Here is a 56519-nt window from a genome sequence, read left to right on the forward strand (position 1 = left end):
GGAGGGCACCTTCCACACGGACTGGTCCGGCGCCCGCACGGAGCGGCCGGCGTAGCCCTCCCCGCCCCCCCCCCCCCCCCCCCCCCCCCCCCCCCCCCCGCCAGTCACCGTCACCGTCACCGGATTGGCGAGCCGCCCTCAGCGGCCGTGCGGCGACCGGCCCGGTTCCCGCCGCCCGCAGGGCGCGACCGGCCCGGTTCCCGCCGCCCGTGCGGCGCGGCAGGCGTGCGGCGCGGCAGGCGTGCGGCGCGGCAGGCGTGGCCTTCGCCGTCCGGGCGGCGCGGCTCTCAGCGGCCGCTGCCGATCACCGGGTTGGCGAGCGCCGTCACCAGGCAGAAGCCGATGGGCCCGGCGGTGTCGTGCATGGTCACCTGACCTGTGGCGACGCCGTCGGCGCTGGCGTGCCCGGTCGACTCGACCCCGACCAGGTCGCCCTCGGGCAGCCTGGCGAGCGTCAGCGTGTAGTCGGCGTTGATGAAGCGCAGCCCGTCCCGCTGGGCGTTGGCCAGCGGGCTGGCGAAGTCAGCGGCCAGCGCCGTCCGTACGAACGGGGTCAGCGGCTCGTCGTCCACCAGCGGGTGCTTCTCGCGCAGCCAGGCCCGCCCCGGCTCGCCGAAGGGCCTCACCCACCACAGGTCGAACGGCGGCCGCCACCCGTCGCCCTGGGTCGGCGGCGCGGCGGGCGGCGGCTCGTCCCAGGCGGGGGTGACCAGCGCCCGCTCGCCGCCGGGCTGCTCGCTCTCACGCAGCAGCACACCGGACGCCCGCGCGATCACGCCCTGCTCGGTGGAGATGACGACGTCGGCCACCCGGATCCTGCGGCCGTCCCTGACCAGGGTGGTCTCCACGGTGACGGGCAGCATCGGGCTGTTGCGGAACAGGTCTACGGTCAGCCGGGCGAAGCGCAGGCCCGGCTCGGCGTATCGCTCCTCCAGGGCACGGGCGGCCAGCCCGCCCAGCAGGCGGCCGTGGAGCATGTCGGGGGACCAGGGGCCGCGGGCGTGGGGGGCGGGGACTAGTTCGTCCCTTTTGCGCGTGAAGAACGCTGATGTCACAGAACGATATTCTAGACAGAGATCAGGCGGGCTGCCGAGCGTGCGCAGCGGCCCTTACACCCGACCGGCCCCAGCGCCGCACGGAGTGAACGGCGCCGCACGGGGGCGAGCAGCGCCGGGCCACGGCGAGCAAGCGCCGCCGAGCTGGGCAGGCGCCGCGCCGAACTGGGCAAGCGCCGCGCCGAGCCGGGCAAGCGTCACTCGCGGCACGCCAGACGCCTCGCAAGGGCGGCAGGGACCGGGCCTGGCAGGCAGGTACCGCCCGGAAGCGGGCAGGCGTCGCATGCCGGGCATTGCGGCCTGCAACCGGCCGCATCGGCGCTTAGCCTGCCGGGCATGGACCCCTTCGTCATCGACATCCCCCAGGACCGCCTCGACGACCTCCGCGAGCGCCTGGACAGAACACTATGGCCGGACGCGATCGAGAACACCGGCTGGTCGTACGGCGTCCCACCCGAGGCGGTGCGCGAGCTGGCCGCGTACTGGCAGGACGGTTACCCCTGGCGCGCCCACGAGGCCCGCCCTGAACGCGCTGCCGCAGTACACCACCGAGATCGACGGCCGGCGGGTGCACTTCGCGCACCTGCGCTCACCCCGCCCCGGCGCGCTGCCGCTCCTGCTGACACACGGCTGGCCCAGCTCGTTCGCGGACTTCTCGCACGTGGCGGGGCCGCTCAGCCAGGACTTCCACCTGGTCATCCCGTCCATCCCGGGTTTCGCGTTCTCCGGCCCCACCCGCACGACCGGCTGGGGCGTGCGGCGGGTGGCCGCCGCGTGGGTGACGCTGATGGACCGGCTCGGGTACGGCAGGTTCGGCGTGCAGGGCGGCGACTTCGGCTCGCTGATCTCGGCGGCGGTGAGCCGGGCCGCACCTGGACGGGTGGCGGGGGTGCATCTGAACGCCTCGGTGATCGCGTTCCCCAACGACGATCTGGCGGGGCTGACGGAGGAGGAGCGGGCGCGGGCCGCCGGCCTGGAACCTGGACGCGTTCGCCTCCTGAAGCAAGGACGCCGGCGGGCTGCGGGCCGACGACCTCCTGGCCAACGTGGCCCTCTACTGGTTCACCGGCACCGCGGGCACGTCCGGACGCCTGTACAAGGAGAGCGCCCCCGACTGGGCGCCGCCCGCCGAGCGCGACCCGACGCCCACCGGCATCGCGGTCTTCCCCGGCGACTCGACCGTGCGGCGCTACGCCGAGCAGGTGCACAACGTGGTGCACTGGTCGGAGCTCCCGCGAGGCGGGCACTACGCCGCGCTGCAGGCGCCCGATCTGTTCGTGGCGGACGTCCGCGAGTTCTTCTCCGGGCTGGCCTGACCCGCGCGCGGGTCCGTAAGCTCCGGTAGATGCGCGATCTAGGTGAGGACCCCCGGCCGTCCCGGGGCGCGGTACGCGAGATCCACTCACTCCGGGAGGCCGTCACCCTGGCCTACTCCCCCGACCTCGACGGCCTGGCCGACCCGGGGGAGATCATCTGGGCGTGGGTGCCGTACGAGGAGGACCCGTCGCGGGGCAAGGACCGGCCGCTGCTGGTCGTGGGCCGCACGGGCCGCCGGCTGCTGGGCATGATGCTGTCCAGCAGGGGCGACGACGGGCCCGACTGGCTGGAGCTGGGGCCGTGGGGGCGTGACGGCAAGGTGTCGTACGTGCGGCTGGACCGGGTGTTCGTGCTCGACGAGGACGACATCAGGCGCGAGGGCGCGGTGCTCGACGGCGAGCGGTTCGCCCGGGTCGCGGCCCGGCTGATGAAGACGCACGGGTGGGGGGCGGGCCGGTGAGGTTCACGCCGGCCGCCCGGTCGTTCGTGGCGGGGCTGCTGGTGAGCAACAGCGCCCCGCACCTGGCCACGGCCGTCACCGGCCGCCGGCATCTCACCCCGCTGGCGGGCCGCCGGTCCGGGCCGGGCGTCAACCTGCTGTGGGGTGCGGCCAACCTGGCGGGCGGGCTGGCGCTGCTGCGCTCGTCGGCGCGGGCCGAGCAGCCCGGCGACGCGTGGGACGCGCGGCTCGTCGCCTTCGAGGGCGGCTGCCTGATGTTCGCGGCGTGGATGGCGGTCACCGAGCGGCTCTTCCCGATGAACCACGAGGGGTCCTGACCCGGTGTCCCCGCTGATCAGGAAGATCGACTCCGTTGCCGTCCCGGTGCCCGGCCTCGACGCCGGGCTGCGGTTCTACCGGGACAGGCTCGGGCACGACCTGCTGTGGCGCAACGACGAGCTCGGCCAGGCCGGGCTCGCGCTGCCCGAGAGCGACGCGGAGATCGTCCTGACCACCGGGCCCGATCTGGCGCCGGCGTGGCTGGTCACCTCGGCGGACGAGGCCGCCGCCGAAGTGGTCGCGGCGGGCGGGCGGATGGTGGCCGAGGCCGCCGACATCCCGGTGGGCAGGGTGGCCGTGGTGGCCGATCCGTTTGGGAACGTGCTGGTGCTGCTCGACCTGTCCAAGGGGCGGTACACGACCGACGCGAGCGGCTCGGTGACGGGCGTCGCCGAACCCGGCGAGACGTGATCGCGGTGATCACGCATCCCCGAGAGGTGGGATCGCCGTGATCACGCGTCCCCCGCGAGGTGGGGTCGCGGTGATCACGCATCCGCACGAGGTGGGTTCGCCGGTGATCACGCGTCCCCGCGAGAAGTGATCGCGGTGACCGCGCACACGGGCGAGGTGTGATCATGGTGACCGTGAACACCGACCACGCGAGCCCCGCCGACCTCGCCGCCCTGCGAGCCGCCTTCCCCGGCGGCGGCCCTCCCCTGGGCTGGGACGCCGTCCGCGCCTTCGAGGCCGAGCACGGGGTCGTCCTGCCCGAGCCGTACCGCACGTTCGTGGCGGAGATCTGCGACGGCTCCTACACCGGCCCGCCCGACTTCGGCCTGGAGGCGCTGGCCGAGCTGCCCGACGACTGGGGCGGCGACCGGCCCGAGCGGGTGCTGGCCGAGCCGTTCCCGCTGACCGAGCAGTGGGTGTGGGAGGACGACCCGCGCCCGGACGAGGAGATCGAGGCGCTGCTCGGGCCGGTCTACGACGCGGGCTCGATCGTGCTGGGCACGGACGGCTGCGGCATGTACTGGCACCTGATCGTCACCGGCCCCCACCGCGGCCACGTCTGGAACATCACCGGCGAGGGCGCCGCCCCCTTCGGCGCCGAGTTCGGCCACACGACGGGCGAGTCCGGCTTCGCGGGCTGGGTGCGGCACTGGGCCGACGGCCGGCCCTGGTTCGACACGTGATCCCGCAGACGTTCGCGCGCGCCACGGCCGAGCGGGAGGGCGAGGCCGGGGCGGCCTGGCTGGCGGAGCTTCCCGGGATCGTGGCGGAGCTGCTGGAGCGGTGGAGGTGCGTGCCCGACGGCGAGGTGTCGCACGGCGGCGTCGGCGTCATCGTCCCCGTGCGGCGGACGGACGGCGACGCCGCCGTGCGGCAGGCGGACGCCGCGAACGCCATGCGGCGGGCCGACGGCGGGGACGCCGTGCTGAAGGTGTCGTTTCCGCATCCCGGCAACGTGCACGAGCCGGACGCCTTCGCCGCGTGGGGCGGGCGCGGCGCCGTCCACCTCTACGAGCGCGCCGACGACCGCTACGCCATGCTGCTGGAACGGGTCCGGCCGGAAACCCTGGCGGAGAGCGGCGACGTGGAGGAGATCGCGACGGTCGCCGGGCGGCTCAGCCGCCGGCTGGCGATCCCCGCCCCGCCTGGTCTGCCCCGCCTGCGGGAGCAGGCCGGCGAGTGGGAGCGGGAGCTGCGCGAGGACGCCGCCGGGCTGCCGCACACGATGCCCGCCCGCGTGGTGGACGAAGCCGTGGCGACCGCCCGCGAGCTCGGCCCCGCCCAGCCAGACCTGCTCGTCCACGGCGACCTGCACCCGAGGAACATCCTGCGCGCCGGCCGCGAGCCGTGGCTGGCCGTCGATCCCAAGGGGTACGTGGGAGATCCCGCCTACGACGGCGGCACGCTGCTCAAGTCGCTCGCGTTCAAGCTGGCCGAGACGGACGACCTGGGCGCGGCCGTGCACCGTGTCCTCGACGTCTTCGCCGGGGCGGCCGGGCTGGACCGCGAGCGGGTGCGGCGGTGGGCCAGTTCCACGCCGTGCGGGCCGGGTTCTGGGGCCGCCGCCACGGGTTCCGCGTCGCGCGGGGCGGCGCGCCGCTGGACCGGCTCACCGCGCTCGCTGACCACCTCGCGGAGCTGCTGACCGAGCCTCGGACCGGCCCTCGGACGGAGCCTCAGACGGGGCCTCGGACAAGGGCTGAGGCGAGGGCCGTTTGAAGAGCGCGGCGGCGCGCAGGCCGAGCCACAGCAGCAGGGCGAGCACACCGACCAGCAGGTACTCGATCACGGGAATCCTGACGGACTCGGTCACCGCGCCGACGAGGTTGCCGCGCAGCCCGTACACGAGCAGAGCGGCGCCGGCGTAACAGGCGGCCAGCAGCCACCGGACGGCGGCGGACAACCCCAGACCGTGCATCTGCGTGATGACGAACACCCCGAGGAAGCCGAACAGGAACATCGGCCACGCCCCGTCCGGCCCGGAGGTCATGACGGCCACCAGCGTGCCGTGCACGGCCACCATGGCCTCCAGGGTGAACGTCCACCAGCGGTTGGTGTGCGCCCTGGTGAGGAAGAGCGAGCCCTGCAGAAGCAGCAGGAACATGTAGAAGAAGCCGATCAGGTGGCCGGAGGTGGCCTCCGCCGGGTGGTACCAGAAGGTGTAGACGGCGGCCCAGCTGAACAGGTAGCCGTGGTAGCGGCGGGCGAAGTCGACCACGGCCCGGCCGAGGGGGACGGGCTTGCCGGCGAACAGCCCGCGCCGCCGGTTCTCCATCAGCAGCACGACCACCAGCAGCAGCACCACCGAGCCCTGCGAGCTGAAGATGGACACGTCCTGGGCGAGCCCGTCGTAGAACAGGTGGGTCTGCAGCGTGTGCAGGGCGATGAACCCGGTGTTCACGGCCAGTGCGACGACGTTGACCGGGTGCAGGCCCGCTGTGTAGCGGCGGACCCTGGTCTGGGCGTAGTAGATCAGCCCCCAGAACGCGATCTGGTGGGCCGCGTAGCCGAGCCACGCCGACAGCCTGGTCCAGAGCGTGGGGTGCGGGAGCTTCCAGTAGTACCAGGACGGGCCCTGGTCGGGCAGCAACTCGATGCCCTGCAACCGTCCGCCGAGCAGCCAGATCAGCCCGGTCATCGCCGCGCTGGCCGCCACGCCGAGCAGGAGGGCGCGGCCCGCGCTGACGTTGCGCAGCGCTGTCATGGGAAGACTCCGTTCAAGTATTTCCATCATGGAATGTTTCCATCATGGAATGCTAGTGGGCATGACCGCGAACGAGGACGCGCCCGGCGCGTTCGAGCTGATGGTGATGATGCGAGCACTGAACGTGGAGAGCGACCGGTTCGCCGAACGCTTCGCCGCCCTGCACCGGCTGCACCGGACCGACCTCAACGCTCTCGTCGTCATCCTCGACGCCGCCCGCTCGGGCAGCCCGCTCACGCCGGGCGGCCTCGGCACGGCGCTCAACCTCAGCCCGCCCGCCACCACCGCGCTGATCGACCGGCTGGAGCACGCCGGGCACGTCGAGCGGCGGCGCAGCGCCACCGACCGGCGCAAGGTCGAGGTCACGCTGAACGAGCAGGCCGCCGTGCTGGCCCGCCGCTTCTTCGCGCCGCTCGGACGGCACCTGACGGAGGCGATCGAGGCGTTCACGGCCGAGGAACGGCGGCTCATCGAACGGTTCCTGGAGAGCGGCATCAAGGCCACGGCGGCGGCCAGGGCGGAGGCGGTGGCCGGATGAGCACGACCCAGGTGAGCACGTCCCGGACGAGCACGATCGTCATCACGGGCGGCACGCGCGGCCTCGGGCTCGGCCTGGCACGGGCCCTGGTGGAGCGGGGGCACCAGGTCGTGGTGTGCGGCACCGACCCCGGACGGGTGCGGGCGTCCGGCCTGCCCGGCATCGTCGCCGACGTGGCCGACCGCGACCAGCTCCAGGCGCTGTGGGAGCACGCCGCCGGCGCCTACGGGCGGGTGGACGTGTGGATCAACAACGCTGGGGTCTCGCACCCGCGCGAACCCGCCTGGCGGCTGCCCGCCGACCAGGTCAGGCACGTCGTGGACGTCAACCTCGTCGGCGTGCTGAACGGCTGCGCCGTCGCCATGGCCGGCATGGCGGCGCAGGGCAGCGGTCACGTGTGGAACATGGAGGGGCTCGGCACCGACGGCCGGCTCGTGCCGGGGCTCGGCGTGTACGGCGCCACCAAGCGGGCCGTCGGCTACCTCACGGACGCGCTGGCCAAGGAGGTGCCGCCGGGGGTGGGGGTGGGGTTGCTCAGCCCGGGGATGGTGGTCACCGATCTGCTGACCCATGGGTACTCGGAGGAGGAGCGTCGGCGGGCGTCGCGGGTGTTGTCGATCCTGGCCGATCGGGTGGAGACCGTGGCGCCTTGGCTGGCGGATCGGGTGGTCGATGGGGCGCGTAACGGGGCTCGGGTGCGGTGGCTGACGCCGGGCAAGATCGCCTGGCGGTTCGCCACGGCGCGCTTCACCCGCCGCGACCCGTTCACCGCCCCTTGATCCATCCCACGCGACGGGAAACCCGCGCAAGGGGTGGTGTGCCGGAATGTCAGGACGGGAAGACCGCCGCCAGTTCCGGGATGCGGGCACGATACCCGTCCAGCAGCCGCTCGGCCGTACTCACCGAGTCCACCAGCGGATGCAACGCGAACGCCGCCACCGCCAGCCGCGACGACCCGGTCAGCGCCGCCTCGATGACCGTCTGCTCCACCGCCTTGACCTGCTGCACCAGCCCCAGGAACCGCCCGGGCAACCCCCCGGTGGCCAGCGGCCGGACCCCGGCGCCGTCCACCGCGCAGGGGATCTCGACGACGGCGTCCGGCGGCAGCCCCGGCACCGCCGTGCCGTTGGCCACGTTGAGGATCATGGTGCTGGGCTCGCCGCGCGCGATGGCGGCCATGAGGGCCAGCGCGATCCCCTCGTACCCGCCCGCCTCCAGGTCGGCGGCGGAGCGCTCACCGGCGCCCGTGGCGTCGCGGGCCTCCGCCATGTACGAGGTGTCCCGCTCCCTGCGCGCCCGCGTCCACTCGGCCAGCGCCTCCCCCGGCCGGGCGCGGACGGCGGCGTAGAAGCGGTCCTGCTGTTCCAGCAGCGACTCTCCCCTGGTACGACCCGAGCTGCCCGCCACCGCCTCCCGCGTGAAGTAGTAGTAGTACAGGTACTCGTTCGGCAGCGCCTCCAGCGTCCGCACCCAGCCGGGCCCGAACAGCCGCGCCTCCTCGACCTGCCCCAGCAGCGCGTCGTCGGCGAGGAGCCGGGGCAGCACGTCCTGCCCGTCGTAGGTGAGGCCGCGCAGCCAGCCGAGGTGGTTGAGCCCCGCGTAGTCGGGTGAGACGCGGGCGGGGTCGAGCCCGAGTGCGGCGGCGGCGCGGCGGACGAGCCCGATCGGCGAGTCGCAGATGCCGATCACGCGGTCGCCGAGCACCCGCCGCATCGCCTCGGTGATCATGCCTGCCGGGTTGGTGAAGTTGATGACCCACGCGCCGGGCGCGAGCGCGGCCACCCGCTCCGCCACGCGCACCGCGACCGGCACCGTGCGCAGCCCGAACGCGACGCCGCCCGGCCCGGTCGTCTCCTGCCCGACCAGGCCCAGCTCCAGCGCGACGCGCTCGTCGGCGGTGCGGCCCGCCAGGCCGCCCACCCGGATGGCGGAGAAGACGAAGGTCGCGTCCCGCAGGGCGGTGTCGAGGTCGGTCGTGGTGCGGACGAGCGGCGGGTCGTCGTGTCCCGCGGCCATGCCGCGCAGCACGTGGGACACGGTCTCCAGCCGTCCGGGCGAGACGTCGTACAGCACCACCTCCTCCACCCGCGGCTTGGTGGCGGTGTCGCGCAGCAGCGCGCCGTACACGAGCGGGACCCTGAACCCGCCGCCGCCCAGAACGGCCAGCCTCATCCGCACCCCTTCACGTCAGCAGAACCTCGTCCACGCAGGCAAGACCTCGCCACCTCAGCAGCACCTCATTCACGCGAGCAGGACCTCGCCACCTCAGCAGCACCTCGTTCACGCGAGCAGGACCTCGGCGCCCGCCGCCGCGCAGGCGCGCAGCGTGGCCTCGTCGGCGCCGTCGTTGGTGACGATCACGTCGACGTCCTCGGGCCCGCACACCCGCAGCGCGCCGGTGCCGGGGAACTTGTGCCGGTCCACCAGCAGCACGACCTGCCCGGCCGCCGCCATCATGGCGCGCTTGAGCGGCACCTCGGCCAGCGTGGTGTCCACGAGCTGCCCGTCCGGACGCACCCCGCTGGCCCCCAGGAACACCCGGTCGGCCACCACCTGACCGAGCGCCGCCTCGGTCAGCACCCCCACCAGCGAGTGGTACGGCCTGCGCACCATGCCGCCGAGCAGCAGCAGCTCCACCTCCGGGTCGGCGCGCAGCACGTCGAGGACGGCCAGGCTGGAGGTCACCACGGTGACGCGGCGCCCGCGCAGCCGCCGGGCCAGCCGCATCGTGGTGGTGCCGATGTCGAGCAGCACCACGTCCCCGTCGGCGACGAGCCGGGCGGCGCGGGTGGCGACCGCCTCCTTGTCCTGCTCGTCCGTGCCCGCCACCTCGGCGAACGGCCGGTCGGCGTCTGCGTCGGCGCAGGGCAGCGCGCCGCCGCGGACGCGGCGCAGAGTGCCGTCGCGGTCGAGCACCTCAAGGTCCCTGCGGATGGTGGACGGGCTCACGCCGAGCTGACTGGCGAGATCGCGCACGCTCGTGGCACCGGAGACGCGGACGCGGCGCATGATCTCGGCATGCCGGAGGCGCTGGAGCACAGCGGGATCCTATCAGTCAAATTCGCGCAGAAGTGAGCATCGTGCACTTGAAGTGTTCGAGCAAACGTGCAAGATTGCGCACAACCGGTGTGTCGAGGAGGACCTATTCCCGTGTCTGCCCAGGCGTACGACCCTCTCGCCGGCGAGCGCACCCCGGAGGGTCCGCAGTTCGACGTCTTCCTGGCCGGCACTGTCTTCCTGGACATCATCTTCACCGGCCTGCCGGCGATGCCCGCGGCCGGCACGGAGATCTGGGCCGAAGGCATGGGCTCCTGCCCCGGCGGCATCGCCAACCTGGCCATCGCGACCAGCCGCCTCGGCCTGCGCACGTCGCTGGCGGCGGCGTTCGGCGACGACGACTACGGCGACTTCTGCTGGCGCACGCTGGAGCGGCAGGAAGCGGTGGACCTGTCCAGGTCCAGGCGGTTCGAGCACTGGCACTCGCCGGTGACGGTCTCCATGGCGGTCGACCGCGACCGCAGCATGGTCACGCACGGCCACCCCGCGCCCATGACGGCCTCCGCGATGATCGGCTCGCCGCCGCGCTCCCGCGCGGTGATCGTGAGCCTGTCCGCGGAGGAGCCGCTGGGCGAGCCGGGCAGCGCGTGCAACTGGGCGGAGCTGGCGCGCCGCGAGGGCTCGCTGATCTTCGCCGACGTGGGCTGGGACCCGTCGGGCGTCTGGTCGCGCTCGGTGCTCGACCAGTTGGACGTCTGCCACGCGTTCATGCCGAACGCGACCGAGGCCATGGCCTACACCGGCATGGACACGCCCAGGGACGCGCTGTACGCGATCGCCGACAAGGTGCCGCTGGCCGTGGTGACCGACGGGGCCAACGGCGCCATGGCGATCGACTCGGCGACGGGCGAGGAGGCGTTCGTGCCCGCGCCCCGCGTGACGGCGCTCGACCCGACCGGCGCGGGCGACGTGTTCGGCGCCGGCATCGTGCTCGGCACGCTGTCCCACTGGCCGCTGGCCGACCGGCTGGCGTTCGCGGGGGTGTGCGCGGCGCTGGCGGTTCAGCAGTTCGGCGGCTCGCTGGCGGCGCCCGGATGGGGCGACATCGCCGACTGGTGGCACGAGGTGCGGGCCTCCGCCGACCACAGCGGCGCCTACGGCAGCGCGCTGGCCCGCCGCTACGCCTTCCTCGACCGGCTGGTGCCGTCGGTGCCGGTGGGCGCCGTGCGCCGCGCCGCCGCCACCATCGCCCGGTACGCCGACGTCGGCATGGCACCGCCCGTCCCGGGGAAGCGTGCGGATCCCAACGTGACACACCCCGCCGGCGAGAACCCCTCCGGCGGCGGGGAACCGGATGCGCCTCGCGCGCCCGCGCAGAAGGAGTAAGCCGTTGACCGCCGAGAAGCGAAAGCCGCGTGAAGCCGGCACCCCGGCCGCCCACCAGCCATGGCCACCCGGAGCTTCGGCCCCGACCACCCACCGGCGACGGCCGCTCCACGCTCCGGCCCCGGCCGCCCACCGGTCAGGGCCGCCCCGAGCTTCGGCCCCGGCCGTCCACCGGCGACGGCCGCATCGGGCCAGGGCGGTGCTGGCCCTGCTCGCTGCCGTGGCCGTGTGCTCGGCCGCGTGCGCGCCCGGCTCCTCCGCCCCTCCCCCGGCCGCCTCGAAGCCGACCTCCACGGCCGTCCGCACCGACGCCTCAGCGCTGGGCGACGTCACCCTGACGGTCTGGGACCAGGAGGTCCGCGGCGGCCAGGCCGCCCAGATGGAGAAGCTGAACGCCGCGTTCCAGGCCAAGTACCCCAACATCAAGCTGAACCGCGTCTCCCGCTCCTTCGACGACCTGAACACCACGCTGCGCCTGGCGCTGAGCGGCAACGAGCCGCCCGACGTGGTGGAGGCCAACAACGGCCGCTCCGCCATGGGCGCGTTCGTCAAGGCGGGCCAGCTCCGTCCGCTGGACGACTACGCCGAGGCGTACGGCTGGAAGCAGCGCTACCCGGAGTCGGTGCTGCGGTACTCGCGCTACAGCGCCGACGGCAAGCTCTTCGGCGAGGGCAACCTGTACGGCCTGCCCCAGGTCGGCGAGGTCGTCGGCCTCTTCTTCAACGCCGCCAAGCTGAAGCAGCTCGGCCTGGAGCCGCCGAGGACGTGGGCCGAGTTCGAGACCGCCCTGGACAAGGCCAAGGCGGCCGGCGAGGTGCCCCTGCAGTTCGGCAACCTCGACAAGTGGCCGGCCGTGCACGTGTTCGGCACCGTGCAGGGCCGTACCGTGCCGCCCGATCAGATCGGCACGCTCGCGTTCGGCCGCAAGGGCGCCTCCTGGAACACCCCCGAGAACGTCAAGGCCGCCGAGCAGCTCGTGAGCTGGGTGGACAAGGGGTACTTCGCCAAGGGCTTCAACGGCCAGGGGTACGACGCGGCGTGGCAGGCGTTCGGCAAGGGCCAGGGCGTCTTCCTGATCGCGGGCACCTGGCTGCTGGCCGACCTGCAGAAGGCGCTCGGCGCGGACCTCGGGTTCATGCTGCCGCCGGGCGCCACCCCGGACGCGGCGCCGGTCGCGACCGGGGGGACGGGCCTGCCGTTCGCCGTCACGGCCAAGAGCCCGCACCCGGACGCGGCGGCGGCGTACATCGACTTCATCACCGACGCCGACGCGATGAAGGTGCTCACCGAGACCGGCAACCTGCCGGTCGCCGACACCGCCGCGCAGACGGTGGCGGAGGGTCCGCAGAAGGACGTGTTCACCGCGTTCGGCACGGTGACCGGCAAGGACGGGCTGGTGCCGTACCTCGACTACGCCACCCCCACCTTCGCCGACACCCTCGGCGCGGCCCTTCAGGACCTGCTCGCCAAGAAGGCGGCGCCGCAGGAGTTCCTCGCCACCCTCGAGAAGGACTACAAGACCTTCGCCGAGAGCAACGGCTGAGCATGGCGGCACCCCCCGGCGAGCCCCGTCGCGTCGCCTACCTGTACCTGCTGCCCGCCTTCGCCGTCTACGCGCTGTTCCTGCTGTACCCGATCGGCCGGGCCGTGCAGATCTCCCTCTACGACTGGGACGGCCTGTCCCTCGGCACCTGGGCCGGGCTCGACAACTACGTGGCCATCGTCGCGGACGAGGGGCTGCGGGCGGCCTTCGCGCACGCCCTGGTCCTCATCGTCTTCTACGCCGGCGCGCCGCTCGTCATCGGGCTGACGCTGGCCGCGATACTCAACCACGCCAAGGTGCGCGGGCTGGGCTTCTTCCGCACCGTCGTGTTCCTGCCGCAGGTCATCGCCATGGTGGTGGTCGCGGTGGCGTGGCGGCGCGTCTACGCCCCGGACGGCTCCCTCAACGCGCTGCTCGGCGCGCTCGGGCTCGACTCCCTGACCCGCGGCTGGCTGGGCGACTACACCTTCGCGCTGCCGGCGGTGGGGGTGGTCGGCACCTGGTTCGAGACGGGGCTGGTGACGGTGCTGCTGCTGGCCGGCATGAGCCGCATCCCCCTGTCCCTGTACGAGGCGGCGCGGCTGGACGGGGCGGGGGCCGTGCGCGAGTTCTTCTCGGTCACGCTGCCGTCGGTGCGGGCGGAGATCGCGGTGGCTCTGACGTTGACGGTGATCGCCGCGCTGCGCACGTTCGACCTGGTGTACGTGACGACTCGCGGCGGGCCGGGGGATTCCACGTCCGTGCCGTCCTACGAGGTTTATCACCGTGCCTTCGGGCTGGGGCAGGTGGGGTCGGCGGCGGCCATCGGGGTCACGCTCACCGTGGTGATCTTCGTGATCTCGTTCGGGATCAACCGGTTCGCGGACAGGAACGTCTCATGAACCGGCGCCGCGCGTACGAGCATCCCGCCACCCCCCACCGCCCGCACGGGGATCCCCTCACCCCGCACCGCCCGCAGGGGGACCTCGTCCCCTCTCGCGGGGACCTCGCCACCCCCCACCGCCCGCACGGGAGAGCCTCATGATTTCTCGCGGGGAGCGGGTGGCGAACTACGTCATCCTGTCCGTGTTCGCCGCCTTCGCCCTCTACCCGATCGTCGTCATCCTGTCGGCCGCCCTCGGCCCGGCCGACAGCGGCGGCACGTCCGGCCTGTCGAACTTCGCTGCCGCCTGGGAGATCGGCCGCTTCGGCTCCTACCTGCGCACCAGCCTGGCAGTGTCGGTGTTCGTCGTGGTCGTCAGCGTCGTGCTGTCCATCATGAGCGGGTACGCGTTCGGCACGATGCGCTTCCGCGGCCGGTCACTGCTGTTCTACCTGTTCATGCTCGGGATCATGATGCCGAGCGAGGCCGTGGCGGTGCCGCTCTACTTCGACCTGCGCTCCCTCGGGCTGATCGACACGTTCTGGTCGATCACGCTGCCGCAGATGGCGCTGTCGGTGGCGTTCGGCACGTTCTGGATGCGGGCGTACTTCCTGGCCTCGAACCGCGCGATCATCGAGGCGGCCCGCATCGACGGCGCGTCGAGCTGGCGCATCCTGTGGCAGGTCCTGCTGCCCGCCGCGCGGCCCGCCGTCGTCACGCTGACCGTGCTCGTGTTCATGTGGACGTGGAACGAGTTCCTCATCCCGCTGATCATGGTGACCAGCGAGTCGCTGCGTACCGCGCCGCTGGGACTGGCCTTCTTCCAGGGGCAGTACACCTCCGGGTTCACCCTGCTGGCGGCCGGTTCGGTCATCGTGGCCACGCCTGTCGTGGTCTTCTACCTGTTCCTTCAGCGTCACTTCGTCCGCGGGCTGCTCCAGGGGGCGGTCCGCGAGTAAACCTCCGGAGGTTCGATGCGTACCAGACCCGCCGAAACGGCGGCCGGAACCACGGCCACCACCCGCACACCCGCGACCGTCCCCCGGCCTGCACCCATCTCCCACCCGACGCGGCACCGCGGCCGCCTGGCGGTGCTGGCCGCCGCCGCGGTCACGCTCGCGCTGCTCCCCGGCACCCCCGTCTCCGCCTCCGCCTCCGCCTCTGCCTCTGCCTCCGCCTCCGCCGAGACCACGGCATCCACCGGCGACGTCACCGCGCTCACCGGCGGAGCAGCGACCCCCGTCGACCTCGACGCCCTGTTCATCGGCGCTCACCCCGACGACGAGGCGTTCACCCTCTCCACCCTCGGCCAATGGAACGAGTACCACGACGTACGCACCGGTGTGGTCACCGTCACCCGAGGCGAGGGCGGCGGGAACGCGGTCGGCCCCGAGGAGGGCCCGGCACTCGGTCTCCTGCGCGAGGCCGAGGAACGCACGGCGGTCGGCAAGGCGGCCGTGACGGAGGTGTTCAACCTCGACGACGTCGACTTCTACTACACGGTCAGCGCCCCGCTGACCGACCAAGTGTGGGGCGGCGACACCCTGGAGAAGGTGGTCCGCCTCGTCCGCATGACCAGGCCGGAGATCCTGCTCACCATGGACCCGGCCCCCACGCCGGGCAACCACGGCAACCACCAGGAGGCCGCCCGGCTGGCCATCGAGGCGTTCTACGCGGCGGCCGATCCGAAGGCGTTCCCCGAGCAGATCAGCCGTGAGGGCCTGCGCCCGTTCGCACCGGCGCGGCTGCTCACCGGCGGCGCACGCGGCACCTCGCAGACCGGCCCCGCCTGCGCCTCGACGTTCCGTCCCGCCAACGCGGCGCAGAACGTGTTCGGCGTGTGGAGCGGCCGCCCCTCAGCCGGCCACGGCAAGACGTGGGCGGCCGTGGAGCGGGAGGCGCAGCGCGTGTACGCCTCCCAGGGCTGGGCCGGCTTCCCGGACGTGCCGACCGATCCCGCCCAGCTCGGCTGCGACTTCTTCACCCAGGTGGACGCCCGGGTGCCGTTCCCCGCACCGGGCAGCCCGGCCGCCGCCGCTCCGACGTCCGTCCTCGACGGTGCTCTGACGAGAGCTGACGGCACGGTGCCGCTCGGGACTCAGCTCGGGCTGCGCACCAGTACGTTCGACATCCGTCCTGGCACGCCGTTCACGGTCGAGGTGTCCGTGAAGGCGCCGCCCCGCGCCCCGCTCGGCCGCTCATCGGTCGCCCTGAGCGTCCCGGACGGGTGGCAAGTCAGCACCACGAACGCGAGCGCGAACACCAACACCAACACCAACACCAACACGACCGCCACCGCACCAGCCACGTCCACCGAATCCAGCACACCGACCCCCTCCGGCACACCGACTCCCTCCAGCACACCGCCCCCCTCCGGCACACCAACTCCCTCCGGCACACCGACCCCCTCCGGCACCTCCGCCGCCCTCGGAAGACCTGCCGCAGGGCGCGGCGCCTCGGCCACGTTCAAGGTGACCCCACCAGCGCAGGCCACCCTGGGCCGAGCCCGCATCGCCGCCACACTCACCACCGAACACGGCAGCGGCTACACCGACCGCCAGGTCGAGGTCGTCCGTTCCGTCCGCACCGCCCAGCAACCCCTCCCCCAGGTCGCCCAGTACGAGAAGTGGACCGGCGAGACCGCCGTACCCCAGCTCCGCGGCCTGGTCACCCCCGTCCTCACCCTCCCATCGGCCGGCACCAGGCAGGTCGGCGTCATCGTCACGAACGTCAGCGACGCCCCCGCCTCCGGCACCGTCCGCGTCGACCTGCCACCGGGCTTCACGTCCGACCGCGCGCAGGCCTCGTACGCCGACCTGGCGGCGGGCACGTCGACAACACTGCCGTTCACCGTCACCAACTCCGACCCCACCCTGAAGACCTCGAACGAGGGCGGCGACTACGCCTACACCATCACCACCACCGGCGAGGACGGCACCACCACTACCCGCCCGGCCCTGGAACTGGTTCCCGCCGCCGCAGTCCCGCAGGCGTCCGCCGCCCCGGCCGTGGACGGCGCCGAGGGCGACGGCGAGTACGGCGGCGCCGCGCTGAACATCTCCCGCCTCTGGGAGGGCACCGCGTGCTCCTCGCCGGCCGACTGCTCCGGCACGGCCAAGCTCACCTGGCACGACGACACGCTGTACGTGCTGGTGCACGTGCAGGATGACGTCCTCGGCACGCGGCTGGCCGCCTCCGACTGCAAGCGGCACTGGCGTACCGACTCGGTGGAGGTCACCCTCGACCCGCGCGGCACTTCCGAGAACACCTCCACCACGTTCAAGACCGCGGTCCTGCCCGTGACGGCCGAGGGCCCGCCCTGCCACCTGCGCGACGCCGACAACCGGCAGGGTCCGGGCGGGGAGACCGCGCCGGGCATGCGGGTGGCCTCGAAGGTGTCCGCCGGGGAGTACACGGTGGAGATGTCCATCCCGCTGGAGGTCCTGCCCGGCGCCGTCGACCCGGCGCACCTGGGCCTGAACGTCCTCGTCTACGACTCCGACACCCAGGACAGAACCGGCCAGACTCGCATCGGCTGGTCGACGTGGGGCGGCGTGCAGGGCGACCCGTACCGCTGGGGCGTGGCCACCCTGCCCGGCTACCAGCCCCCGCCCGACCGCCCCACCACCCCTCCGGACCCGGTCATCCCGGACACCGCTCTGTCCAGCCTGGACTCGCCCCAGTCCCTGGAGCAGTCCGTACGCGTCAACGTCCCTCCCTCCGGCCCCGCCGCCCCGGCCTCCCAGACCGGCCGCGTCGTCTCAGCCTCGGCCTCGGCCTCGGGTGGGGGTGACGCGGTGAAGGTGACTCTGCGGAGCGCCTCACGCGGTGAGATGCACTTGTTCGTACGAGATGGGCAGGGCACCGCGGGCACCCGTGTCGTGACCGTCTCCACCAGGGGCACCACGACCGTCACCGTCCCCTTGACCCGTGCCCTGGGCGCGCGCCCGGCGGTGGTGGCCGGGTGGCAGGCCCCTGACGGCGGGACGGCGGCCTCACAGACGACCGTCCGATGACCCCGACATAGGCCCGCCCCTTCCCGAGCAGCCTCACCCAGCACCCCCCAACGGCCACACCCGACACTTCCTCAGGCAGCACCGCCCGGTACTTCCCGGAGCAGCCCCGCCCGGTACTTCCCGGAGCAGCCCCGCCCGGTACTTCCCGGACGGGGCTGCTCGGCACTTCCCGGACGGGGCTGCTCGGCACATGCCCGGCCGAGGCCGCCCGGCGCATGCCCGGACGCGGCCCCTACGAATGCGACCAGTGCCACCGCACCTCCGAACGCGCACGACGGACCGGCCCTACCTCTGGCAGCGTCCGAAATCGACCACGAACGTCCCCCCGCCACTCGCCCCCGCTCCCGCCGGGTCAGCAGCCCCCGCCGCCGCACCCACACCGACGTCGGCCATGGTCGGGCTGAGCACGATCTGCCGGTGCCCGTACGTGCTGACATACACCCACCAACGCACGGCGGCCCTCGGCGTGCCGGACCCGCCCCACCCGGTGTACGTGGTCTCCGCGTAGGCCCACGACAGCGGATTCGGGCAGTAGCCGGCGGCGGTGATGCGGCTGCCCGGGGTGGAGCCGGTCTGCGGGTTGGTGTGCGAGTTCGCGCCCGGCCGCCACCACTTCAGCCGCGCCGCGGCGTCGGCGTGCGATTGCGCGGCCGTGTCGAGCGCGCTGTTGCGGACGAGCGGACGGAGCCCAGCCTTGGCCCGCTCGGCGTCGATGAGGCAGAGCACGGCCTGGCGGACCAAGGCGATGTTGCCGCTCTGCGGGGCCGAGTCGTAGTACGCCGCCGCGACATCACACCCGATCCTCGCCTGAACCGAGGCACCCGCCACGCCGACCGCCGCAGCATGCGCCGAACCGAGTGCCGAGACGTCCGCCGTGTCGAGCCCGGTGGCATGCGCTTCGGCATGCCCGGTGGCATGAGCTGTGGCGTGGGCCGAGGTGGTGAGGGCGGGAAGGCCGCACGTGACGGCACCCGCCGCAACCGCGATCGCGAGGAGCCGGGCGGTGCGCTTGACCCAGGTGGTGCTTCTGCACCAGGTGGTGCCTCTAGTCCAGGAGGTGCCTCTGGAGCAGATCATACTTCGAGAGCAGATCCTGCTTCTGGACCCGGCGATGCTTCTGGACCGGGTGATGCCTCTGGACCCGTTGATGCCTTTGGACCAGGTGGCGAGCTTGAACCAGGTGGCGCGCTTGGCCCGGCTGCTGACGGATGGCGAAAGGTCGCTCATCAGGACCCCTTCTGGTTGGGTCCTCCAGTGATACGGCGGGTCCCGGGCCACGGGCATGAGTAGCCCTTACTCAGATCCGGACCCGCGCCCAGCCTCACTCCCTGCTGTTGAGCCGGTACGAGTAGATCAAGGCGACCAGGATGACGGCGCACATGGCGATGGTGAACGCCTCCGTCGAGATCGCGGCCGCGACCAGGCACACCGCCCCCGCGGCGATGGACAGCATGACGATGACGCCGTTCCTGCTGATGCGGGGCCTTTGCGGCTCGGGGCGCGGGACCGCGGTCGCTCCCGGCGGGAGGGGTTCCCATAAGGCACCGCATTCCGGGCATCGCCATGGGCTCTGACTCATGGAGGCAGGGCGCATGCACTGGTGGTTCACTCGGGGCTTCCTTCGCGTCTCGTCGGTGGCCGGTCCGCGCCGCGGGTCAGCGGCACTCACGGCCGTACGGTAGAGCATCGGAAGCCGTAAGAGAGCGGGACAGCAGGTGGCGATCGGGGCGTCGGGACGTGAAGCGGTGAGCGGGACGCCGGGCGGTGAGCGGGACGTCAGCTGGGGAGGGGGACGAGATCAAGCTCGCGCATGACGAACGCCAGCCAGTACGTCTGCTGCTCCACGATCGTGCTCCAGCTCGCCCCGCCATGCCCCGCCCCCTCCCACACCCTTAACAGCACGGGATGCGGGGAGGTCGTCGCGGATTGGGTGCGGGCGGCGAACTTGCGGGAGTGCCAGGCGGGGCAGCGAGGGTCGTTGGCGCCCGCGTCCAGGAGGATCGCCGGGTACGGGGTGCCGGGACGAACGTGGTGGTACGGCGAGTAGCCCATGAGCACCGGGGCGTCGGCGGGGTCGTTGGGGTTGCCGTATTCGGGCAGGGTCGCGGCGGTGCCGATGGGGTCGCGGGTGACGCGCATCAGGTCGAGTTTCGGGGCGCCGCACACCGCCGCTCGCCACAGGTCGGGGCGCTGGGTGACCGCTACGCCGGCGAGGAGGCCGCCGTTGGAGGCGCCCTGGACGGCCAGGCGGTCCGGGGCGGTGATGCCGTCGGCGATGAGTTGCTCGGCGATGGCGTACAGGTCGTTGAAGCTGTTCTGCTTGACGTGCAGACGGCCGGCCTCCCACCACTGCAGGCCGAACTCGCCGCCACCGCGGACGTGGGCGTGCGCGTAGACGCCGCCCGCCTCGACGAAGGCGGCCAGGGGCCCCAGGTAGGAGGAGAGCTCGGCGACGTTGAAGCCGCCGTAGGCGTGGATGAGCGTGGGCTGCGGACGGGAGCGGTCGAGGTCGGCGCGGTGGACGAGGGTGCAGGGGACCCGGGTGCCGTCGGCCGAGGTGGCCCAGATGCGGGTCGTGACCAACCCTGGGAGGGTGTGGCCCGCGCCCTGGAGTTTGGTCAGCGCGCCGGTGGCGAGGGCGTAGTGGTAGACCGTCGGGGACTGGGTGTAGGAGGTGTAGCCGAAGGTGATGGCGTCCTCGCAGCCGATGACCTGGTCCATCACGCCAAGGGCGACGACGCCCTGGGCGATGGAGCTGACCGAGCCCGGGCCGGGGAGCGGCACCTCGCCGGCCTCCTTGCCGTCGAGGTCGAGGACGCGGATGCGGGAGACGGTGTCGACCAGCTCGCCGAGCACCAGCCGGTCGCCTGCCAGCGTGACGCCGGTGAGGACGGCGTCGCCGCCCGGGATGAGCTCCGTCCAGGTGTCCGGGTCGCCGGGGCTGTCCAGGGGGATGCGGACGAGGCGGCCTCGGGGGGCGCCCGCCGTGGTGACGGCCACGTAGGAGTCGCCGGCGAGCACGCCCTTGTAGAGGTGCTCGGTGTCGGTGATGAACTCGCGCCACTGCCAGGACGGTTCGTCCGGGGTCGGGGGCTCGTCGAGGCGGGCGAGGAAGTGGGGGCGGGGGCGCAGGTGGTCGACCTGGAGGACGGCCCATCGGCCGTCTCGGGAGATCTTGGGGATGGCGTACATGTGGGGGATGTTCAGGGGCTCGGGGTCGGTGGGCGGGGGTTGGCCGATGCGGTGGAAGAACAGCCGCCAGCGCAGGGGCATCCGAGCCGCCGCACCAGGCCCGGCCGGCTGTCTCGCGCCGGTGTCCTGGCCAGAGCCCGCCCCGGCGTTCTCGCCAGAGCCCGCCCCGGCGTTCTCGCCAGAGCCCGCCCCGGCGTTCTCGCCAGAGCCCGCCTCGGCTTCTTGGACGGAGCCCGCACCGGCTTCTTGGACGGCGCCCGTACCGGGCGCACGCCTCACGCCGGATTCTCCGACGGAGCTTGCACCGGCTGATTGGGCAGGGTCCGCCCCTGCCGCGTGCCTCATGCCGCCCTCCTGGCCCGAGCCCGTCCCCGCCACACGTCCCGCGACGGCCCTGGGCTCCCGGTCGGCGGGTGCGGGGGCCGGTCCGGCGTTGGCCATGTAGAAGAATCCCGTGGCGTCGGGCAGCCAGGCCACCAGGCCGGGCCGTTGTTGCGGGACGCCGTCCAGCAGCACCTTTCCCGTGTCGATCTCGATCACCTTGAGCTCGGGCAGCTCCCGGCCGGAAGCGTCCAGCGAGTACGCCAGCAGCCTCCCGTCAGGTGACGGCTGCGGGCTGATGCGCAGCGGCGTGCCGCCCTCGGACAGCTCGTTGAGGTCGATCACCGTACGCCAGGGCCCGGTGACCGCGTCGGCGACCTCCAGCACCATGAGGTCGCGCCCGGCGGGGATGCGCCCGCGGAACCACCGCGGCCCGTGGCGGACCGGCACCACGAGGTTGCGGGCGTCCATCTGCTCGACCAGTTCGCCGACGCGGGCGGCCAGGCGGTCATGGTGCGGCCAGGCGTGTACGTAGGAGCGGGCCAGCTCGTCCTGGGCGCGCTGCCAGGCGGCCACGCCGTCGCCGGTGTCGTCCTCCAGCCACTGGTAGGGGTCGTCGAACGCCAGCCCGCCGACCTCGTTCCGCTCCGGCCGCGCGGGTGCGGCGGGATACGTCATGCTCATGGCTTGCTCCTTGGCGATCGTCGGGCGGTCAGGGGGCCTCGGGCGCCTGTCTGGCGCGCCGGAAGTACTCCATGAGGGCGGGCAGGTCGTCGGCCTCCAGCCAGTCGATCTGGCGGCTCATCTCCGCGCTGAGCTGGGGGCCGGCCCTGCGCCACAGCTCCATGCCGGCGTCCATGAGCTGCTCGTCGACTTCCTGGTCGCCCACCTGGAGGCTGGTCGTCATGGCCTCCCAGCGCGTGGCCACCTCCTGGACCTGCGGGTCGTCGACCGGGGTGCCGGCCAGCATGAGGCGGCGGGCCTCGCGCAGCAGGGTGAGCATCTCGGTGCGGTAGTCGTCCATGCGGACCTGGCCGAGCTCCGCCCGGCGGCGCGCCAGGTGGTCGCGCAGCTCCTGGTCGAAGTACGACTCGTAGACGGAGTGCAGCTCGAGTGCGGCCATGACGCGTTCGGGGTTGGGCATGACGGCCTGGTCGAGCATCGTCATCAAGCCGCCGATCCGTTCTCTGAGCTGCTCGATGCGGGCGGCCTGCAGATCGAGCTCGGCGAGCTGGGCGCCGAGCAGCGCGCGCAGCGCGCCGAGGTCGTCGGACGAGCGGTCGAGGACGCGGCCGATCTCCTCCAGGGTCAGGCCGAGCCCGCGCAGCGCCCGCACGCGGTAGAGGCGGCGCAGGTCGGCCTCGGTGTATCGGCGATGGCCCGACGTGGTGCGCTCGCTGGCCGGGACCAGGCCGATCTCCTCGTAGTGGTAGAGCGTGCGGATGGTCACGCCGGTGGCTTTGGCCAGCTCACCGATGCTCCACCGGCGCTCGCCCTCGTCGTTGGGGGTCACGGGTATGACGGTAGGACCTACCGTGGCGGGAGGTTCAACTCATCACTCTGTGTGATTGAACGACTACGTGCCGGGGTAAGGGTGCAGAAAGCCAAACATGCCCAGCGGGGTGGTGCGGCGTCCCCCGACCCCTCCGGCGTACGCCCCCCGCGGCCATTCGAAAGGGAGCCCCCGTGCCCGACAGCGCCCGCTGCGCCACCATGCCCGTCCACCACCAGCTCATCGCCACGTCCCCGCGCTACGCGGTGGCGCTGGCCGCCATCGAGAACGAGACGTTCGCCAGGAAGAACGCCAGAGCCGCGGCCAGGGAGGAGGTGGTGACGATCCCCATCGTGGTCCACGTCGTGCACCACACCCCCGAGCAGGACATCAGCCAGGAGCAGATCGACAGCCAGATCAAGGTGCTCAACGAGGACTTCCGGCGGGCCAACCCCGACCTGGACAAGGTGCCGGAGGTGTGGCGGGACCTCGTGGCGGACGCGCGGCTGGAGTTCAAGCTGGCCGACACCGACCCCGACGGCAACCCCACCAACGGCGTCGTACGGAAGGAGACCAGCGTGGAGTCGTTCGACGCCGACCACGGGGTCAAGCTCGGCGACCGGGGCGGGTCCGACGCCTGGCCCGCCGACCGCTACCTGAACGTGTGGGTGTGCGAGCTGAGGAACGCCCTCGGATATGCCACGTTCCCCGGCGGGCCCGCCGAGATCGACGGGGTCGTGATCCTGCACCGCGCGTTCGGTACGACCGGGACGGCCGAGGCGCCGTACGACGGCGGGCGTACCGCGACCCACGAGATCGGGCACTGGTTCAACCTGCGGCACATCTGGGGGGATGATGGTGACGGGTGCTCGGGGAGCGACTTCGTCGATGACACTCCCAATCAGGGTGGGCACAATCGGGGCACGCCTACCTTTCCCAAGGTGAGCTGCGACAACGCGCCAAATGGGGACATGTTCATGAATTACATGGACTATGTGGAGGACGCGTCCATGTACATGTTCACGACGGGGCAGGCGGAGCGGATGGACGCGGCGCTGGCGGGGCCGCGGGCGTCGTTCCTGTCGCCGCAGGTGAGGGAGAGCATGAGGCTCGGTACGCCTGGCTGACGCGGCTGCGGGCAGCGGGGCCGCGCCCGGTGCACGGGCAAGACGCCACCCTCGGCGCAAGGGCGAGACGCCAGGTGCGAGGGTGAGACGCCAGGCGTGGTGCGGGCAGGATGCCACGTCTGGCGCGAGGCAGGACGCCATGCTCGGGGCGCGGGCAGGGCGTCGCGCGTGGTGCGCGGAAAGGGCGTCGCGCGTGGTGCGCGGGCAGGGCGTCGCGAATCCCCGTTCGCCCGCCGGGAACCGCGTTAGGCTCGGCGGGTGCTGCCAGGAACCGCCCGACGAGCCGCCCTCCGCCCGGGCCCCAAGCCCAGGCTCAGCCGGGAGAAGATCGTCAAGGCGGCCGTCGAGCTCGGCATCGAGCAGGTGTCCATCGGCGCGGTCGCCGCCGCGCTCGGTGCCGCGCCCGCGAGCCTCTACCGCTACATCGACAGCCTCGACGACCTGGTGGCCGCCGCCGTCGAGACGGTGCTCGCGGCGACGCCGCTGCCCTCGCCGGAGCGGGGCTGGCGGGCGTATCTGGAGGAGGAGGCCGCCATCCGGCTGCAACTGCTCACCCGCTACGCCGGGCTGGTGCCGGAGGGGTCGGCCGGTCTGGCGGGTGTGGCGGGCAGGCGGTTCGAGCAGCTCGTTCAAGGGCTGGTGGGGCTGGGGTTTCCGGTGGAGGAGGCTGTGCTGGCGGTGGACGCCGTGGTGGATCTGATGCACGACGGCGCCTCGCAGGTGGCCCGGTTGCGCCCGCCCGGTGACCCATCGCGGCCCCCACCTGCGATGGAGCACTACTCTCCCGCCGTGCGGGCCGCCGTCGAACGGATCGTCGGCGCGCCGCGCGAGCACCTGGCGCGCAAGCTCGGCCTGGTGCTCGACGGCATCGCGGCGCGCCGCACGACCACCTCCCCGTAGCCAGGCGCGCCGCACGACCACCTCCCCGTAGCCAGGCGCGCCGCACGACCACCCCCCGTAACCCAGTCGCGCCGCACGACCACCCCCCGTAACCCAGTCGCGCCGCACGACCACCCCCCGTAACCCAGTCGCGCCGCACGACCGCCTCCCCGTAACCCCGTACTCCCCAGGGCCGGTCCCGGCAACGCCTCCACTACGGCGCGGGGCGTAGCGGAGCGAGCGCCGAGCGGCGGATGCCGCGCCGCGACCGCGCCGCGACAGTGGGACGCATGGATGAGGGAGGTCTGAGCATCGCGTTACTGGGACCGCTGGAGGTGCGGCGGGACGGGGCGCAGGTCCGGCTGACCACCGGCAGGCTGCGGGCGCTGCTGGCCGTGCTGGCGGTGTTCGCGGGTGACGCGGTGACCGTGGAGCGGCTGGCGCGGGCCCTGTGGGGCGAGGAGCTGCCGGCCAACGCGCGGCGCAGCGTCCAGACGTACGTGGCCCGCCTGCGCCGGGCGATCGGCCGCGCGGCGATCCGCACGACGCCGGACGGCTACCTGCTGGACGTCGCCCCCGCCCAGGTGGACGTGGTGCGTTTCCGGGCGCTGGCGGCCGAGGCGGGCAGGAGACGCGGGACGGCGGCGGAGCGGCCCCTGGTGGAGGAGGCGAGCCGCCTGTGGCGCGGCGCGCCGTTCGAGGGTGTCGAGTCGGATTGGCTGCGCGCGACCGTCTCGCCGTCGCTGCACGAGCTGCACCTGAGCGCCGTGGAGCGGCGGGTCGATCTGGGCCTGGCCGAGGGCCGTCACCGCGAGCTGGTCGCGGAGTTGCTCGGCCTGGCCGCGCGCCACCCGCTGCGGGAGTCGTTGTGGGGGCGCCTGCTCGTGGTGCTGGGCAGGAGCGGCCGGCAGGCCGAGGCACTGGCCCTGTACGAGCGGCTGCGCCGCCGCCTTTCCGACGAGCTGGGCACCGACCCCTCGGCCGAGTTGCGCGGCATCCACGCCGCCCTGCTGCGGCCAGGCCCGGCGGAGGAAGCGCCGCAGGTGACAATGTTCACGGGCGTGGCGGAGCCGTACGCCGGGATGTGCGTGATCTCGGGACGGGCCGACGGCGGCCGCCGCTTCCTGGCGGTCGTGTGGAGCCCGGTGTAACCGCGGGCACAGGCAGCGGGACGGACGCCGTCCAGGATGGGTGATCGGATTCCCCTCACACAACGGAAGGTGCCGCCGTGCGTCTGCTCGCAGGGTTGACGATGAGTGCCGTACTCGCCGCCGGGCTGCTGACCGCCTCGCCCGCCATGGCCGCCGAGGCTGTGAAGTTCGCCGCGGACTCGGGCGACACGTGCCGCCGCGGGGTCGCGGAAGGCACGCTCGAACGGTACGACGGGCCGGTCATCCATCCCGTCGTCAACGTGGAAGGCTTACTGTCCGACGAGGCGCTCCCGACCATCTGCTTCCCCGACGACCTGCACTCCACGGTCACGATCGCGGGTTACCGGGGCTCCGACCTCGTGGACTCCGAGACGTACAAGGCGGACAACGAGCAGGTCAAGTTCGCCTTCGAGCTGTCCAACGGGCTGCTGAGCATCGACCGGGTGGTCGTGCAGGTGTGCCGGTTCAGCAACTCGCCGATCGGGATCAGCTACTGCGGGACGGCGCAGGAGTACAAGATCCCCTAAGCGGGGGTCACGATGAGGGCGCCGGACAGCCCCTCGGGAAAGACCCAGACGTGCCGGCCCGCGGCGATCATCAGCGCGGGCGGCGCGTCCAGCCCCAGGCCGATCGGGCGCAGCGCGGCGCCCGCGGCGGGGGCGAGCGCGAACAGGTCACGGACGCCGCCCACCAGCACGCCGTTCGCGCACACCAGGAACGGCACCGGCCCCTCGGGCGCCCGCACGAACCGCCCCGGCTCGCCGGACCACGCCGACACCCGCAGCAGCCCGCCCGTCACGCTGATCCATAACGATCCGGCGCACACGGTCATGGCGCCGCGCCTGCGCCGTCCGAGCTCCACCTCCTTGGGGCCGCCGCGCAGCACGTCGTCGCGTGTCGACGTCCACCACAGCCGGTCGCCCTCCACCGCGCACGCGTCCAGCGCGGGCAGTTCCAGCGGCTCGCCGAGCACGCCGGGCTCGGCCAGCCTGCGCGCCACGCCGTCGCCGACGGCCCAGATCGCGCCGCCTCCCGCGACGACCCGGCCCGTGAAGCGTGCGCTCGCGGTCTCGGTGCCGGACGGGTCGAGCCAGTGGACGCGGTCGCCGGTGGTGCCCGCCAGTGTGCCGGTCGGGAGCGGGTCCGGCGCCGGTGGGCCGGCGAACGCCCTGGGCACCAGGACGGTCTCCGCCAGCGTGCCCGGCACCGGCCCGATCCCGGCCACCGTTCCCGGTACGGCCGCCAGGGACAGCGACTCCGGCATGGTCGCACCCTGCGTGGCACCGCCCAGCGCGCCGCGTGCCGTGCCACCTTCCAGGGGACGGCCCGACGGTGTGTACACGCGTACACCGTCGTCCGCCACGCACCACACGGTCGACCCGTCGGACGCGGCCGCCCGGACGGGGCGCGGCAGCTCGATCCTGGTGACCGCGACGTCCATGCGCTGAGACTAGACCGTTCGGAGCATCTCAGTGATCCTCTTGCCTGCTTCACTGGCATCTGCCTCGATTGCTCGAGGTCTTACGTCGCCTCCACAGGCGTTTAGCGTCTCCGGAGAACTGCCCGGCGACGAGGAACTAGGCCGCGCTCTGCTCGAGCGTCATCGCGTTGAGCAGGTTGCGGGCGGCGTTGACGTCACGGTCACGCTCGAGCCGTACCACTCCGCCTTGTAGGCGAGTTGGCGGAAGAGCTCACCGAACCCGAGAGACGCCGGTTCTTGACCATCCCGGCGACGTTCAGGGTTTCGACGGCGATGGCTCGCTTGGATCTCGCGAGCATCGTCGTTGTCCTGTGCAGGAAGTCCGCGCGTTGGCCGGCCACCTCGAGGTGAACCCTGGCGAGCCGCTTGACGGCCTTGGCCCGGTTGCTCGAGCCGAGCTTCTTCCTCGAGACCGCCTTGCCCGCCTTCCGCAGCTTGCGGAGCATGGCTTTGAGCGGCTTGGAGGCGTGGATCTCGGTCACGGTGCCGTCGTCGTCCACGATCGTGGCGAACGTCTTCACGCCCACATCGATCCCGCACGCGGGAGCGCCGCTCGAGACCGCGTGCTTCTCGTTGACGTCGGACCGGTCGACCTCGAGTTGGAACGACAGCCACCAGCGGCCCGCCTGCTCACGGATCGTGGAGCCAACCACTCGAGCGCGCCCATCCGCAATCCGATCCGTCAGCCACGACATGTCCTCGAGCGCGCGCACTCTGCCAACACCAGGCAGGGCGATCACTCGGGCAGCCAGCGGGCGGGCACGGTCGGCGTCGTAGCGGAACCTCGAGCCGTGCTTACGCTTCCGCCAGCCCGGGAAGCCGGCTTTGCGGCCCTTCCGCTTCCCGAATCTGGAGTCGAAGAAGTTCTTGAACCCAGCCGCCCGGACCCGGCACGCCTCCTTCGGCACCCTTGAGGACAAGCCCTCCTTGGTGAACCATGGATACCGGTCGCGGTGCTCGAGACGCCACAAACGCTCAAGCGCGGGAGCCGACCACGGGACAGACGTGAGGTTCGATTCGGGGACGCCGTAGGTCTTCTCCGCCTCGCGCTGGGCGAACGCGGCCTTCACCTTCTCGAGGCAGAAGTTCTCCACCACCCGCGACAGGCCAGCGTGCCGGCCGAGCCTGGCGCGCTGCTCAAGCGTCGGGGCCAGTTCGACGCGGAAGCCCTGCCGGCCGGTCACGCGACTTCCCGAGCGGCGCGAAGGGCGGCTTTGGCGCGGCGTGCAGCCGAGCGCCGGCCGTACAGCCGAGCGCAGAACGAAGTGAGGACTTCGGTCATGTCCCGCACCAGGTCATCGTCCACTTCAGCGTCGTCGATCACAACGATGCGGCGGCCGTTCGCCTCGAGCGCGGCTGACAGATGCTCGAGCCCAAACCGGGTCAGCCGGTCACGATGCTCGACCACGATCACGGCTACGGACGAGCGCGCAGCAGCCGGGCCGATTTCGGCCGCCTTCCATTCAGGCCGCTCGAGGTCGGTCTCCTGGTCGGCGCTGGAAACGCGGCAATCTGCCACGGCCCGGCCCTCCCGATCGGTGGACTGCTCGAGAACCATGTACCGGCCGGTCGCTGTCTTGACGACCGGGACAGGCATCGTCCCGTCCCGGGCCCGCTTCCAGGCGGTCTGATAGTGGACGCCGTTCCGCTTCGCCCACTCGAAGAGCTTCACACCCTGATAACCCCAGATGGAGACTCAGAAGAACTGGTGCTTTCGCTGGCAGCTACATACCCCACGCCCACGAGCCGGACAGTCATGATCGCCCCCCGTCCCCAGGCAGCGAGAAGACCGCGACCGGGTATACCGCTCGGCAAGTGCAGGATCCGGTCGTCGGCCCAGGTCAGCCCGGCTGCGATCATTGTGACCATGCGTGTAGTGGTGATCGGGAGCGGCATCGTGGGGGCCGGCGCGGCCTACCACCTGAGCCGCCGGGGCGCGTCGGTGACCGTGGTGGACGCCGGCTGCCAGGGCGGCGCGACCCAGGCGGGCGCGGGCATCGTGTGCCCGTGGGTGGACCATCCGGAGGACGACGACTGGTACCGCCTGACTCGCGAGGGCGCCCGCGCCTATCCGGCGCTGGTGGAGGAGCTGGGCGAGGACATCGGGTACGCCAAGGTGGGCGCTCTGCTGGTGGCCGAGGATCCGGTGGACCTGGAGCCGGTGCGCACGCTGCTGCGCCGCCGCCACGCCGGCGCGCCCGAGATGGGTGACGTCGTGGACGTGGACTCGCCGACGGAGCTGTTCCCGCCGCTGTCCGACAACCTGAGCGCGCTGCTCGTGCCGGGCGCGGCCCGGGTGGACGGCTGCTCGGTGCGTGACGCGCTGCTGCGGGCGTGCGTGGCCCGCGGCGCGGAGGTTCGTACGGGCATCGCCGCGCTCACCCAGGACGGCCAGGTGCTGCTGCACCCGGCGGACGCGGGTCAAGGTGAAGGCCAGACCGTGGGGCAGGGCGAGGGGCGGGGCGAGGGGCAGGGCGAGGGGCAGGGCGAGGGGCAGGGCGAGGGTGAGGGTAGGTCGTGGCGGCAGGCCACGCCGCTGGCCGCCGCCCGCGCGTCCGCGCCCGCCGCGCCGGCGGGCCTGGAGGCGCTGCGGCTGGCGGGCGAGGGTGTCCCGGTCGAGGCCGACATGGTGATCGTGGCCGCCGGGGCGTGGACCGGGGAGGTGTGCCGGCCGCTGGGGGTCGAGCTGCCGGTCTTCCCCAGGCGGGGCCAGATCCTGCACGCCACCATGGAGGGTGTGGACACCGCGTGGTGGCCGATCGTTCTGCCCAGGGTGGGGCCGTACCTGCTGGGGTTCCCCGACTCGCGGGTGGTGGTCGGTGCGACGGTCGAGGACGTGGGGTTCTCGCCGCGCGTCACGATGGGCGGGCTGGACGAGGTGATCGAGGCGGGGCTGCGGGTGGCGCCGGGGCTGTTCAACGCGACGGTGACGGAGGCGAGGGCCGGGCTGCGGCCCGTGTACGCGCCGGGCCGGGCGCTGATCGGGCGGTTGACCGATCGGGTGGTGGTGGCGACGGGGCTGAGCGCGTACGGGCTGACCGCGGGGCCGTTCACCGGCGAGATCGCCGCGGCGCTCGCCCTCGGCGAGACACCGCCGATCGACATCACGCCGTACGCGCCTGCGTGAAACCGCCGATCGCCAGCAACGCGCCCGCCTAAATCGGACTTTGGGCACCCCGACCCCTCAAGCAGGACAAGCGGCAACGTAGCATCGGATACCTCCCCACCGTGACGATGTGGGGAGGCCGCCTTGCCGTTGCTCGCGCTGCTCCTGCTCCTGCTCGTGGCAGCCGCCGGTTGCACCTCCGCCCCGCCCGCGCCCGCGCCACCACCGCCACCTCCCAGAACCGCAGCCCCGCCCAAGCCCATCGCACCGGCCCAGGAGGAGAAGGAGAAGGTACAGGTCCCGCACTCGGCCTCCGGACGCTACGCGGTCGTCAGGGGCGGCGCGCCCGCCAGGCCGGGCCGGGGGCGGGTGATGCGGTATCTCGTGGAGGTGGAGCGCGGCCTGCCGTTCGACCCGGCGGAGTTCGCCGCCGAGGTGCACCGCACGCTGAACGACGTACGCGGATGGGGCCGTTTCCAGCGGGTGGACCACGGGCCGGTACGGGTGCGCGTCGCGTTGTCGAGCCCTCGCCTGACCATCCGCCAGTGCCTGCCGCTGCGCACGGGCGGCGAGTTGTCGTGCTGGAACGGCCGCCGCTCGGTGATCAACGCGCTGCGCTGGGCGGAGGGCGTCCCGCAGTACGGCGGTGACCTGGCGGCCTACCGCCGGTACCTGATCAGCCATGAGGTCGGCCACGGTCTGGGGCACCACCACCGCAGTTGCCCTGGCCCCGGGCGGCCCGCGCCGGTCATGGTGCAGCAGTCGAAGTCGCTGGGCCGCTGCCGCCCCAACCCGTGGCCGTTCCCGCACCGCCGCCCGGACGGACGTTAGCCGCGAGCAGACGGGGCCAGGCCGAGCGCGGGTGTTCGCTCAGGCCAGGCCCGGCCCCGCGCCGACCCCGCGCAGCAGCGTGTCCACGACGCGGGTGGCCAGAGCCTCCGGGTCGCCGTCGCGTTCCTGCGTCGCCTCGTGACACAGCGCGTAGTAGACGCGCCTGGCCCACAGCGGATCCACGTCGGCCCTCAGCACCCCCGCCTCCTGCGCCCGCCTGAGCAGCCGCTCGCACCGCACGTCCACGTCGGCGTGCACCCTGGCCACCTCGGGATCGCCCGACAACGCCCGGCTCATCGCGAACCCCCAGTCGAGCTTGACCCGCAGCACGTTCGCGGTCGCCTGGTAGAGCGCGACCAGCGGCGGCGCGGTGTCGGGCCGGGCGGCGTCGATGGCTTCGGCGAAGCGCCGGGTGGCCCACGCCGCCATCGCGTCCACCAGCGCCTCGCGGGAGGCGAAGCGCCGGTGCACGGTGGTGCGCGCGACCCCGGCCGCCTCGGCGATCTGTTCCATGCTGGCCGCCGGGTTCCTGCTGAGGACGCGTTCGGCCGCCTCCAGGATCGTGCGCACGGTCCGCTCGGCATCGGAGCGCAGCGCGCGCGTCGTCTCAGTCACAGCACACAGGGTACGGCATAGTCCCCATTCCATTCGAACTTGCGTCATCGGTGTTGCAAGTTCTAGATTGGCCGCATCAACGCTGATGCGACTGGGAGAACCATCATGGACATGCGACTTACCGGCAAGACCGCCGTGGTGACCGGGGCGAGCAGGGGCATCGGGCTCGCCATCGTGCGGGCGCTGACCGCCGAGGGCATGCGGGTGGTGGCCGCCGCGCGGACCGCCACCCCCGAGTTGAAGGAGACCGGCGCCGTCGTGGTGACGGCCGACCTGTCCACCGCCGACGGGCCCGCCGCGGTGATCGGCCAGGCGGTGGCCGAGCTGGGCGGGATCGACGTGCTGGTCAACAACGTGGGCGGCGGCGACTCCGCGACGGACCTGGTGGGCGGGTTCCTGACCGTGGGCGACGAGGTGTGGCGCGAGGTCCACGACCTCAACCTGCTCAGCGCCGTCCGCGCCACCCGCGCCGCCATGCCGAGCCTGCTGCGGCGGGGCGGCGCGGTGGTCAACATCTCCTCCAACAGCGCCAAGGTGCCCGGCGCGGGCCCCATCGCGTACGCGACGGCCAAGGCGGCGCTGACCGCGTTCGGCAAGGCGCTGGCCGAGGAGTTCGGCCCGCAGGGGGTGCGGGTCAACACCGTCTCCCCCGGCGCGGTGCTGACCGCGATGTGGCAGGCCCCCGACGGTTACGGCGCCGCGGCGGCGCGGGCGTACGGGGTGGATCACGAGCAGTTCCTGGCGGGGCTGCCTGCGAACGCCGGGATGACGACCGGTAGGTTCGTCGAACCGGACGAGGTCGCCGCTCTGGTGACATGGCTGGCATCTCCGCATGCCGGAAGCGTGACCGGCGCGGACTACGTCATGGACGGTGGGGCGATCAAAACAGTCTGACCTATCGCGATATATCGTACGTAGGGGAACACCGGGGAGTCCCGTCCGGTTGGACCGGGACAGACGAACATTCCAGGGGAGTGTGGGCGATGGCAAGAATGCGGACGGCACGGCGGATCCTGGCAGGCGGCGCGGCCCTCGCCGCGGCCGGATGGGCGCTGCGGCAGGTGCCCGCCGAGCTGGGCGTGCGGCCGCTGACATCGGGGCCTGACCGGGCGGCGCGGATCCGGCGCTCGCCGCAGTTCAGGGACGGCGCGTTCGTGAACACGATGCCCGAGCAGACCACCCTCGTGGGCAGGCCGCCGGTCGGCGTGCTCGGCGAGCTGGCCAAGGACAAGGAGCAGCGCCGCCCCGCCGGCCTCGTCCCGCTGCGCGTCCCGCCGTCCGGCCCGCCGCCCGCCGACGGGGTGCGCGCCATCTGGTACGGCCACGCCTCCACGCTGGTCGAGATCGAGGGCAAGCGCGTGCTGTTCGACCCCGTGTGGAGCAGGCGCCCCTCCCCCTCGCAGCTCGTCGGCCCCAAGCGGCACCACCCCGTGCCGGTGGAGCTGGGCGAGCTGCCCGAGGTGGACGCGATCGCGATCTCGCACGACCACTACGACCACCTCGACCTGGCCACGGTCCGCTCGCTGACCCGCACGCAGAAGGCGCCGTTCCTGGTGCCGCTGGGCATCGGGGCGCACCTGGAGCGGTGGGGCGTGCCCGCGTACCGGATCATCGAGCTGGACTGGGACGAGGAGGCGCAGGTCGCCGGGCTGCGTTTCGTCGCGACGGCCGCCCGCCACTTCTCCGGCCGGACCTTCGCCCGCAACGACACCCTGTGGGGCTCCTGGGTGGTCGCGGGCCGGGACAAGCGGGTCTTCTACGCGGGCGACTCCGGCTACTTCGAGGGGTACCGCGGCATCGGGTCGGCCCACGGGCCGTTCGACCTGACGCTGATGCCGATCGGCGCCTACAGCCCGGCGTGGCCCGACGTGCACATGAACCCGGAGGAGGCCGTCAACGCCCACCTCGACCTGGGCGGGAAGCTGCTGCTGCCGGTGCACTGGGCCACGTTCACGCTGGCGCTGCACCCGTGGGCGGAGCCGGTGGACCGGCTGTGGCGGGAGGCCAAGGCCCGCGACGTGCGGATCGCCGTGCCGCGGCCGGGCGAGGCCGTGGACGTGTCGGCGGCTCCGGCCGTCGAGGGCTGGTGGGAGATGCTGCACTGACCTGTCCGGGACGTACAGTTCTGCCGTGAGCAACCTGGAGCTTGACCCGCAGGAGATCCGCTGCGGCGCTGACGAGATCAACGGCCGCGAGGTGCTGGAAGGGCGGGACGTGCCGCTGGGCGGCCCGCGCGCGATGGCCGTCAGCAGGACACTGCCCGGCGTGCACCGGCGCATGATCGGCGCCTGGTGCTTCGTGGACGCCTACGGGCCGCAGCGGTCCGCCATGCGGGTGCCGCCCCACCCGCACACCGGGCTTCAGACGGTGAGCTGGCTGGTGGCGGGCGAGGTGCTGCACCGCGACAGCCTCGGCACGCTGCAGGAGATCCGCCCCGGCCAGCTCAACCTGATGACGGCCGGGCGCGGCATCTCCCACTCGGAGGAGTCACCCGAGACGGTGCTGCACGGGGTGCAGCTCTGGGTGGCGCTGCCGGAGGCGTCGCGGCACGTCGAGCCGGGCTTCGAGCACCACCCGTCGCTGCCGGTGCTGTCCGGGCCCGGCTTCTCGGCGACCGTCGTCATGGGGACGCTCGGCGGGGTGACCTCGCCCGCCACCGCGCACACGCCTCTCGTCGGGGCGGAGGTCGTGGTGGACGGCGACGGCGAGGTGCCGGTGGATCCGGCGTTCGAGCACGGGCTGCTGCTGCTCGACGGCGAGGTGGCGGAGGTGGAGCGAGGGCCGCTGGTGTACCTGCCGCCGGGCCGGGGCGGGGTGCGGTTGTCGGGGCGCGGGCGGGTGATGCTGATCGGCGGGGAGCCGTTCGGTGAGGAGCTCGTCATGTGGTGGAACTTCGTGGGGCGCTCCCACGACGAGATCGCCGCCTTCCGCGAGGAGTGGATGGAGGGCGAGGGGTTCGGCGTCGTCGAGGGCTTCGACGGGGCGCCGCTCCCCGCTCCCGTCCTGCCCGGCACGCGGCTCAAGCCGCGCGGCCGGGTCCGCTGACGTCCCGGAGCCCACGTCTTGAAGCCGCCGGACTGAAGCTGGCATCCTGACGTCAAGTGAGCCGCTGGGCCTTGCTCAGCAGCCGCTGCGCCACCACCACCAGCGCCAGGAACACCCCGCTGACCACCTGCTGGAACGCCGAGGTGAGGCTGCCCACCTGGTTGATCAGGCTCTGGATCACCCCGAGCAGCAGCACCCCGGCGACCGACCCGCTGATGCCGCCCGCCCCGCCGGTCAGCAGGGTGCCGCCGATCACGACGGCGGCGATGGCGTCGAGTTCCAGCCCGATCCCCAGAATCGTCACCCCGGACGAGAGCCGGGCGGCGTTCAGCGCGCCCGCCAGCCCGGCCAGCAGCCCCGACATGACGTACACGTACACCTTGGTCCGCGCCACGGGCACCCCCATGAGGGCCGCCGCCTGCTCGTTGCCGCCGATGGCGTAGACGTTCTGCCCGAAGCCGGTGCGCTGCAGGAGGACCATGGCGATCAGCGCCAGGCCGATGGTGACGTGGACGGGGTAGGACAGGCCGAGCACCTCGCCCTGGCCGAGGGCGGCGAACGCCTGGTCCTTCACCAGGTACGTGGTGGCTCCCTCGTCCGAGATGGCGAGCATCAGCCCGCGGACGCCCAGCAGGCCCGCCAGCGTGACGATGAACGGCGCCATCCCGGTCCGCGCGATCACCAGCCCTTGGAGCAGCCCGACGACGCCGCACACCGCCAGGGGCAGGAGCAGCGCCACCAGCAGGCCGTACTGGGAGCCGTAGGCCGCGAGCACGCCGCCGAGCACGAACAGCGACCCGACGGACAGGTCGATGCCGCCGCTGATGATCACGAAGGTCATCCCGATCGCGATGATCGCCAGGAACGACGACGACACGACCACGCTGGCGGCGTTGGCCGGAGTGGCGAAGGAGTCGAAGGCCAGGCTGCCCACGACCACCAGCAGCGCCAGCACCATGACGGCGCCGTGCTGCTGGAGCAGGCGGCTGGTCTGCTCGCGGTTCATCGGGTGCCCCGCTTCCTGGTGGCGTAGACGGCGGCCAGGATGATGACCGCCTGGACCATCTGGGTCCACGACTGCGGGAGGTTGTGCTTGATCAGCGTGGCCGCGAGGAGCTGCATGAGCAGCGCGCCCATGACCGTGCTGAGCACCCTGATCCGGCCGCCCGTCAGCGGGGTGCCGCCGACCACGACCGCGGTGATCGCCGACAGCTCGATGAACAGGCCGAGCGAGGTCGGGTCGCTGGCCTGGAGGCGGGCGGTCGCGAGCACCCCGGCCAGGGCCGCGAGCAGGCCGGAGATGACGTACACGGTGAGCAGCACCCGCTTCACGGGCAGCCCCGACAGCTCGCTGGCCGACCGGTTGCCGCCGATGGCGACCACCTGCCGCCCGAACGTGGTGCGCCGCACCACGAACAGCACGATCACCGTCAGCGCCGCCGCGATGAGCACGATCACCGGGACTCCGGCGACGGAGCTGCTGCCCAGCGCGATCAGGCCGGGGTTGCGGAACTCGACGAGCTGCGGCACCAGCACGTTGGCCAGGCCGCGCACGCCGACGAGCAGCGCGAGCGTCGCCACGATGGGCTGCACCCCGGCGTAGGCCACCAGCGCCCCGCCCGCGGCTCCCACGACCGCCCCGCCGATCACGGCCACGACGACCGCGGGCAGCCAGCCGTACCCGAGGTAGAGCACGGTCAGCGCCGCGGCCAGCGCCATCACCGAGCCGACCGACAGGTCGATGCCCTGGGTGCCGATGACCAGCGCCATGCCGAGCGAGACGATCACGATGGGGGTGACCTGGACGAGCTGGGTGCGGAAGTTGGAGGCGTCCAGGAAGTGCGGGGTGAACAGCACGTTGAACAGCAGCAGCGCCAGGACGGCCGCGTACACGCCGTAGTCCTGCACCCAGGCGAAGACCCGCGGTTTCAGTACGGCCATCCGGGCGCCGCCCCTTGATGTCAGCTCAGCCATCCGCCTGCTCCGCGATCGTGGCCATGATCCTCTCCTCGGTCACCTCGTCGCCCGACAGCTCGCCCACGACCGCGCCCTCCCGCAGCACGAGGATCCTGTCGGCGCCCTCGACCAGCTCCTCCAGGTCGGAGGAGATCAGCAGCACGCCGAGCCCCTCCCCGGCCAGCTCGTCGATCAGCGCCTGCACCTCGGCCTTGGCGCCGACGTCGATGCCGCGGGTGGGCTCGTCCAGCAGCAGCACCTTGGGCCGGACGGCCAGCCAGCGGGCCAGCAGCACCTTCTGCTGGTTGCCGCCGGACAGCTCGGAGACGAGCTGGTGCGGCGAGGCGGCCTTGATCCTCAGCCTCCGCATGAAGATCTCGACCACCCGGTCGATCTTCGCCTCGGACACCACCCCGGCCCTGCCGAGGGCGGGCAGCGCGGCCAGGGCGATGTTCTCGCGCACGGACAGGGTGGGGATGATGCCCTCGGCCTTGCGGTCCTCGGGCAGCAGGCTGACGCCGGCCCTGATGGCCGCCGCGGTGGAGCCGCCGCGCAGCGGCGCGCCGGCCACGAGCACCTGCCCGCCGTCCAGCGGCAGCGCGCCGACGATGGCCTTGGCGGTCTCGGTACGTCCCGCGCCCAGCAGGCCGCCCAGGCCGACGACCTCGCCCGGCCTGACGCTGACGTCCACGCCGTCGAGCACGTGCCGCCTGGTCAGGCCGCGCGCCTCGACGGCCGGGGCCCGCCCGTTCGCGGCGGAGCCACGGGAGAAGCTGGTCAGCCCCTGGGTACGCACCTCGTTCAGGTCGCGGCCGAGCATGAGCGAGATCAGCTCGATCCGCTCCAGCCCCGCCAGCGGCCCGGTGTGCGCCAGGCGGCCGTCCCGCAGCACCGTCACCCGGTCGCACACCTGGTACAGCTCGTCGAGGCGATGGCTGACGTACATGACGGCGATCCCGTCGTCACGCAGCTTCCTGATCACCCCGAACAGCGTCTCCACCTCGCGCGGCTCCAGCGAGGAGGTGGGCTCGTCCATGATGACGACCCGCGCGTCCACCGACACGGCCCGCGCCAGGGCGACCATCTGCTGGGCGCCCACCCCGAGGGTGCGCAGCGGCCGGCGGACGTCGGTCTCGACGCCGTACCCGGACAGCACGCGCTCGGCCTCGCCGTACATGGCGGCGGCGTCGATCACCCCGAACCTGCCGCGCGGCTCGCGGCCGAGCAGCAGGTTGCGGGCCACCGACATCATGGGGACGAGGTTGACCTCCTGGTAGATGGTGGAGATTCCGGCGCGCTGCGCCTCCATGGGGGTGCCGAAGGCGGCGGGGCCGCCGCGGTAGCGCAGCTCGCCGCCGTCCGGCTGGTAGACGCCGGTGAAGACCTTGATCAGGGTGGACTTGCCCGCGCCGTTCTCGCCGACCAGCGCGTGCACCTCGCCCGGGTGGAGGGCGAGGGACACGTCGTCGAGGGCGAGCACGCCGGGGAAGCGCCTGCTGATCCCCCGAGCTTCCAGAACCGGTTCCAACTCAGTACGCCTCACCGAGGGAGTCCTTGGCGTTGGCCGTGGTGTAGTCCCGGTCGGAGATGATCACCTTGTCGGGGATGGCCTCGCCGTCGAGGAACTTCTGGGCGGTCTCGAAGGCGAGGGGGCCGAAGCGCGGGTTCGACTCGATGACCGCGTACAGCCAGCCGTCGGCGATGCCCTGGACGGCGCTGCGGGTGCCGTCCACCGAGACTATCTTGATGTTGCCCGGTTCCTTGCCCGCGCCCTTCAGCGCGGTGACCGCGCCCAGCGCCATCTCGTCGTTCTCGGCGTAGATGCCGTTGATGTCGGGGTTGGACTGGATGAGCTGTTCGGTGACCTGCTGCCCCTTCTCGCGGGCGAACTCGCCGGTCTGCTCGAAGGAGATGGTGATCTCGGGGGCCTTCTCCCTGACGCGGTCCTTGAAGCCGTTCGTGCGCTCGGTGGTGACGTTGTTGCCGGGCGCGCCGAGCAGGATGGCCACCTTGCCCTTGCCGCCGAGGGCCTCGATCATGCGGTCGGCGGCGCGTTTGCCCTGCTCGTAGAAGTCGGAGCCGATGAACGTCAGGTAGTCGCTGCACGCCTTGGCGTTGATCTTGCGGTCTACCGTGATGATGGGGATCTTCTTGGCGGCGGCCTGCTGGAGCACGGGCTCCCAGCCGTCGGAGTTGAGCGGCGCGATCACCAGGAGCCGCACGCCCTGGGCGATGAGCTGCTGCACGTCGGTGATCTGCTTGGAGAACTGCGACTGGGCGTTGGTGACCTTGAGCTCGGTGATGCCCAGCTTGGCGGCCTCGTCCTTGATCGACTTGGTCTCCGCGATGCGGAACGGGTTGGCCTCCTTCTCCGACTGGGAGAAGCCGACCGTGGCGGTCTTCAGGTCGAACTTCGTGCCGCCGAACTGCTGGAGCGTGCAGGTGGGCCCGGCGGAGCCGGTCGGGCTCTGGACGACCTGCTGACCGGCGGTGCTGGTGGCGGCGGGCGCGGCCTGCGGCTCCTCCGCCTTGGCGCAGGCCGCCGCGGTGAGGAGGACGGCCAGCGCCAGGGCTGCCGTCCGGATGTGGGGGGTCATCGCGGTTCCTTTCCTATCAGGTGCCGGGCCCGGGCCACGAGGGTCCGGGCCCGGCAGGGATCAGCTACGGGGGTCAGCTACAGGCGGGGTTGATCGCGCTCGTGAGCGCCTTGTGCGCGGCGGCGACGCGCTGGACGTCCGGCTTCGTGATCGCCCTGTCGTACGTCATGAGGCCGTTGATCTCGGTCTCGACGTCGGTGGTCTGCGTGTAGATGGCGGCGCTGAGCTGCTCGCAGGCGTGCAGCCTCTCCAGTTCCTCGGCCATGCTCACGTAGCGGGTGGTCAGGGCCTCGGGGTCGGGCTCGACCGCGTAGCCCCAGCCGCCGCCGGACCAGGTGTGGCCGACGACGGGCAGGGCCAGGCCGCCGTACTCGCCGATGACGTTCGCCCTGCTGCCGGACGGCTTGCCGGGGTTGCCGGGGCCCGGATAGATGTGGAAGTCCTTGACGTCGCCGTTGCCGCCGTCCACGGCGCCGCAGCAGTTGATCCCGCTCATGTTGTTGACCAGGCGCGAGGGGTCCCAGCTCTTGACCAGGTTGGCGACGCGGGCCTGGTCGTACTGGCCCCAGCCCTCGTTGAAGGGCACCCACATGATCACCGAGGGGCTGCTGCGGTGCTGGTCGACGAGCTCCTTCAGCTCCGCCTCGTACTGCGGCCTGTCGGTGGTCCTGAACGCGGCCGGCATGTCCTGCCAGACCAGCAGGCCGAGCTTGTCGGCGTGGTGGTACCAGCGGTCGGACTCGACCTTGACGTGCTTGCGGACGGCGTTGAAGCCGAGCGCCTTGGTCTGCTCCAGGTCGTAGCGCAGCGCCTCGTCGGTGGGCGGGGTGTAGATGCCGTCGGGCCAGAAGCCCTGGTCGAGCGGGCCGATCTGGAAGAGCGGCCGTCCGTTGAGCAGGATGCGCCAGCCGGAGACGGAGATGGAGCGCATCCCGAAGTACGACTCCACCTTGTCGTTGCCGAGCCTGACCTCCAGGTCGTACAGGTGGGGGTCGCCGGGCGACCAGAGCCTGGGGTTCGGCACGGGCAGGCGCAGCTCCTTGCCGGTCTCGCCGCGCACGGTGCCGACGATCCTGCCGCCGTCCCTGGCGATCACGGTGGCGGTGCCGGGCGAGCCGTGCACGGTCACGTACAGGGCCTGGCCGCGCAGGTCGGGCTCGGTGTCCACGCGCTCGACGTGCTCCTTGGCGACCGGCTCGATCCAGACGGTCTGCCAGATGCCGGACACGGAGGTGTACCAGATGCCGCCCGGGTCGAGCCGCTGTTTGCCGATGGCCTGGGCCCCGTTGTCGGTCGGGTCGGTGACGCCGACCACCAGCTCCTGCGCGCCGGAGCCCTTGAGCGCGCCGGTGACGTCCACACTGATCCGGTCGTAGCCGCCCTTGTGGGTGGCGACCTGCTTGCCGTTGACGTGAATGGTGGCGTCCCAGTCGACGGCGTCGAGGTGCAGCATCAGCCGCTCGCCGCGCCAGCTACGGGGCACTTCGAACGTCCTGCGGTACCACATGCGCTCCTCGTGCCGGCCGATGCCGGACAGCTGCGACTCCACCGGGTACGGCACGACGATCTTCTCGGCCAGGTCCTTGCCGATGGGCGCGGCCTCGCCCTCCCTGGCCGGCGCGAACTGCCAGACGCCGTTGAGGCTGCGCCAGCGTTCGCGGGCGAGCTGCGGCCTGGGGTACTCGGGCAGCGGGTTGTCCTTGTCCACCTGGTCGGTCCACCTGGTCTTGAGCACGTAGGTGGAGGCGTTGACCACGTGGGCGAACGGGTAGGCGGCCAGCGGGGCGCCGTCGGCGTAGGTGATGCCGCCGTTGCCGTCGTAGGAGGTGCGCACGGTGCTGCCCGCCTTCGACGGGACCTGGGCTCCCAGCTTGAGCTCCACGGTCTCCGGGCTCTTCTGCGTCGCGGAGGTGACGGGCCAGGCGGCGGCGCCGACCGTGACGGCCAGCTTCTGGTGCGCGCCGGCGGGCAGGGCGGCCAGCGGCTTGGCGAAGGTGAGCGTGGCGACGTCGCCGGCCGCGTTCAGCCTGGCGTCGTACGGCCCGTCCGGCTGGAAGTCCGCCGGGACGGTGAGCGCGTCCACGGGCACGATCGCCTTGGGCTGGCTCGGGCTCTGCCAGCGCAGGCGCAGGTTCGCGCCGCCGTAGTGCTCGAAGTACTCGACCTTGATGTCGTACTTCCTGTTCGCCTCCAGGGCGATCGGGGTGCCGGTCTGCTCCTTGTCCCAGTCGTCCACCCAGTGGTCGATGACCGGCTGCCCGTCGATCCACAGGCGGAAGCCGTTGTCGCCGACCATCGAGAAGGTGTAGGTCTCGGAGTGCCTGGCCGTGATCTGTCCCGTCCACCGGACGGTGACGTCGTCCTCCCGCCCTGTCAGCAGCTTGAACGTGGGGTTCAGGTCGGCCATCTCGAGGTTCGGGTCGATGATGCTCGCCTTGAGCTCGGCGAAGTCGAACGTGCCCGCCGCCGAGGCGAGGTAGTAGTCGCCGCGCAGCCCGTTCCGCTCGGGAAGGGCTGCCGAGGCTGGTGCCGGAAGCTGCCATGACACGGACATCAAGACAGCCAGCAGCAACGCGAGGCGCTTACGCACGGGGGGTCCTTTCGGAGGGCGCCGATCAGGTTCGGACAGCTTTTGACCCTGACAAGCTCCAAAGTAAGCACCGGCGGACGCAGATGGTCAAGATTTCCGATCAGATTCGTTCGTGTTCGGTCAAAGGTGAACCGGCATGGCCGCGGTCTCCGTCGTGGCGCTCACAGACCGCCGCGGAACGCCTCTCCGCGATTAGTTCCTTTGCCGTAATCGCCTATTGCCAGCACAGCTCGCACTTACTTAGGTTTCGGTCATGACCCTAATCAAGCGCTTAGCGGCGTGCGGCATGGCCGTCGCCCTCGCCGTGCTCGGCGGCGCCACCCCGGCGGTCGCGGGAACACCGCACGTGGAAGAGCTCGGCGTCCCCCTCCAGGACGTGCTGCTGATCGGCGGGGTGGTGGCGCCCGGCCCCGGTGGCCGGACGGTGCTGTGGGGCGCCTCCTCGGGCTCCCCCGCCCACCTCAACGCCGTCGATCCCGTGACCGGGGCCGAGGTCGCCCGGTACGACCTGCCTGGCGCGGGCGGCTCGTGGGCCGTGGACGCCGCCCGGGACGGCAGCGTCTACGTCGGCACGTACGGCGACGGCCGCCTCTACCGCTGGACCGATCAAGGCGGTGTCCAGGACCTCGGCCGGCCCCTGGCCTCGGAGAACTTCATCTGGACGGTGGCCGCGGGCGAGGGCGCCACCGTCTACGGCGGCACCTCCCCCGGCGGCCGGTTGTTCGCCTACGACCCGGCGACCGGCGTGCGCGACTACGGCAGGCTCTCGCCCGCCCACTCCTACGTCCGCAGCGTCGCCTACGCGGGCGGCAAGATCTACGCCGGCACCGAGGCCCCCGCCGCCGTCTTCGAGATCGACGCGGCCACCGGCGCGAGCAGGCAGCTCCCCACGCCCGACGGCCTGGACCCGGCGAACCAGTGGGCCTACGACGTGAACGTCGCCGGCGACCACCTCTACGTCCGTTACGGCGGCGCGAGCCCCGGCCCGCTGCGCGTCTGGGACATCGCCGCCGGCCGGTGGACCGGCGCGCTGGAGTCCGCCCACGGCCTGGACGTCTCGCCCCCGGACGCCGACGGCGCCGTCTACCTCGTCAGGAGCGGCGAGCTGGTCCGCTACGACCCGGGGACCGGGGCGGTGACGGGCACCGGGATGCCGTTCACCGGCCGCGTGGCCAACACGCGCGGCATCGGCTGGGCCGAGCTGGGCCTGCCCGACTATCCGGGCAGGAGCGTCGTCGGGCTGCTCTGGCGCGGCCTGATGTTCCGCTACAACCCGCAGACCGGCGCGAAGTCGTTCGTGCAGACGGCCGTCAAGGGCGAGCCCATCGACGTGACGACGCTCGCGCAGGGCCCCGACGGCCGCATGTACGCCGGCGGCTTCCTCAACGGCGGCTTCGCCGCCCTGGACCAGGAGACCGGGCAGCGGGCGGAGTTCCACACCTTCTCGCAGAGCGAGGGCATGGTCGCCCACCGGGGCAGGCTCTACATCGGCGCCTACCCCGAGGCCAGGGTCTACGCCTACGACCCCGGGCTGCCGTGGAACAGCACCGAGTACTCGCCCAGCCCCGAGCCGGGCCACGAGCCGAACCCGGCCCGGCTGTTCGACTTCGCCACCGACAAGCAGATCAGGCCGCGGGCGCTGGTCTCGGCGGGCCGCTACCTGGCCGCGGGCACCATGCCCGACCTCGGCCATCTCGGCGGCGTGCTGGCCGTGTGGGACCCGCGCACCGGAGCGCTCAAGCACGCCGAGCGCAACGTCGTCCAGGACCAGAGCATCGTCTCGCTCGCCTACCGCGACGGCGTGCTGTACGGCGGCACGTCCATCTACAGCGGCCAGTCGGCGACGCCGCCGACGCAGCCGGAGGCCAAGCTGTTCGCCTGGTCGGTGAAGGAGGACCGGCTGCTGTGGGAGATCGTCCCCGCTCCTGGCAAGCCCGCGATCCCGGCGCTGACGTTCGACGCCCGCGGGCGGCTGTGGGGGATCGCCGGCGGCGAGGTGTTCGCGGTGAGCACCGCCGCCAGGGAGGTCGTCGAGCGGGTCACGCTGTCCGGCAGCAGGAGCGCCGGCGGGCAGCTCGCCTACAACCCGCGCGACCGCAAGCTGTACGGCGCGCACGCCGGACAGGACGTCTTCTCCCTCGACCCGCGCACCGGGCGGCACACCGAGCTGCGGCAGGGCCCCGTGCAGCACCTCGCCGTGCACGGGAACGGCGACGTCTGGTTCGCCGAGGGGCCCCGGCTGTTCCGCCTGACCCGCTGACCCGCGACCGCGTGCCCCCTCGCGAGGGGGCACGCGAGGGTCACGCGCAGATCCGGTAGGTGTAGAAGTTCTCGTAACGCGACAGGTAGAGGTGTCCGTCAGGGCCGAGTGCCATGTTCGAGACCGGGCGGACGATCTGGGTGAACGCCATCGTCGCCGGGTCGATCCGATACGCCTTGCCCTGCACCTTGCCCCACAGGGAGCCCCGGTGGAAGACGAGGTGCGTGTCGAGCCAGACCTGGGTGGCGTCGGCCCAGGGGTAGGACTGGTGCTGGACGGACCTGACGGTCCGCCCGGTGGCCGGGTCCAGCTCGAACAGCCTGTCCGGGCTCAGCCCCCACAGCCGCCCGGCGTCGTCGAAGGTGATCGAGCCGAGCGCCAGGTCGCCGGCGACGGGGGTGGTCCGCCACAGCACCGTGTCCGTGGCGATGTCGTACGCGAACGCCGCGGCCTCCCCCGCCGGCGTGCTGGTGCCGCCGAACGCCGAGGTGGCGCCGTAGACGATCCCGTCGCGGTAGGCCAGCCCGATGACGCTGTGTCCTGGCACGATGTCCCGCTTGATCACGCTGCGCCCGGTGGCCGGGTCGAGCAGCCCGAGCACGCCGCCGTGGGTGCCGGCCTTGGGCACGGTGCCGAACGCCAGCCAGTCGCCCGCGGAGACCATCGCGAAGGGGCGGTCCTGCTCCTGGGCGCCGAGGTCGAGCAGCAGCCGGGGCGCGGTGCCGGTCCACTCGTAGACGCGGGCCCCTGGGTAGACGCCGAGGTAGAGCTTGCCCTTGTGGGTGACGATGCCCTCGCTCTGGCCGACCTCGGGCCAGAACTGGGACTCGCCGGTGGCCGGGTCGTAGGCGGCCAGGCCGCCGGTGAAGAAGCCGCCCGCGTACAGGCGGCCGTCGGGGCCGGCGCCCATGGCGCGGACGGTGACGTGCAGCGGGGTCAGCGTGCTGTTGATCAGCTTGCCCTGCCCGGTCCTGCGGTCGAAGTGCCAGATGTGGCCGGTGGAGCTGGTGCCGACGAGCACGGGGCCGAGCCAGCCGAGCGGGCGGGCGGCGCCCCCGCCGTAACCGGTGAAGCCCAGCCGGGTGATCTTCTCCGTGCGGAGGTCGTACCTGACGAGCTCGTTGTCCTGGAACAGGTAGAGGTCGTCGCCGTGCCGGCCGCCGCCGACGGTGAGGTTGTCGACGTCGGTCACGACGTCCTTCCACGTGCTCTTGCGCAGGTCGTACACGCCCATGGGGTTGGCGCCCGTGGAGGTGGAGTAGCGGACCAGCAGGTAGCGGCCGGAGACGTGCACGTCGTAGGCGTAGCCGCTGCCCTCGATGGGCGGGTCGATCACCCGCAGCACCGTGCCGCCGCCGGGGGCGAGCACGGCGACCTTCATGCTGCCGGCGCCGACGCCGGCGTACACGGTGCCGTCCGCGCCCACGGCCAGGTCCCTGACGAGCTGGTCGCCCGGCACCGGGGTGCCCAGGTCGGTGAACGTCCCGGCGGCGACGTCGTAGCGGAAGAGCTTGCCCGTGGGCGAGGTGCCGCCGTACACGGCCGAGCCGTCGGGCGAGGTGGCCACCGACCAGACGAAGGACTCGCCGGGGACGGCCATGCCGAGCTCGCTCACCTGGTCGGTGGTCGGGTCGTAGCGGAACAGGCGGCCCATCGCCCCGGCGGTGCCGTTGTAGCCGCCCACGTACACCGAGTGGTCGGGGGCGACGGTGACGGCCCAGGAGCCCAGCGCGAGCGGCAGCGGGCGCTCGGCGATCAGGCCGCCGGTGCGGGCGTCCCTGATGCCGAGCAGCGCCTGGCGGGAGGCGGCGGAGGTGACGGAGTAGATCCGCGGGCCCTGCGGGTGGCCGGCGTCCAGGGCGGTGCCCGCCGTGGTGATGCCCGTGAGCGGGAGCGTGCCGAGGTTCTGGAAACCGCAGCCCGTGGGGGGCGCGGCCTGGGCCGGCGCGGTGAGACATAAGAGAACGAGGAGCGAAGCCAGGATGACGCGCATGAACGACCTCCACTGTAGATAACGGTCTTGACCGTAATTTGCCACGCACGTCCTGTCCAGAGACTCTGGCGTCGATCGGCTTCGTTCTCGATCGATCACACGTGAACCCACGGTTGCCCGATCGACTATGATCGGGTCGTGAGCGACACGCAGAGTGACGGACGCAGGCCCGTGTTCGCCGCCGAGCGCCGGCAGCGCATCCTGGAGCTGGTGCGCGCCAACGGCGCCGTGTCGCTGCGCGAGCTGGCCCAGGCGGTGCACTCCTCCGAGGTCACCGTCCGCCGCGACCTGCGGGCGCTGGAGTCGGAGGGCCTGCTCAACCGCCATCACGGCGGCGCCACCCTGCCCGGCGAGCTGTCACGCGAGGCCGGTTACGCGCACAAGGTCTCGCTGGAGTCCGCCGAGAAGGCCGCCATCGCCGACCTGGCGGGCGCCCTCGTCGAGGACGGCGACGCGATCGTGATCGGCCCCGGCACCACCACGCAGGAGTTCGCCCGCCGCCTGACCCGGCACTCCGAGCTGGCCGTGGTCACCAACTCGCTGCTGGTCGCCCAGGTGCTGGCGGGCTCGCCGCGCATCGAGGTGATGCTGACCGGCGGCACGCTGCGCGGTCCGATCCTGGCGCTGGTGGGCAGCGCGGCCGAGCAGTCGCTGGCCGGGCTGCGGGTGCGCAGGGCGTTCGTCTCCGGCAACGGCCTGAGCGCCGAGCGCGGCCTGTCCACGCCGAACATGCAGGTGGCGGGCGTCGACCGGGCGCTCGCGGCGGCGGCCGAGGAGGTCGTGGTGCTGGCCGACCACACGAAGGTCGGCGTCGACACGATGGTGCAGACCGTCCCGCCCGACCGCATCGATCACCTGGTCACCGACGACGCCGCGCCCCGCGAGGTGCTCGACGACCTGAGCGCCCGGGGAGTGCGGCTGCACGTCGCCCAGTTCTGATCGAATGTGACAAGTCCGTTACTGGAATGTTTCCTTTCTCGATCACGATCGAGGCGGAGGCAACCGTGCTGCAGGTCGCTGGCGTTCTCAAGACGTTCCAGGGTGTCACCGCCCTCGACCACGTCACCATGTCCGTCCGCGCCGGCGAGGTGCACGCCCTGGTCGGCGGGAACGGCGCGGGCAAGTCCACCCTCGTGAAGGTGCTGTCGGGCGTCCACCAGCCCGACGCGGGCGAGCTGCGCCTGCTCGGCGAGCCGGTCAGGTTCACGGGGCCGGCCGACGCCAGACGGGCCGGGATCGCCACCATCCACCAGGAGACGAACCTCGTCCCGACGATGAGCGTGGCCCGCAACCTGCTGCTCGGCAGGGAGCCCAGGGGCCGGCTCGGGCTGATCGACTCGGCGGCCGTGCACGCCCGCGCCGAGGAGGTGCTGGCCGCGTACGGGCTGGAGGTGGACGTGCGCCGCCCGCTCGGGTCGCTGGGCGAGGGCGCCTGCCAGATCGTGGCGCTGGCGCGGGCCGCCTCGGCGGACGCCCGTCTGGTCATCATGGACGAGCCGACCACGGCGCTGGACCACGCCGAGCTGGAGACGCTGTTCGCCGCCGTCACCCGGCTGCGCGAGCAGGGCCGCTCGGTCGTCTACGTCACGCACCGCATGGAGGAGCTGTACGGGATCTGCGACCGCGTCACGGTGCTGCGCGAGGGCCGCGTGGTGCACACGGGCCCGCTGGCCGGGCTCGACCGGCTGCGGCTGGTCTCGCTCATGCTCGGCCGCCCGTTCCATCCCGCTCCGCCGGCGCCGCGGGCGGGCGAGCCCGACGTGCCCGCCGACGCGCCGGTCCTGGAGGCCAAGGGCCTGACCCGCCAGCACATGCTGGACGGGGTGTCGCTGGAGATGCGGGCCGGCGAGGTCGTCGGCCTGGGCGGCCTGCTCGGCGCGGGCCGCAGCGAGACCGCGCGCGCCATCGCGGGCGCGCTGCCGGTGGACGCCGGGCAGGTCACGGTGGCCGGGGAGGCGGCGCGCAAGTGGTCGATCAGGAGCGCCGTGCGCGCCGGGATCGGCCTGGTGCCGGAGAACAGGAAGACCGAGGGCATCGTGCCGACCCTGTCGGTCCGCGACAACATCGCCCTGGCCGCGCTGCCGCGCCTGTCGCGGGCGGGCATCGTGTCGGACACGCAGGTGGACAGCATCGTGGCGACGTTCATGCGGCGGCTGGGCATCAAGGCCGTCTCGCCCCGCCAGCCGGCCGGCGAGCTGTCGGGCGGCAACCAGCAGAAGGTGCTGCTGGCCCGCTGGCTGGCCATGCACCCCAAGGTGCTGCTGCTGGACGAGCCCACCAGGGGCGTGGACGTGGCCACCAAGCTGGAGATGCAGGCGCTGCTCGACGAGCTGGCCGTGGACGGCCTGGCCATCCTGCTCATCTCGTCGGACGTGGCCGAGCTGGTCGAGAACTGCGACAGCGTGGTGGTGCTGCGGGACGGCTCGATCACCGAGCAGCTCACCGGCCCTGAGGTCACCGAGGACCGCCTGCTCGCGGCCCTGGCCAAGGACTAGTTTGCGCAGGTCGTCCCCGGGCAGGCCGCCGCTATGGGACGGGGGATGGACTACGTGCTGCCACTGCGGTGGGCGGACGACCGCGGCCTCGGCGAGCTGACCGCCTACCTGCGCGCGCTCAGCCGTCACGTGCGGATCATCGTCGTGGACGGCTCACCCCCTGAGCTGTTCGAGCGGCACGCCGCCGCCTGGCACGGCCTCGCCGCGCACGTCAGACCGGCCCCCGACCTGCGCTTCGCCAACGGCAAGGTGAACGGGGTGATCACCGGCATGCGGCTGGCCACGGCCGAGCACGTCGTCATCGCCGACGACGACGTCCGCTACGACGGGCCCGCCCTGGCCAGGATGGCGGCGCTGCTCGCCCGCGCCGAGCTGGTCCGCCCGCAGAACCACTTCACCCGCGCCGAGCCGGCCCGCCCGCGGAACCGCTTCACCCGCGCCGAGCCGGCCCGCCCGCGCAACCACTTCACCCGCGCCGAGCCGGCCCGCCCGCGCAACCGCTTCGCCCGCCTCCCGTGGCACGCCCGGTGGGACACCGCCAGAACGCTGCTCAACCGCGGCCTCGGCGCCGACTACCCCGGCACGCTAGGCGTGCGCCGCTCGTTCTTCCTGCGCATGGGCGGCTACAACGGTGACGTGCTGTTCGAGAACCTGGAGCTCATCCGCACCGTCCGCGCGCACGGCGGCAGGGAGCTGCGGCCCCTCGACCTGTACGTGCCGCGCCTGCCGCCCGAGGCCGCGCGCTTCTGGAGCCAGCGCGTCCGCCAGGCCTACGACGACCTGGCGCAGCCCGCGCGGCTGGCGCTGTTCCTGTCCGTGCTGCCCGGCCTGGCCTGGTGCGTGCTGCGCCGCAGGTACGGTCCAGTCGCCGCCGGCGCGGGCGCGGCCGTGGCGCTGGCCGAGCTGGGGCGGCGCAGGGCGGGCGGCGGGCGCGTCTTCCCGCGCACGGCGTCGCTGTTCGCGCCCGTCTGGGTGCTGGAACGGGCCGTCTGCGGCTGGCTGGCCGTGGGGGCGGCGGCCTGCGGAGGCGTCCCGTACGCCGGGCGCAGGCTCCGCCGGGCCGCGCACTCCGTGCGGTGGCTGCGCCGGTCGGCTCACTCCGCGCGGCGGTCGGGCTCGCTGGACGCGCGGAACCCGGCGGCCTTGTGCGAGCCGTCGCAGAACGGCTTCGCAGCCGAGAGCCCGCAACGGCACAGCGCCACGGTGGCCCGGCCTGCGGGGATCGGCACGCCGTCCTGAGTCACCAGCTCGAACGGCCCCCGCACCAGCAGCGGCCCGTCCTCGCACGGCGTCACCGTCACCCTGTCGTCCATGCCTCTCCCCTTCCCCGTGGAAACGGCCCTTCACCTGCGCGGTTGGCCCGCGGACCGGCCGGGTAACAGAAGATCCGTGCCCCCCGCCCGCCAACGCGAGGAGCCGCCGTGCGCCGATCCCCCGCCCCGCCCCGCCGCCGAGTGCCGTGATGGGCTCCCCGTTCGACCCGTCGGCCTACGGGCGCAGCATCGCCGACATTTACGACGGGACGGTGGACGACCTGCCCACCGAGGCGACCGTGGAGCAGCTCCACCTGTTGGCGGGCGACGGGCCCGTGCTGGAGTTCGGCATCGGCACGGGACGGCTCGCGCTGCCGCTGGCCGCGCGCGGGGTGACGGTGGCGGGCGTCGACGGCTCCCCCGACATGGTGCGGGTGCTGCGAGCCAAGCCCGGTGGTGAGCGGCTCCAGGTGGTCGTCGGCGACTTCGCCGACGCCAGGGTGGACGGGGTGTTCAGCCTGGTGGCGCTCACCACGAACACGATCTTCGCGCTGCCGTCGCAGGACGCCCAGGTGCGGTGCTTCCGCAACGCCGCCGCGCACCTGCGGCCCGGGGGGAGGTTCGTGGTGGAGGCGTGGGTGCCCGACCCTGCCGCCTTCCACCATGGCGCCGCGCTGCGGCTGCTCGCCCTCGGCGAGGACGTGGTGGTCGCGGAGGCGGCCCGGATCTCGCCCGCCGAGCAGCACATGACGACCACCAAGGTGCGGCTCACCGCGCAGGGGGTGCGGCTGCTGCCCGCCAACCACCGTTATGCCTGGCCCGCCGAGCTGGATCTGATGGCGCGGCTGGCGGGGATGGAGCGCGAGCACCGGTGGGCCGACTGGCACCGCGCCCCGTTCGGGGACGGCAGCCGCGCCCACGTCACCGTGTACCGCCTGCCACCGGGCTGACCGCCACGTCAGCGTGCGCCGCGAGCGACCGTGCCGGCCGCCGCGCCGCCGGCCGACGGGGTGAGTGAGGTGGCGCCGCGTTCCCAGCGGGCCAGCACGTGCTCCGCCCACCGCCGCTCCAGCTCCAGCGCGCACGCCGCCCCGTACAGGACGTCCCCCGCGAGGGACGGGTGCGCCCTGGCGAAGCCGCCGCAGAGGTCGTGCGCGGCGACCTGCTCGTGCACGGCGTCCGCCTGGACGTGCTCGTCGTAGAAGCGCACGGCCTCGTCGTCGCCGCCGAGCCTGCGCAGCGCGTCACCGTAGCGGCGGTTCGGCAGCGAGGAGGTCATCTCCAGCGCGGCCAGGTGCCCGACCAGGGCGCCGCGCAGCCGCCGGTGCAGGCCGAACAGCGACATGGCGTTGGAGACGGCGAGCGTGACGCCCGGCACCCGCTCCAGGTACGCGCCGTAGGAGTCATCCAGGCCGAGGCCGCGCATGGTGGCGCGGAACAGCTCGGAGTGCATGCCCTCGCGACGGCCGCCGCCGTACTCGTCGGCCTGGATCTCCACCAGCGCCGCCTTCGGGCCGCCCGCCAGCCGGGGGATCGCCCACGTGTGCGGGTCGGCCTCCTTCAGGTGGTAGATCGACCGGTGGACGACGAACTCGCGGAACTGGGCGCGGTCGGCGTGGCGGGCCAGGAACCTGGACAACGACGGGCCCTCGTCCGCCGCCACCAGCTCGTTGAGCGCGCGCCGCACCCCCTGCGGGCCGTCGAGGGGCGGGCGGGGGACGGCGCGGGCGAGTGCCCGCTCGAAGCGGCGCTCCAGGAGCGCTCTGGCGGCCAGCAGGGACGGTTGCCACTCCCAGCCGTCGTCCACGTCGTCGAAGCCCTGGTAGTGCAGCTCGTAGCAGGCGAACAAGGCGAGCTGGAAGTCACAGTCCGCCAGCACGGCCGCCGAGCCTGTCCCGGCTTCGAGCGGGCCGTCGTCCGGCGGGCTTGCCAGGCGGTCGAAGAGTGCCGCGGTGATCGGCCCGCGCGCCGCGGGAAGCCTCACCGCGGGCTCTGTCCCGCCGCGCGAACGTCACCGTCTCCGGCAGCAGCCGTCCTCACCTGGCCCCCTTCCCCGTCCCCTGCGAGTGCCCGGGGCCGGGCGGCGCAAACGCGCAGGTCAGTAGCAGGTCAGTAGACGGAGATGTGCGGGTGGTCGTAGTGGTTGGCCGTGGTGCCGCCCCGGTCGGTCATGGTGCGCCAGGCTCCCGTCCTGACGTGCCAGATGCGCTGCCGGTAGATCACGTACATGATGCCCAGCCGCTTGGCGTTCTTGATCGCCCAGGCGGCGATCTGGTCGCCGCGCCGCTGCTCGTCCGCCGACGGGAACGTGCCGCCCCGGCTCAGCATGAAGTCGCAGGCCCGCCCGAGCGGGTGCTCCCCGCCGTCCTGGATCGCCCGGTAGCACCCGATCCCGTACGGGACGTCGAACCGCTCCGCGATGAGCTTCTTGACCAGCGCCATCCGGGGCGTGATGTTGTCGGGCCCCTGGGGAAGCTGCGGGACCCAGGTGCCGTCGGGCCGGCTCCCGGGCGCCGTGTAGAGCAGGTCGATCCTGTCCTTGATCTTCTCGATCTGCTTCTCGGCCTTCTTCTTGCGCGACTCCAGGTCGCCGAGCGTCTGCTCCAGCTCCTCGGTACGGGCGGCGGCCTCGTCCTCGGCCCGGCCGCGGGCGTCCCTGACCTCGGCGTGGCCGCGGAGCATGGCCTCCTGCTGGTCGATCAGGTGCTGGGTGAGCGCCATCCGGCCGAGCACGGTGGAAGGGTCCTGGTCGCCGGCGAGCAGCTCCATCGCGCCGGGGTCGCCGCCGATGTAGCGGGCGACGGCCATGGCGCGCAGCTGGGTGGAGTGGTGGTCGTAGACCTCCTGCGCGGCGGCCAGCTTCTCCTTGGCCGTCTTCTCCGCCTTCTCGGCCTTCTGGTGGGCGATGCGGCTGTTGTAGTACTCGGTGATGAGCTTGTCCGAGTCCTTCTGCAGCGTCGTCAGCTCCTTCTTGAGCTGCGTGACGGTCGGCTTGGGCTCGGCGTGCGCCGGGGCGGCGCCGAGCAGCAGGGCCGCGGCGCACACCAGGGCCGGCACCCGGGCAGGGTACAACCGTCCGGCGGAGGACGCAGCCGCCACGATTCTCCTTAACCCGAGCCGCAGGGCAGGTTCCGGCCATGAGTTAATCAGGCCCGGGGACGCCCTCTATTCGACGCACGATAGTAGAGGATCAACCGTCCTCGTGCGCAACTTCCGTCATTTCCGACTCGCGGCCCTTGCGTACCCTGCGGACCACGAGCTGCCTGCCGAGCAGCACCGATCCCGGCAGCACGAGCAAGCCCAGCAGGCTGGAGCCGAGGCCCAGGCCGACGTCGGCGTCCACCAGCCCGTCGCCGTCGCCGCCGAGCACCGGCAGGCCGACCGACACGCTGACCGAGATCGAGATGAGCGGGTCGTTCCCCTTGGTGGGGGCGGGCTCGGGCGGGGGCGGGGCCTTTGTGGTGGCGGGCGGGTCCTCGCCCTTGCCCGGCGGGTCGTCGTCCGGCGGGTCGCCGGGGCGTGAGGTGGCGGGCGGGCGGGTGCTGGGCGCGGGCGCGCCGGTCCGGGTCGGCCGGCTCGTCGGCTCGCGGGTGGGTTCGCGCGTGGCGGGGCCGCCGGTGGGCCGCTGGGTGCCCTGGGGCGGCCCTCCTCCGGGGTAGGAGGCGCTCGGCGGCACTCCGTACGTGATCGGCGGCGTCACCACGATCGGCCCGCCCGACGAAGGGACGGGCTCCACCGGGGTCGGCGAACCGGGCGTGACCGGCGACGTCGGTAAGCTGGTGGGCCCTGCGGTGGGCCCCGTGGTGGGCAGGCCGGATCTGGCGGGCGGCAGCGCCGTCCCGCTCTCCGGCTCGGGCCCGCCGCCCAGGATCACGAACGCCGACACCACCGCGGCCGCCGTCGCCATCACCAGCCCGCCGGTCACCGCCAGCTTGCCCACGGGCGAGAGCGTGTTGTGGAACAGGTTCGTGGCGGCGCCCCCGTCGGTGGCGGCCTGCGGCCTGGGCAGCAGGGCGGCCAGCGGCAGGGTCAGGATGCCGAGGCCGGTGCGTCCCTGCAGCTCCCAGTCCTCTCCGTAGGCGGCGCGCGCGGCCTGCTCCAGCTCCTCCAGGAACGCCTCCGCCGACTCGGGCCGGTCCGCCGGGTCCTTGGCCAGGCCGTGCCCGACCAGCGGGCGCAGCGGCTCCTCGACGTCCTCCAGCTCAGGCGGGACGTGCTGGTGCTGGTAGGCCAGGGCGGCGACGTTCTCGGCGTGGAAGGCGCGGTGGCCGGTCAGGCACTCGTAGAAGACCAGGGCCGCGGCGTACACGTCGGTCTGCGGCCCGGCCGGGGCGTCGTCCCACTGCTCGGGCGCCATGTAGGAGGGGGTGCCGGACAGCTCGGCGGTCTCGCCGACGTGCGCGGCGACGCCGAAGTCGACGAGCTTGCTGTCGCCGTCCTGGGTGATCATGACGTTCTCGGGCTTGAAGTCGCGGTGCACGACGCCGTGCCGGTGCGCCTCGGCCAGGCCGAGCAGCGCGCCCTTCAGCACCGCGAGCGCCGCCTCACCGCCGGTCGCGCCCTCGTGCTCCAGCAGCCGCCGCAGCGTGACGCCCTCGACCAGCTCCATGACGATGGCGGCGTCGTCGCCGGACTCCGCGTAGTCGAGCACGCGGGCGGTGTGCGGGCTGTCGATCTCGCGGATGACCAGGGCCTCGGAGCGGAACCTGGAGATGAAGGCGGTGTCCTCGCGTAACGGGTCGGACAGGTGCTTGATCGCGACGGCCAGGCCGTCGGATTCGCGCACGGCGAGCATCACCCGGCCGGTCCCGCCGTGGCCGAGTTCCCGGATCTCCCTGTAACCGGGAACCTCCATCATGGGGCCTCCTGACCGGATAAAGATCCTTATGTCAGGACGCTATCCCGGCGTCACCGCACGTGTCGAGTAGCTTCGCAGGAGTAACCGGAGTCATGCTGCAAACGGTATTTTTACTACTTCCTATAGTAGGTTTGCGCCGCTCGGAAATCTCCCGTTCTCGTCAAGCCGCGAGGGGCTGCGACAGCAGGGCGCGGACGTTGCGGGCGGCCGTGCGTCCCGCGCGGTTGGCGCCGATCGTGCTCGCGGCAGGGCCGTAGCCGACGAGCTGGAGCCTCGGCTCCCTGACGACCTGGGTGCCGTCCACGCGGATGCCGCCTCCCGGCTCGCGCAGGCGCAGCGGCGCGAGGTGGTCGAGGGCCGCGCGGAAACCGGTGGCCCAGACGATGGTGTCGGCACGCAGGCGGCTGCCGTCGTCCCACAGCACCCCGTCCGGCACGATCCGGTCGAACATCGGCAACCGGTTGAGCACGCCCTTGGCCATCGCCTCGCGCACGACGGCGCTGTAGGTGAGGCCGGTGACGCTGACGACGCTCTGCGGCGGCAGGCCCGCGCGGACGCGCGCGTCCACCTTGGCCACGGCCTCGCGCCTGGCGTCCAGATCGAAGTCGTCGTCCCTGAAGACGGGCGGCCTGCGGGTGACCCAGGCGGTCGCGGCGGCCACGCCTGCCAGCTCGGACAGCACGTGCATCGCCGAGGCCCCGCCGCCCACCACGACCACCCGGCGTCCCGCGAACTCCTCCGGCCCCCGGTACCCGGCGTAGTGCAACTGCCGTCCCGCGAAGCTCGCGGCGCCCGGATAGTACGGCCAGTACGGCCGCGTCCAGGTGCCGGTGGCGTTGACCACGGCCCTGGCCGCCCACTCCCCCGCGTCCGTCTCGATCACCAGCCGGCCGTCCACGCCCTCCCTGACGGCGGTGACCCGCACGGGCCGGACCACGTCCAGGCCGGTGCCGCTCTCGTAGGCGGCGTAGTACGCGGGCACCACCTCGGCGGCGGGCCGCCCGCCGTCCGCGTGCTGCTGGGACATGCCGGGCAGGTCGAACACGCCGTGGACCTTCTCCATGGTGAGCGTGGGCGAGCGGTGCCGCCAGGCGCCGCCCGCGCCCCGGGCGGCATCCAGCACGACGGGCTCGACGCCCAGCCGGCGCAGGTGATAGGCGCTCGACAGGCCCGCCTGCCCGGCGCCGATGACCACGACCTCGCTCTGCTCCACGACAGGCTGCAACCGTTTCCGGCCGCCGGCTCTTCCCGCCTGCGGAGAAGCGGCCGTCAAGTCGTTCATGAGGTGTCCTCCCTCCAGGTGCCGGCCGCTAAAGCGCTGGCGGCGCGGGGGCGGCGGTGCTATCACTTGCGGTAGGACGTCACCTCCCTGAGGGGGCATCATTGGAGTTTCGTCTGCTGGGCCCCGTTGAGGCCTGGGACGACGGGCGGCGTGTGACATTGGGAGGTCCGAAGCCCCGTGCTCTGCTGGCCGCGCTGCTGCTGGCGGGAGGGCGGGTGGTCGCCAGCGAGCGCCTGGTGGACGTGTTGTGGGGCGACGATCCGCCGCGCAGCGCCGCCGCGCTCGTCCAGACGTACGTGTACGGCCTGCGCCGCACGCTCACCGACGCCGGCGAGCCGGAGCTGATCGAG

50 protein-coding genes and 3 pseudogenes (1 of these 53 running past the window's edge) are annotated in these 56519 nt (G+C 72.7%); 30 read left to right on the forward strand and 23 right to left on the reverse strand.

Going from position 1 to position 56519, the window contains the following annotated elements; genetic code table 11:
• Positions 1-287: 287 nt before the first annotated feature.
• Positions 288-1055, reverse strand: coding sequence for a thioesterase family protein (locus FXF51_RS18610; RefSeq protein WP_262379628.1), 768 nt, complete (start codon positions 1053-1055; stop codon positions 288-290).
• 336 nt (positions 1056-1391) lie between these two features.
• Here FXF51_RS18610 and FXF51_RS63480 point away from each other — a divergent pair.
• From FXF51_RS63480 to FXF51_RS18640, 8 genes and pseudogenes are all read left to right on the forward strand, one after another.
• Positions 1392-1514 (forward strand): annotated as a pseudogene (locus tag FXF51_RS63480) (epoxide hydrolase N-terminal domain-containing protein); the annotation flags it as partial.
• A gap of 109 nt (positions 1515-1623) precedes the next feature.
• Positions 1624-1953 (forward strand): annotated as a pseudogene (locus FXF51_RS63485) (alpha/beta fold hydrolase); the annotation flags it as partial.
• Positions 1954-2101: 148 nt separating this feature from the next.
• Positions 2102-2371, forward strand: a complete 270-nt coding sequence (locus FXF51_RS63490) for a hypothetical protein (protein ID WP_316247625.1) — start codon at positions 2102-2104, stop codon at positions 2369-2371.
• 29 nt (positions 2372-2400) lie between these two features.
• Entirely contained in the window at positions 2401-2832 is a 432-nt protein-coding gene (locus FXF51_RS18620; protein ID WP_148435766.1) for a type II toxin-antitoxin system PemK/MazF family toxin, read from the forward strand.
• The gene (locus tag FXF51_RS18625; RefSeq protein WP_148435767.1) at positions 2829-3149 is read left to right on the forward strand and encodes a hypothetical protein; all 321 of its coding nucleotides are present in this window, start codon (positions 2829-2831) and stop codon (positions 3147-3149) included. The genes FXF51_RS18620 and FXF51_RS18625 overlap by 4 nt, the downstream gene beginning before the upstream one ends.
• Positions 3150-3153: 4 nt before the next feature.
• Positions 3154-3561, forward strand: a complete 408-nt coding sequence (locus tag FXF51_RS18630; protein ID WP_148435768.1) for a VOC family protein — start codon at positions 3154-3156, stop codon at positions 3559-3561.
• A 164-nt stretch (positions 3562-3725) separates the two neighbouring features.
• The gene (locus FXF51_RS18635; protein WP_222871347.1) at positions 3726-4283 is read left to right on the forward strand and encodes an SMI1/KNR4 family protein; all 558 of its coding nucleotides are present in this window, start codon (positions 3726-3728) and stop codon (positions 4281-4283) included.
• On the forward strand, positions 4280-5245 hold the full coding sequence (locus tag FXF51_RS18640) for an aminoglycoside phosphotransferase family protein (protein WP_222871348.1): 966 nt from the start codon (positions 4280-4282) through the stop codon (positions 5243-5245). Before FXF51_RS18635 ends, FXF51_RS18640 begins: the two co-directional genes overlap by 4 nt.
• Here FXF51_RS18640 and FXF51_RS18645 read toward each other — a convergent pair.
• Positions 5210-6304 (reverse strand): hypothetical protein, encoded by a 1095-nt coding sequence (locus tag FXF51_RS18645; protein ID WP_262379629.1) that lies wholly within the window; start codon positions 6302-6304, stop codon positions 5210-5212. The two genes, FXF51_RS18640 and FXF51_RS18645, sit on opposite strands and share 36 nt — an antisense overlap.
• Positions 6305-6365: 61 nt before the next feature.
• Here FXF51_RS18645 and FXF51_RS18650 point away from each other — a divergent pair, with 61 nt between their 5' ends.
• Together FXF51_RS18650 and FXF51_RS18655 are read left to right on the forward strand one after the other, a co-directional pair.
• Positions 6366-6842, forward strand: coding sequence for a MarR family winged helix-turn-helix transcriptional regulator (locus FXF51_RS18650; protein WP_148435769.1), 477 nt, complete (start codon positions 6366-6368; stop codon positions 6840-6842).
• Positions 6839-7621, forward strand: coding sequence for an SDR family NAD(P)-dependent oxidoreductase (locus FXF51_RS18655; RefSeq protein WP_148435770.1), 783 nt, complete (start codon positions 6839-6841; stop codon positions 7619-7621). The genes FXF51_RS18650 and FXF51_RS18655 overlap by 4 nt, the downstream gene beginning before the upstream one ends.
• 49 nt (positions 7622-7670) lie before the next feature.
• Here the strand turns inward: FXF51_RS18655 and FXF51_RS18660 are convergent, their stop codons facing one another.
• Together FXF51_RS18660 and FXF51_RS18665 are read right to left on the reverse strand one after the other, a co-directional pair.
• On the reverse strand, positions 7671-9014 hold the full coding sequence (locus FXF51_RS18660) for a 6-phospho-beta-glucosidase (protein ID WP_148435771.1): 1344 nt from the start codon (positions 9012-9014) through the stop codon (positions 7671-7673).
• 108 nt (positions 9015-9122) lie between these two features.
• A complete protein-coding gene (locus FXF51_RS18665) occupies positions 9123-9881 on the reverse strand; it encodes a DeoR/GlpR family DNA-binding transcription regulator (protein ID WP_148435772.1) in 759 nt (252 codons plus the stop codon).
• 111 nt (positions 9882-9992) lie between these two features.
• On the opposite strand from FXF51_RS18665, the gene FXF51_RS18670 reads away from it, so the two are divergent.
• From FXF51_RS18670 to FXF51_RS18690, 5 genes are all read left to right on the forward strand, one after another.
• Positions 9993-11225, forward strand: a complete 1233-nt coding sequence (locus FXF51_RS18670; RefSeq protein WP_148435773.1) for a PfkB family carbohydrate kinase — start codon at positions 9993-9995, stop codon at positions 11223-11225.
• Between the two features lie 199 nt (positions 11226-11424).
• A complete protein-coding gene (locus FXF51_RS18675) occupies positions 11425-12768 on the forward strand; it encodes an extracellular solute-binding protein (protein WP_148435774.1) in 1344 nt (447 codons plus the stop codon).
• 2 nt (positions 12769-12770) lie between these two features.
• Positions 12771-13649, forward strand: coding sequence for a carbohydrate ABC transporter permease (locus FXF51_RS18680; RefSeq protein ID WP_148435775.1), 879 nt, complete (start codon positions 12771-12773; stop codon positions 13647-13649).
• Positions 13650-13788: 139 nt separating this feature from the next.
• Positions 13789-14589 (forward strand): carbohydrate ABC transporter permease, encoded by an 801-nt coding sequence (locus FXF51_RS18685; RefSeq protein WP_148435776.1) that lies wholly within the window; start codon positions 13789-13791, stop codon positions 14587-14589.
• Between the two features lie 15 nt (positions 14590-14604).
• Positions 14605-17646, forward strand: coding sequence for a sugar-binding protein (locus FXF51_RS18690; protein WP_148435777.1), 3042 nt, complete (start codon positions 14605-14607; stop codon positions 17644-17646).
• Positions 17647-17931: 285 nt separating this feature from the next.
• Here the strand turns inward: FXF51_RS18690 and FXF51_RS18695 are convergent, their stop codons facing one another.
• The 4 genes from FXF51_RS18695 to FXF51_RS18705 all read right to left on the reverse strand — a co-directional run bounded on the left by FXF51_RS18695 (position 17932) and on the right by FXF51_RS18705 (position 22672).
• Positions 17932-18873, reverse strand: a complete 942-nt coding sequence (locus tag FXF51_RS18695) for a CAP domain-containing protein (RefSeq protein WP_222871349.1) — start codon at positions 18871-18873, stop codon at positions 17932-17934.
• A 94-nt stretch (positions 18874-18967) separates the two neighbouring features.
• The gene (locus FXF51_RS62665; protein WP_262379630.1) at positions 18968-19099 is read right to left on the reverse strand and encodes a hypothetical protein; all 132 of its coding nucleotides are present in this window, start codon (positions 19097-19099) and stop codon (positions 18968-18970) included.
• A gap of 323 nt (positions 19100-19422) precedes the next feature.
• Positions 19423-21843: a prolyl oligopeptidase family serine peptidase gene (locus FXF51_RS18700; protein WP_148435778.1), complete on the reverse strand. Its 2421-nt coding sequence runs from the start codon at positions 21841-21843 to the stop codon at positions 19423-19425.
• 28 nt (positions 21844-21871) lie between these two features.
• Complete coding sequence (locus FXF51_RS18705; RefSeq protein ID WP_148435779.1) at positions 21872-22672, reverse strand: MerR family transcriptional regulator; 801 nt, start codon at positions 22670-22672, stop codon at positions 21872-21874.
• A gap of 173 nt (positions 22673-22845) precedes the next feature.
• Here FXF51_RS18705 and FXF51_RS18710 point away from each other — a divergent pair, with 173 nt between their 5' ends.
• From FXF51_RS18710 to FXF51_RS18725, 4 genes are all read left to right on the forward strand, one after another.
• Positions 22846-23778 (forward strand): zinc metalloprotease, encoded by a 933-nt coding sequence (locus tag FXF51_RS18710; protein ID WP_222871350.1) that lies wholly within the window; start codon positions 22846-22848, stop codon positions 23776-23778.
• A gap of 258 nt (positions 23779-24036) precedes the next feature.
• Positions 24037-24678 (forward strand): TetR family transcriptional regulator, encoded by a 642-nt coding sequence (locus tag FXF51_RS62670; protein WP_148435780.1) that lies wholly within the window; start codon positions 24037-24039, stop codon positions 24676-24678.
• A 269-nt stretch (positions 24679-24947) separates the two neighbouring features.
• Positions 24948-25808, forward strand: coding sequence for a BTAD domain-containing putative transcriptional regulator (locus tag FXF51_RS18720; RefSeq protein ID WP_187414440.1), 861 nt, complete (start codon positions 24948-24950; stop codon positions 25806-25808).
• A gap of 77 nt (positions 25809-25885) precedes the next feature.
• Positions 25886-26335, forward strand: coding sequence for a hypothetical protein (locus FXF51_RS18725; protein WP_148435782.1), 450 nt, complete (start codon positions 25886-25888; stop codon positions 26333-26335).
• On the opposite strand, the gene FXF51_RS18730 is transcribed toward FXF51_RS18725, so the two are convergent.
• The 3 genes from FXF51_RS18730 to FXF51_RS18740 all read right to left on the reverse strand — a co-directional run bounded on the left by FXF51_RS18730 (position 26332) and on the right by FXF51_RS18740 (position 28960).
• Positions 26332-27249: a hypothetical protein gene (locus FXF51_RS18730; RefSeq protein WP_148435783.1), complete on the reverse strand. Its 918-nt coding sequence runs from the start codon at positions 27247-27249 to the stop codon at positions 26332-26334. The two genes, FXF51_RS18725 and FXF51_RS18730, sit on opposite strands and share 4 nt — an antisense overlap.
• 200 nt (positions 27250-27449) lie before the next feature.
• Positions 27450-28472, reverse strand: coding sequence for an RNA-guided endonuclease InsQ/TnpB family protein (locus FXF51_RS18735; RefSeq protein ID WP_148435784.1), 1023 nt, complete (start codon positions 28470-28472; stop codon positions 27450-27452).
• The gene (locus tag FXF51_RS18740) at positions 28469-28960 is read right to left on the reverse strand and encodes a recombinase family protein (RefSeq protein ID WP_148435785.1); all 492 of its coding nucleotides are present in this window, start codon (positions 28958-28960) and stop codon (positions 28469-28471) included. The genes FXF51_RS18735 and FXF51_RS18740 overlap by 4 nt, the downstream gene beginning before the upstream one ends.
• Before the next feature lie 195 nt (positions 28961-29155).
• Here FXF51_RS18740 and FXF51_RS18745 point away from each other — a divergent pair, with 195 nt between their 5' ends.
• A complete protein-coding gene (locus FXF51_RS18745; protein ID WP_187414441.1) occupies positions 29156-30415 on the forward strand; it encodes an NAD(P)/FAD-dependent oxidoreductase in 1260 nt (419 codons plus the stop codon).
• A 123-nt stretch (positions 30416-30538) separates the two neighbouring features.
• Positions 30539-31225: a DUF3152 domain-containing protein gene (locus FXF51_RS18750; RefSeq protein ID WP_148435787.1), complete on the forward strand. Its 687-nt coding sequence runs from the start codon at positions 30539-30541 to the stop codon at positions 31223-31225.
• Between the two features lie 39 nt (positions 31226-31264).
• On the opposite strand, the gene FXF51_RS18755 is transcribed toward FXF51_RS18750, so the two are convergent.
• Positions 31265-31840: a TetR/AcrR family transcriptional regulator gene (locus FXF51_RS18755; RefSeq protein ID WP_262379631.1), complete on the reverse strand. Its 576-nt coding sequence runs from the start codon at positions 31838-31840 to the stop codon at positions 31265-31267.
• A 105-nt stretch (positions 31841-31945) separates the two neighbouring features.
• Between FXF51_RS18755 and FXF51_RS18760 the strand changes: the two genes are divergently transcribed.
• The 3 genes from FXF51_RS18760 to FXF51_RS18770 all read left to right on the forward strand — a co-directional run bounded on the left by FXF51_RS18760 (position 31946) and on the right by FXF51_RS18770 (position 34885).
• A complete protein-coding gene (locus FXF51_RS18760) occupies positions 31946-32734 on the forward strand; it encodes an SDR family oxidoreductase (protein ID WP_148435789.1) in 789 nt (262 codons plus the stop codon).
• A gap of 89 nt (positions 32735-32823) precedes the next feature.
• Positions 32824-33945: an MBL fold metallo-hydrolase gene (locus FXF51_RS18765; RefSeq protein WP_262379632.1), complete on the forward strand. Its 1122-nt coding sequence runs from the start codon at positions 32824-32826 to the stop codon at positions 33943-33945.
• Between the two features lie 25 nt (positions 33946-33970).
• Entirely contained in the window at positions 33971-34885 is a 915-nt protein-coding gene (locus FXF51_RS18770) for a pirin family protein (RefSeq protein ID WP_148435790.1), read from the forward strand.
• Positions 34886-34937: 52 nt separating this feature from the next.
• Here the strand turns inward: FXF51_RS18770 and FXF51_RS18775 are convergent, their stop codons facing one another.
• From FXF51_RS18775 to FXF51_RS18795, 5 genes are all read right to left on the reverse strand, one after another.
• Positions 34938-35891: an ABC transporter permease gene (locus FXF51_RS18775; protein ID WP_148435791.1), complete on the reverse strand. Its 954-nt coding sequence runs from the start codon at positions 35889-35891 to the stop codon at positions 34938-34940.
• Positions 35888-36859 (reverse strand): ABC transporter permease, encoded by a 972-nt coding sequence (locus FXF51_RS18780; protein WP_148435792.1) that lies wholly within the window; start codon positions 36857-36859, stop codon positions 35888-35890. The genes FXF51_RS18775 and FXF51_RS18780 overlap by 4 nt, the downstream gene beginning before the upstream one ends.
• Positions 36852-38384 (reverse strand): sugar ABC transporter ATP-binding protein, encoded by a 1533-nt coding sequence (locus tag FXF51_RS18785; RefSeq protein ID WP_222871351.1) that lies wholly within the window; start codon positions 38382-38384, stop codon positions 36852-36854. Before FXF51_RS18785 ends, FXF51_RS18780 begins: the two co-directional genes overlap by 8 nt.
• Positions 38371-39438: an ABC transporter substrate-binding protein gene (locus FXF51_RS18790; RefSeq protein WP_148435793.1), complete on the reverse strand. Its 1068-nt coding sequence runs from the start codon at positions 39436-39438 to the stop codon at positions 38371-38373. The genes FXF51_RS18785 and FXF51_RS18790 overlap by 14 nt, the downstream gene beginning before the upstream one ends.
• Before the next feature lie 73 nt (positions 39439-39511).
• Positions 39512-42028: a PA14 domain-containing protein gene (locus FXF51_RS18795; protein ID WP_222871352.1), complete on the reverse strand. Its 2517-nt coding sequence runs from the start codon at positions 42026-42028 to the stop codon at positions 39512-39514.
• Positions 42029-42281: 253 nt separating this feature from the next.
• On the opposite strand from FXF51_RS18795, the gene FXF51_RS18800 reads away from it, so the two are divergent.
• Complete coding sequence (locus FXF51_RS18800) at positions 42282-44288, forward strand: PQQ-binding-like beta-propeller repeat protein (RefSeq protein ID WP_148435794.1); 2007 nt, start codon at positions 42282-42284, stop codon at positions 44286-44288.
• Between the two features lie 40 nt (positions 44289-44328).
• Here FXF51_RS18800 and FXF51_RS18805 read toward each other — a convergent pair whose 3' ends face one another.
• On the reverse strand, positions 44329-46281 hold the full coding sequence (locus FXF51_RS18805) for a hypothetical protein (RefSeq protein WP_148435795.1): 1953 nt from the start codon (positions 46279-46281) through the stop codon (positions 44329-44331).
• A gap of 138 nt (positions 46282-46419) precedes the next feature.
• Between FXF51_RS18805 and FXF51_RS18810 the strand changes: the two genes are divergently transcribed.
• The 3 genes from FXF51_RS18810 to FXF51_RS62675 all read left to right on the forward strand — a co-directional run bounded on the left by FXF51_RS18810 (position 46420) and on the right by FXF51_RS62675 (position 50015).
• Complete coding sequence (locus FXF51_RS18810; protein WP_222871353.1) at positions 46420-47220, forward strand: DeoR/GlpR family DNA-binding transcription regulator; 801 nt, start codon at positions 46420-46422, stop codon at positions 47218-47220.
• A 65-nt stretch (positions 47221-47285) separates the two neighbouring features.
• Positions 47286-48776, forward strand: a complete 1491-nt coding sequence (locus tag FXF51_RS18815) for a sugar ABC transporter ATP-binding protein (RefSeq protein ID WP_262379633.1) — start codon at positions 47286-47288, stop codon at positions 48774-48776.
• A gap of 45 nt (positions 48777-48821) precedes the next feature.
• Positions 48822-50015 carry a glycosyltransferase family 2 protein gene (locus FXF51_RS62675; protein ID WP_262379635.1) on the forward strand — a complete coding sequence of 398 codons (1194 nt, stop codon included), beginning with the start codon at positions 48822-48824 and terminating at the stop codon, positions 50013-50015.
• Here FXF51_RS62675 and FXF51_RS62680 read toward each other — a convergent pair.
• Positions 49979-50089, reverse strand: a pseudogene (locus FXF51_RS62680) (hypothetical protein); the annotation flags it as partial. The gene FXF51_RS62675 and the pseudogene FXF51_RS62680 overlap by 37 nt on opposite strands.
• A 149-nt stretch (positions 50090-50238) precedes the next feature.
• Here FXF51_RS62680 and FXF51_RS18830 point away from each other — a divergent pair.
• Positions 50239-50979: a class I SAM-dependent DNA methyltransferase gene (locus FXF51_RS18830; protein ID WP_148435797.1), complete on the forward strand. Its 741-nt coding sequence runs from the start codon at positions 50239-50241 to the stop codon at positions 50977-50979.
• A gap of 8 nt (positions 50980-50987) precedes the next feature.
• Here FXF51_RS18830 and FXF51_RS18835 read toward each other — a convergent pair whose 3' ends face one another.
• The 4 genes from FXF51_RS18835 to FXF51_RS18850 form a co-directional block, all read right to left on the reverse strand.
• Positions 50988-52013 carry an iron-containing redox enzyme family protein gene (locus FXF51_RS18835; protein WP_148435798.1) on the reverse strand — a complete coding sequence of 342 codons (1026 nt, stop codon included), beginning with the start codon at positions 52011-52013 and terminating at the stop codon, positions 50988-50990.
• Between the two features lie 125 nt (positions 52014-52138).
• Positions 52139-53086 (reverse strand): coiled-coil domain-containing protein, encoded by a 948-nt coding sequence (locus tag FXF51_RS18840; protein WP_148435799.1) that lies wholly within the window; start codon positions 53084-53086, stop codon positions 52139-52141.
• A 133-nt stretch (positions 53087-53219) separates the two neighbouring features.
• Positions 53220-54887, reverse strand: coding sequence for a serine/threonine-protein kinase (locus tag FXF51_RS18845; protein WP_148435800.1), 1668 nt, complete (start codon positions 54885-54887; stop codon positions 53220-53222).
• Between the two features lie 160 nt (positions 54888-55047).
• The gene (locus FXF51_RS18850; RefSeq protein WP_148435801.1) at positions 55048-56169 is read right to left on the reverse strand and encodes an FAD-dependent oxidoreductase; all 1122 of its coding nucleotides are present in this window, start codon (positions 56167-56169) and stop codon (positions 55048-55050) included.
• Positions 56170-56321: 152 nt separating this feature from the next.
• Here FXF51_RS18850 and FXF51_RS18855 point away from each other — a divergent pair, with 152 nt between their 5' ends.
• On the forward strand, positions 56322-56519 hold the 5' portion of the coding sequence (locus FXF51_RS18855) for an AfsR/SARP family transcriptional regulator (RefSeq protein WP_262379637.1). It continues 2736 nt past the right edge of the window; 198 of the gene's 2934 nt are visible here — the first part of the coding sequence; its start codon is at positions 56322-56324; the stop codon falls past the right edge of the window.

Source organism: Nonomuraea sp. PA05, from assembly GCF_008086045.1.
Taxonomy (GTDB): Bacteria; Actinomycetota; Actinomycetes; order Streptosporangiales; family Streptosporangiaceae; genus Nonomuraea; species Nonomuraea monospora.

What these genes read in the sequence shown, in the direction of transcription:
- FXF51_RS18620 (WP_148435766.1), top strand. Translation starts at nt 2,401, where the DNA reads ATGCGCGATCTAGGTGAGGACCCCCGGCCGTCCCGGGGCGCGGTACGC.
- FXF51_RS18635 (WP_222871347.1), top strand. Translation starts at nt 3,726, where the DNA reads ATGGTGACCGTGAACACCGACCACGCGAGCCCCGCCGACCTCGCCGCC.
- FXF51_RS18645 (WP_262379629.1), bottom strand. Translation starts at nt 6,304, where the DNA reads ATGACAGCGCTGCGCAACGTCAGCGCGGGCCGCGCCCTCCTGCTCGGC.
- FXF51_RS18650 (WP_148435769.1), top strand. Translation starts at nt 6,366, where the DNA reads ATGACCGCGAACGAGGACGCGCCCGGCGCGTTCGAGCTGATGGTGATG.
- FXF51_RS18655 (WP_148435770.1), top strand. Translation starts at nt 6,839, where the DNA reads ATGAGCACGACCCAGGTGAGCACGTCCCGGACGAGCACGATCGTCATC.
- FXF51_RS18660 (WP_148435771.1), bottom strand. Translation starts at nt 9,014, where the DNA reads ATGAGGCTGGCCGTTCTGGGCGGCGGCGGGTTCAGGGTCCCGCTCGTG.
- FXF51_RS18680 (WP_148435775.1), top strand. Translation starts at nt 12,771, where the DNA reads ATGGCGGCACCCCCCGGCGAGCCCCGTCGCGTCGCCTACCTGTACCTG.
- FXF51_RS18685 (WP_148435776.1), top strand. Translation starts at nt 13,789, where the DNA reads ATGATTTCTCGCGGGGAGCGGGTGGCGAACTACGTCATCCTGTCCGTG.
- FXF51_RS18690 (WP_148435777.1), top strand. Translation starts at nt 14,605, where the DNA reads ATGCGTACCAGACCCGCCGAAACGGCGGCCGGAACCACGGCCACCACC.
- FXF51_RS18695 (WP_222871349.1), bottom strand. Translation starts at nt 18,873, where the DNA reads ATGAGCGACCTTTCGCCATCCGTCAGCAGCCGGGCCAAGCGCGCCACC.
- FXF51_RS62665 (WP_262379630.1), bottom strand. Translation starts at nt 19,099, where the DNA reads ATGCTGTCCATCGCCGCGGGGGCGGTGTGCCTGGTCGCGGCCGCGATC.
- FXF51_RS18700 (WP_148435778.1), bottom strand. Translation starts at nt 21,843, where the DNA reads ATGAGCATGACGTATCCCGCCGCACCCGCGCGGCCGGAGCGGAACGAG.
- FXF51_RS18720 (WP_187414440.1), top strand. Translation starts at nt 24,948, where the DNA reads ATGGATGAGGGAGGTCTGAGCATCGCGTTACTGGGACCGCTGGAGGTG.
- FXF51_RS18730 (WP_148435783.1), bottom strand. Translation starts at nt 27,249, where the DNA reads ATGGACGTCGCGGTCACCAGGATCGAGCTGCCGCGCCCCGTCCGGGCG.
- FXF51_RS18745 (WP_187414441.1), top strand. Translation starts at nt 29,156, where the DNA reads ATGCGTGTAGTGGTGATCGGGAGCGGCATCGTGGGGGCCGGCGCGGCC.
- FXF51_RS18760 (WP_148435789.1), top strand. Translation starts at nt 31,946, where the DNA reads ATGGACATGCGACTTACCGGCAAGACCGCCGTGGTGACCGGGGCGAGC.
- FXF51_RS18765 (WP_262379632.1), top strand. Translation starts at nt 32,824, where the DNA reads ATGGCAAGAATGCGGACGGCACGGCGGATCCTGGCAGGCGGCGCGGCC.
- FXF51_RS18775 (WP_148435791.1), bottom strand. Translation starts at nt 35,891, where the DNA reads ATGAACCGCGAGCAGACCAGCCGCCTGCTCCAGCAGCACGGCGCCGTC.
- FXF51_RS18780 (WP_148435792.1), bottom strand. Translation starts at nt 36,859, where the DNA reads ATGGCTGAGCTGACATCAAGGGGCGGCGCCCGGATGGCCGTACTGAAA.
- FXF51_RS18790 (WP_148435793.1), bottom strand. Translation starts at nt 39,438, where the DNA reads ATGACCCCCCACATCCGGACGGCAGCCCTGGCGCTGGCCGTCCTCCTC.
- FXF51_RS18800 (WP_148435794.1), top strand. Translation starts at nt 42,282, where the DNA reads ATGACCCTAATCAAGCGCTTAGCGGCGTGCGGCATGGCCGTCGCCCTC.
- FXF51_RS18805 (WP_148435795.1), bottom strand. Translation starts at nt 46,281, where the DNA reads ATGCGCGTCATCCTGGCTTCGCTCCTCGTTCTCTTATGTCTCACCGCG.
- FXF51_RS62675 (WP_262379635.1), top strand. Translation starts at nt 48,822, where the DNA reads ATGGACTACGTGCTGCCACTGCGGTGGGCGGACGACCGCGGCCTCGGC.
- FXF51_RS18830 (WP_148435797.1), top strand. Translation starts at nt 50,239, where the DNA reads ATGGGCTCCCCGTTCGACCCGTCGGCCTACGGGCGCAGCATCGCCGAC.
- FXF51_RS18845 (WP_148435800.1), bottom strand. Translation starts at nt 54,887, where the DNA reads ATGATGGAGGTTCCCGGTTACAGGGAGATCCGGGAACTCGGCCACGGC.
- FXF51_RS18850 (WP_148435801.1), bottom strand. Translation starts at nt 56,169, where the DNA reads ATGAACGACTTGACGGCCGCTTCTCCGCAGGCGGGAAGAGCCGGCGGC.